The following is a 57671-nucleotide window of genomic DNA, read 5'->3' as shown; positions in this document are numbered from 1 at the left end:
CGGCAGTGGCGCCGAGCAGGACTGCCTTGCCCTCGAGCGATTTTGGGTCAAGGACGTCGATGAACGACTTGAAAAGGCCGCTGTAGGAGGCGCTGAAGACCGGGCTGACGGCGATGATGCCGTCAGAGGCCTCGACTCCGGCAATCACCCCGGCCAGCTTCGGTGCGGCATAGCCGGTCACGAAGTTGTTGGCGATATCCACGGCGAGGTCGCGCAGCTCCAGCACCTGGATATCGACGGCGTAACCGGCCGCGGCAAGGTGCCGTTCCGCGGAGGCGGCCAGCTGGTCCGCCAGCAGGCGGCTCGACGACGGGACGCCGAGTCCGGCGGAGAGTACGGTGATACGGCGGGATTCCACGGGGATGCTCCTCAAGTTGTGTCACGGCCACAAACGCCTATACATGCGTTTGCATCTACCTAGAAAAGCGCGGATCTGTGCGGTTTATTCCCGCCCTCCGTTGCTCTGCCACTTTTGGGCCCTAAAAGGGCGGAATGACAACCACAACTGACAGCACAACGGCGCCGGGAGGCCTGAAGGTTTGGCGACCGGTCGGCGGCTCAGAGCAGAACGAACCCCTCGATACAGCTCACCGAACTCCCGCCGACCCAGATGTCGTCCCCCAGCGCGTCAACGTGGACCCGCCCGGACCGCCCCAGCACTGTTCCCTGCGCCGCAATATAGGACTCCGGGGCCCGGCCGCTGCGGATCAGCCACTGGGCCGCGCCGGCGTTGAAGCTGCCGGTGACGGGGTCTTCCGCCGCGGTGTCGCCCGAGATGAACGTGCGCACCTCAAACCCGACCTCCGATCCGGCGGGATGGGGGCCGATCACACCGACTTTGAGTCCCGCCATGGCCGCATAATCAGGCCTGACGGCGAGCACCTGCTCCGCCGACTCGAGCAGCACACCAATCCACTCCGGGCCGTTGACCAGCCAGGACGCGCCAGCAGCGCCTCCCGCGGCATTCTGAGGCCTGCGGCGATGCGGGCGAGGTCGTCCTCGGCCACCGGCCCCGAGCGGGTCAGCGGCGGGGCCGCGAACGCCAGCCGGCCGCCGTCGCGCTTGACCCTGACCAATCCGGCCCCGCACTCCTGGACCAGCATCCCGTCCTGCCGGGGAATGCCGCCGGCTTCAAGCCAGGCATGCGCCGAGCCGAGGGTGGGGTGCCCGGCGAAGGGAAACTCTTCGCTGCCGGTGAAGATCCGCACCCGGTAGTCCGCCCCGGGATCGCCGGGAGGCAGCAGGAAGGTGGTCTCCGAGAGGTTGGTCCAGTTGGCGAACCGCTGCATCACGTCCTTTGAGAGTCCGCCGGCGTCGACGACAACAGCCAGCGGGTTGCCCCGGTATGGCTCGGCCGAGAAGACATCCACCTGGCGAAGGGACGGAGGCGGGGCGCGGGTGCAGTAGTCGAGGTCACCGCCGCAGGCTATCACCGGCAACGGTGCGGCTGACAAGACTGCCGCGGTCTGCGAGACTTCCCGCATGTCTGTGAACAAGACCCACAACGAATCCCAAAACAAGACCACGGCAACCGGTGCGTCCGTCGAGGAGTTCCTCGCCGCCGTCGAGCATCCCGTCCGGCACCGGGACGGGCTCCGGCTGCTGGAGCTGATGGCCGAGATCACCGGGCAGCCGGCGGAGATGTGGGGCCCGACGATTGTCGGCTTCGGCCGCTACCACTACAAGTACGCGACCGGCCGGGAGGGAGACGCACCCGCCGTCGGCTTCTCGCCACGGAAGGCCAGCCTGTCCCTTTACGGGCTGAGCTACGGCCCGGAGTCAGCAGCAGCTCTGCTGGCGCGGCTGGGGAAGCACAAGACCGGCGCCGGGTGCCTCTACGTCAACAAGCTCGACGACGTCGACGAGGCGGTGCTGACCGAGCTGATCCGCAACGGCTCCCGGCACGTGACCACGGTCCTGCACCACGACTAGGCCCGTTGAAGTTAAAGCAGAAGGCCCCCGCGTCCGGTTCCGAAGAGGAATCCGAAGGCGGGGGCCTTCCAGCAGTTCAGGACTGCAGAGCCGGTGAGGGCTACTTGCCTGCGACTACGTCGAGTTCGATCACAGCGGCAACGTCGTTGTGCAGACGAACGTTGGCCTGGTAGGAACCAACCGACTTGATGTGAGCCGGCAGTTCAACCTTGCGCTTGTCGATGCGGCCAAGGCCAGCGGCCTCAACAGCGTCGGCAACGTCGCCCTGCTTGACGGTGCCGAACAGTCGTCCGGTCTCGCCTGCCTTGACAACGAGCTTGACCGGCTTGGCGGAGAGTGCAGCTGCCTGCCTCTGAGCGTCTTCCAGGGAAGCGTGCTCGCGGGCGGCACGGGCAGTCTTGATGGACTCAACCTGCTTCTCGCCACCCTTGGACCAGGTCAGAGCGAAGTTGCGGGGCAGCAGGTAGTTACGTGCGTAACCATCCTTGACCTCGACAACATCGCCTGCAGCACCGAGACCGGTTACTTCGTGGGTCAGAATGAGCTTTGCCATGTTAGTTAATCCCTTCCTTAGCCGCGGCCAGCGCCGGAGTAAGGCAGCAGAGCAACTTCGCGGGCGTTCTTAATTGCCTGGGCGATCTTGCGCTGTTCCTGCACCGTGACGCCAGTGACGCGACGGGCGCGGATCTTTCCGCGGTCGGAGATGAACTTGCGCAGCAATGCTACGTCCTTGTAGTCGATGACAGTGATGTCAGCGGCCTTCAAGGGGTTGGACTTTGGTTTGGGCTTACGGAGTTCAGCCTTAGCCATCGTGGAGCTCCTATTCGATGGAGCCCGTGGATATTGATCCACGGGATGGTGGTGATCCGACGCCGGTCAGCACCCGTCCGCCTTGCGGCGTTCCGGCGGGTTCCGTCGTCGAACCTTAGATGTTGTTTAGAAGGGAGGTTCGGAATCCGGGCCGTTGCCCCAGCCGCCGCCTGCATTGCTGACACCGGGCGTGGCCCAGGGGTCATCCTGCTGTGCGGGCTGGTTGCCGCCCCAGGTTCCGCCCGAGTTGCCGCCCTGGTTTCCACCAGAGCCGCCGCCGAAGCCGCCACCGCTATTGCCGCCGCCGCCGCCGAAGCCGCCCTGGGCACCGTTACCGGTACCCCCACCGCCGGAGCGCTGGGTGCGGTTGACCTTGGCGTTGGCGTAGCGCAGGCTGGGGCCGATTTCGTCGACCTCCAGCTCGATAACGGTGCGCTTCTCGCCTTCTTTGGTTTCGTAGGAACGGCTCTTCAGCCGGCCGGAAACGATCACGCGCATGCCCTTGGTCAGGGACTCGGCGACGTTTTCGGCAGCTTCGCGCCATACCGATGCGCGGAGGAACAGGGTTTCCCCGTCCTTCCACTCATTGGACTGGCGGTCGAAGGTACGAGGAGTAGAAGCGATGGTGAAATTCGCTACTGCCGAGCCTGACGGTGTGAACCTCAGTTCGGGGTCACTGGTGAGATTACCGATGACCGTAATAGTGGTTTCGCCTGCCATCTACTGCCTCCTTGTTCGTTCCTGCGGGGTGAAGCGTGAAAATCGGGAGCTGATATTACTCAGCAACAACCTTCTGTACTTCGGGGCGGGTGATCTTGGTGCGCATGATGGTCTCATTGAGGCTCAGCTGGCGATCAAGTTCCTTGGCGGTAGCCGGCTCAGCGGTGAAGTTCACCACGGCGTAGATACCTTCAGACTTCTTCTGGATTTCGTAAGCCAGGCGACGACGGCCCCAGATGTCAACCTTTTCGATGGTTCCACCATCGGTCGTGATGACGTTCAGGAACTTCTGAAGCGTTGGCTCAACGGTACGCTCTTCGACCTCGGGGTCGATGATTACCATCAATTCGTAAGGACGCATATGTGAACCCACCTCCTTTGGGCTAAGCGGTTACGGCATTTCCGTAACAGGAGGTTCATTTGCGGTGCCATGTGCCCGCATCACCCCCAGGAACGGGGGCAGGGCGCAGCACAGACTTCAATAGCTTAGTGCATCAGGGCCGGATTCCGCGATTCCATGCCTGCCCAGTGTAGGCGCGCCCGGCATAGTCCGGGAAGCAACGCCTGACTCCATGTGGACAACCCTGGGCCACGTGCCCGGGATGGCGGGCAGCGCCTCGTTGTTCGAAGAGACGTACGACGGCACGGCCGGCGGCCGGAAGGCTATTCGCATCGAAAGCAAGTACTGGGCCCGATAATTACTCGACTTCCGTCGATGATCTACTCGACTCTCCATGCGGCCTAGGCCCGCCGCAGACCCGCGACTATATTTGCAACAGCACCGCCAATGAGTGGGGGTAACGCTTCAACTCCGGCACTGACCGGGCACTTTTCCATGGCAGTACCCATTGGCGTGCGGCAATGAATACGTCGGTTCGGGATCCACACATTCCCTGAAAGGCTGTGGAAACTGGCTGAGTGGTCTCTTGGGTATGAATGGTGGCGCCCGTGGTTGTTTTCGATCGAAAATTAGCGTCAGCACTGGGACAGCAATGAAACCGCCCCTCCGGAGTCGTCCAAACGGCGCCTCGAATGCATTTGCATGGGGCCTGCTGAATACGGTCATCTCCCGCCTCGGGACGCTCGGCATAGGAATAGTCCTCGCACGCGTGTTAGGCCCCGAATCCTTCGGCACTTTTGCCGTCGCCATGGTCGCCCTCATGGCAGTACTGAGCTTCAACGAACTTGGTGTCTCCCTCGCAATTGTCCGATGGCCCGAAGACCCGGCAAAGATTGTTCCCACGGTCAACACAATTTCCGTCGTCGGGAGCACACTTTTCTGCACCGCCGCAATTTTCGCCGCGCCGGCCTTCACCGCAGCAATGGGAGATCCGGACGCCACTGATGTGGTGAGGATCCTGATTCTAAGTGTCTTCGTCAATGGGATTGTTGCCTCGCCCGCGGCCCTGCTGCAGCGCAATTTCAGGGAGAAGGAACGGCTTGGAATCGACCAGGCCAACGTCTGGATCGGCGCCGTCCTGTCCGTGGTCCTGGCCCTCACGGGCATGGGTGCCATGGCGCTGGCGGTCGGCAGGCTGGTTGGCAGTTTGGTTTCCGGTGTGATGTTTCTGGTGGCCTCGCCATTGCCGTACCGCTTTGGACTGGACCGCTCGCAACTGGGGCCCCTGCTGAGATTCGGGCTGCCATTGGCGGGTACCAGCGTCATATTCTTCGCGGTCGGATATGCGGACCAGCTCACGGCCGGCACGGTCCTGGGTTCAACGGTCCTGGCGTTCTACGTGTTGGCCTTCAACCTCTCGAACTGGCCGGTGAGTATTTTGGCCCAACCGCTCCGCAGGGTTGCGCCTGCTGCGTTCTCGTCATTGCAGGGTAATCGAGGCGCCATGAATTCAGCCATGGAATCGATAGTCGTGGTGTTGGCGGCGGCAACATTCCCGATCATTCTCTTCCTGGCCGGCAGCGCGGTGCCCTTCGTGGAATTTGTCTATGGTGAGGCCTGGGTGGCGGCCGCGGCGGCCCTTTCCTGGCTGGTTATTGCCGCGATGTGCAAGGTATTTTGTGATCTTTCCTATGACTACCTCGTGGTTCTTGGCAGGTCCGGGACGGTCTTCACAGTCCAGGCGGGGAGTTTGCTGGTGTTGGTTCCTGCTCTGGTGGCCGGGGCATCCTGGGGAGGGCTGGCCGGACTCGCGGCCGCACAGGCGGCCGTGACGGGATGCGTGGTTCTTCCGCTTTACCTGTGGAAGCTGAGAAAACATGGGCTGGCCCTCAGTGGGATAGGGAGAAAGCTGCGTCTACCCGTCGCAGCGGGACTGGCAACCGGTGCGGCAGCACGCATCCTGGCTCTCACCGTGTCCGATCACTTCGTGGCACTTTGCGCTGCCGGGTCACTTGCGGTGCTGGTGACAGCAGGATTGTTGTACCTGCAGCGGGACCACATTCGGGAACTTCGGTCCATCGGAAAGCCAGACACAGTGGAGGCTCCAGTATGAGGATTCTTGTCTACCCGCACGATCTGGGGATCGGCGGCAGCCAGCTGAACGCCATTGAGCTTGCATCTGCCGTGCAGCGGTTGGGTCACGACGTCGTCGTCTACGGACGGCCGGGGCCGCTAAACCGGCGCATCGAGGAGTTGGGACTCGACTTCATTCCGTCCCCGGAACCGCACCGCAGGCCTACGCCGTCGGTAGTGAAGGCTCTGGTCCAACTGGGCCGGGAACGCAAGATCGACATCATGCACGGCTATGAATGGCCGCCGGCGCTGGAAAGCCTCCTTGCGTCCCGGCGGTCGCCGGGCACTGCCGCCGTGGCAACGGTGATGTCAATGTCGGTGGCTCCTTTCATTCCAAAGTCAATGCCGCTTCTGGTCGGCACCCAGGAGATCCTGAAGACGGAGCAGGAGTTTGGTCGGACATTGGCTGCGCTCCTGGAGCCGCCAGTGGACCTTGAAGCAAACAATCCGTCGTGGGACTTCGCCGAGCAGACCTTCTCTAGATCGTGGGGCCTCGATCCGGCCGCCTATACCGTGGTTCTCGTGTCCCGGCTGGCAACGGAGCTAAAACTTGAGGGCATCCTGGCCGCGATCGACGGTGTGGGGCTGCTGTCGAAAGAATTCCGCGTCCAACTTGTCGTCGCCGGCGACGGCCCGGCACGGCACCTCGTGGAAGGCCACGCCCGGACGGTCAACGCCGCAAGGGGTCGGCAGGTTATCGTGCTCACCGGGGAGCTTGGGGACCCTAGGGCGGCCTATGCAGCTGCTGATGTCGCCCTAGGAATGGGCGGGTCGGCGCTGCGGGCACTGGCGTTTGCGAAGCCACTGATCGTTCAGGGCGAAAGAGGGTTTTGGGAACTTTTAACTCCGGATAGCCTTCCACTTTTCCTTGAGCAGGGCTGGTACGGAGTCGGACCCGGAACCCAGGGCGGGGCAGAGCGGCTGGCGCAACTGCTGCGCGGCCTGCTTGTCGACGAGTCCCGCCGCAAGACGCTTGGCAGTTTCGGGCTATCCACAGTTCGGGAAAGGTTCTCTTTGACGCGGGCGGCCGGCGTCCTGGAGGACTTCTACTCACAGGCCATCGAATCGTCCGGGGAAGTCAGCATCGGGCGGGACGTGGGTGCACTCGCCAGGTTTGTCGAATACCAGCTCACGACGCGGCTCCGCCGGGTCCTGGGGCCGACTCCTGCTGATGATTTCAATTCCCGTCCCGTGGCGGGGCGCGGACAGGCAGGTCGCGCAGTGGATGCACCCGCATCACGGCAGGCATCCCCCTGAAGATGAAGCTCAGTCCGGTGACGATCACCGAATCCCCAATCGTGTGACGGCACCGTCACGGTCCGCACCGCCGACCGCGGCAGGCCATCTCCTGACTCCTTGACCGGCCGTAGGATCGCGAGGACCATAACAAGGAAGTAAGGGTCTCACCCTCTGCGAAGTTACGGGATGACTATGAGGCAAAGCGCGTCGCGGGTAGAAATCACGTCCAGAGCAAAGGGCATTGGCGTTCTCGGTGCGTCAGTCCTTCTTGCGCTCGGAACCGCGATCACCTGGGTGCAATTTGGCTCCAGTGATCCTCAGACTTCAGTGGAAGTCACTGAGTCACCAACCATCCGGAATGTTGATGGCGGTTCCGATTACTTCAACAAGTTTCCCAACACATTGCCAATTGATCCCACTTATTTTCCGATCGGCGTCTGGAAAGAAAGCCTGACTGACCCCGCCGATGCTCCAAAAGACAGGGCAGTCCTCATAAACACTTATGTCGAGTTGACCGGCAACTCAGACATAGGGTTTGCGACCAATGTGGGGTCGTTTGCCTTGACCGAGGAACCCCTCCAAGGAGCAATGGGCAGGGTGCTTTCCGACGAGGTCGACATGTGGGCCCGCGGAGGCAGTGGGGAGTGGACAGGATTGTGGCCCGGCCAAGGCGAAATCTGCAGGCCGGCGAACCTAGGCTGCGGCTTCACCGTCCAGCGCGAATTGCTCAAGGCGCTTCCCCAACAGACCCTGCTTTACAGCAACTACGGAAAGGGCGTTACTTTCTGGGAAGGGGCCGCAAACGCCGCGACATTCCTGAACGACTTTCAGGATGTCGTCTCTGCCGACAATTACTGGTTTACGGACCCCTACATCTGCGGACCGAGCGAGGGCGGCGCTGTTTTCGCAGACGGACAGGAGTTGGAACCCGGAAAGTGCAGACTCGCAGCCAACTATGGCTGGACGGTCAGCAAGCTGCGTTCCCTAATTACGCCGGCGTTGAGTAAACCCGTGTGGGCGTTTGTGGAAGTCGGACACCCGTTCACCCAGGACCAAGCTCCCACGATTACCGGTCCGGAGATCCGCGCTGCTGTGTGGAGCAGTTTGATCCACGGGGCACGCGGGATTATCTACTTCAATCACAGCTTCGGGGGCGACTGCCAGACGCAGCACATCCTGCGGGACGCCTGCGGTGAGGAGATCAGGCCCTGGGTGACCGCCGTCAACAGGCAAATTACCGATCTCGCCCCGGTCCTCAACGCGCCGTTCCTCGACGGAGCGCTGGCCCACGGCGCGGGCGTTGACGCGGCGGTGAAAATACACGGGGGCGATCTCTACGTTTTCGCCGGCTCGGCGCAGGCGGACCCGCAGACAGCCGAATTCACTCTGGGGTGCCTTCGGGGCGCGGCCGCGACCGCAACGGTCCTGGATGAGGACCGTACGGTGGCGATCAGCAACGGCAACTTCAGGGACACGTTCGAGGACGGCAATGCGGTCCATCTCTACAGGATCAACGGGGCCGCCGCGGCCTGCACGCCCTAGCCCGCGCGGCGCCGACCTTTGAGCGCCTAAGCCGCCGTGCGGAAGAACAGCTCCGTCACCTTCGCAAGCCGGTAGGGGTCCTCGACGCCGCAGAGTTCACGGGCCGAGTGCATCGAAAGCAGGGGCACGCCGACGTCGACCGTCCGGATGCCAAGGCGGGTGGCGGTCAGGGGACCGATGGTGGAGCCGCAGGGCATAACGTTGTTCGAGACGAACTCCTGGTACGGGATGCGGGCGTCCGAGCACAGCCGCGCCCAGAGGGCGGCGCCGGCGGCGTCTGTGGCGTAGCGCTGGTTGGCGTTGATCTTCAGCAGCGGCCCGCCGTTCAGGGCCGGCCGGTTGGCCGGATCGTGGCGTTCGGCGTAGTTGGGGTGGACAGCATGACCGGCGTCGGCGGACACACAGAAGGACGCCGCGAGGGCCTGCCGCCGCTGGCTCGCCGAGGCCCCCAGGCCGTCGGAAATGCGCACCAGCACGTCCTCGAGGATGGGCCCGCTCGCGCCGGAACGGGAGGCCGAGCCGATCTCCTCATGGTCGAACGCGGCCAGCACCGCAATCGGCGCCCCGGCCGGCAGCGGCGAGGCGGCGTGCCCGATCAGCGCCGTGAGTCCGGCATGGGTTGCCGACAGGTTATCCAGCCGGCCGGACGCGAAGAACTCACCCTTTGCGCCGAACACGGCCGGGGCCTGGGTGTCGGCGATGACCACGTCGTAGCCGCCGATCAGGGCAGCGTCCACGTCCGCGCCGGCAACCCGGCCCGCCAGCAGGCCCAGCAGGTCCTCGCCCGCCGGGTCGCCAAGCCCGTAGACCGGGTTCATGTGCTGCTGCTTGTCCAGGGCCAGCCCCTCGTTCACGGCGCGGTCCAGGTGGATGGCCAGCTGCGGGAACCGCAGCAGCGGGCCGGTGGCGGTGAGGTGCTGGGTCCCGTCCCGCATCACCAGGCGCCCAGCAAGCTGCAGTTCCCGATCCAGCCAGGAGTTGAGCAGCGGGCCGCCATAAACCTCGACGCCGGCCTGCAACCAGCCGAACTTGCCCGTGGTGGGCCTGGGCTTGAGCTTGAACGACGGCGAATCGGTGTGTGCGCCCAGGATGTTGAAGCCCGTGGTGGGACCGGCCGTCTCCGGCGTCACCCAGGCGATGATCGCACCGTCGCGGAGCACGTAGAACTTTCCGGTCGCGGCGGCTCCGTCCCAAGGCTTCAGCTCGTCGAGGGCGGTGAATCCCGCCCCGTTCAACCGGCGGGCGGCTTCGTGGACGGCATGGAAGCTCGACGGCGACGCGGTGACGTACGCGCCGAGGTCCTGGATGTGGGCTGCGGCGTTGGACTCTGAAGGCATGGCTCCGAGTCTAGCGCCGTGCCGTTGGCCCAACGGCCCTACACGGTGACGTTGAGTCCGGCCGTGTACCCACCCGACACCGACCCGGACATGGTGGCCAGCTGGTAGATGCCGCCGTCGTCGCCGAAGACATTGTCCGATGTCAGCGTGGTCCGGGGGAAATTGCGGGCACTGGATTCGTAGCCGGCGGAGGCGAAGACCTCCTTGCAGGCGGCGTCCGTCAGTGCGATCTGGGACACCGCGAGAACCTGCCCGGCCGCCGTCGCATTGTCCATGGACTCGAAGACTTCGAAGTGAATGTGCGGCCAGCGGCCGCTGTAGGCGCCGGGGAAGATGGTCTGGAAGGTGACCTGACCGTTGGCGTCGGCCTGCTGGACGCCGCGGAGATAGTTCTCGTTCTTGAGCCCGGCGTCGTACATGGAGTACTTGCCGTCCTGGTCACAGTGCCAGGCGTAGACGGCGGCCCCGGCCAGGGGCGTGCAGCCGTTGGCGTTGTCCAGCAGGGTGAGCGTGACGGCGAGCGGCACCCCGTCGGCCCTGGTGGAGGAGGTGCCGAAGCTGGAGGTGATGTCCTGCCGGACCACGCCCGAGGAGGCCAGGACGTTGGGGCCGTTGGAGCCGTCGCCGGGATAGGGGCCCGCGGTTTCCGCCGGGATTTCGACGCCGCATTCAGCGATCGCCCGGGTCAGCGTGGGCGAGGCGGAGGCCGACGGCGTGCCGGTGGCCGCGGCGGTTCCGGAGGATGCCGGCGTCGACCCGGCCGAGGCGGACGCGGCCCCCGGGGCGGAGCCGCCCGGCGTGCAGGCTGCCAGGGCGGCAGCCGTGCCGGCACCGAGGAACATGCCCAGTGACCGGCGGCTCAAGAGGGTGGAGAGGTCGAATTCCAGGCCGCGGTCGTGGTTGGGGTGCGGTTCGTGCGGTGGCTGCGGAGACGTGGTCATGCGTCCATGGAACCCCGGGGCACTATGCCCTGGCTAGGACCCTTCTGTGAACCCGCTGTGGCCTGCGCAGGCTCATCGGGCGGGCTGGGCCGCGGGACATGCCCTCCCCTGGCACCCACGACTGGGCATGTCCCGAACCTGACCCGCGGGACATGCCCTCCCCGTCGGCGCAGGACTGGGCATGCCCCACCCGGGCCGCGGGACATGCCCTTCCCTGGCCGCGCCGGGTGGACATAATGCCACTATGTCCACTGCAGCGCGGCAAGGCTGGGCATGTCCCGTGGTGCTGGGGGCCCCGAGGGCGGAGCTGGTGCGGGGGCGGGGCGGGAGCTAGGACGCCTGGCCGGCTCCCACGATGGCGTCTTCGGCAGGTGCCCCGGTCTCGGCCTTGCCGGCGCCGGTCTCGCCGTTGCCCGGCTCCGGGGTCTTCCCGCCGTTCTTGCGGTAGCGCCAGAGGCCGATACCGACCACGACGGCGGCGAGGGCCAGGGAGAGCAGCAGCGATTCGCGGGTGGTGTCCAGGACCACCATGCCGATGAGCAGTGCAACGATGCTGATGATGGCGACCCAGGTCAGGTAGGGGAACAGCCACATCTTCAACTGGAGGTCCTTGGCCGCGGCGCCCATCCGGCGGCGCAGAATCAGCTGCGAGCCGGCGATCACGAGCCAGACGAACAGGGCGATGGCTCCCGAGGTGTTGACCAGGAACAGGAACACGGTGTCGGGAGCGATGTAGTTCAGGCCGACGGTGATGAACCCGACCACGGTGGAAGCCAGGACGGCGGCGGCAGGGACGCCGCGCTTGGAGATCCGCATCCAGGACCGCGGCGCATCGCCGCGGCGGGAGAGTGAGAACAGCATCCGGCTGGCCGTGTACAGGCCGGAGTTAAGGCAGGAGAGCACGGAGGTGAGTACCACGATGTCCATGATGGTGCCGGCGCCGGGGATGCCGTAGAGCTCGATCACGGCTACGTACGGGCTCTTGGCCACAGAGGCGGAGTTCCAGGGCAGGAGGGTGACGACGATCGCAATGGAGCCGATGTAGAAGACGAGGATGCGCCAGACGGTGGACTTCACGGCCTTCTTGACCGCATCGACGGGGTTTTCGGATTCACCGGCGGCGATGGTGGCGATTTCAGCGCCGAAGAAGGAGAAGACGACCACGAGGATACCGGCCAGCACGGCGCCTGGTCCGTTGGGCATAAAGCCGCCGTTTTCCAGCAGGTTGCTCACTCCGGGGGCCGGGACGCCCGGGATGAGGCCCAGAATCGCCACGACGCCGAAGAGCAGGAACAGCACGATCGCCGCGACCTTGATGGAGGCGAACCAGAACTCGAACTCGCCGAAGGACTTCACCGACCCCAGGTTGGTCAGGGTCAGGACCACCATCAGCAGCAGCGCCCAGATCCACTGGTCGATCCCGGGCACCCAACGGTGCATGATCGCCGCACCCGCCGTGGCCTCGATACCCAGCACAATGATCCAGAACCAGGCGTACAGCCAGCCGATGCTGAATCCTGCCCACCGGCCAAGGGCCTTGTCCGCATAGGTCGAGAACGAACCGGTTTCCGGATTGGCCGCCGCCATTTCACCGAGCATCCGCATGACCAGGATGACAACGAGGCCTGCCGCCGTGTAGGCGACCAGGATGCCGGGACCCGCCTGCTGAATCGCGGCGCCGGAGCCGACAAAGAGCCCGGCACCGATCACCCCAGCGATCGCGATCATGGACAGATGCCTGGGTTTCAGGGATTTGGAGAGTTGCTGGTCAGCCTGCATGAAGCGCCGTCCTTCGTGGATTATTCGGTCCGCGGGTGGATCGTGAAAACTTGTGTGGCGGACCACATTGACGTTTCACCCTAGACCGGGCACGGAAGCGTCTGGTCTGTGCAATCCCACAAATGACGGAGGGCTGAGCCGGGCACAACTCCAGCAATAAGGCCCATGAAGCAAGGGAAGTTGCCTCCCGGGCAATTTTGAAATGTGCCTGAAACCACTGCTTCGGACTCCCTGGGCCGTGCAGCCCGTCTCCGGTGCTCAGTAGTCCGGGTTGCTGGGCACCACCAGACCGGTCTCGTAGGCGTACACCACGGCCTGCACGCGGTCGCGCAGATGAAGCTTGTTGAGGATCCGGCGCACGTGTGTCTTGACCGTGGCTTCGGAGAGGAAGTACCGGTGCGCAATCTCGGCATTGGAGAGCCCCTCGGCCATGGCCCCGAGCATCTCGGTTTCGCGCGGGGTGAGGTCCTCCAGCAGCGGATCCCTGGCCGGCCTGACCCCGGCGGGGACTCCGCCGGTGGCCGGATCGGCCCCGTTGCCCCGGACGTACGTTTCCAGCAGCCGCCGGGTAATGCGCGGGGCCACGACCGCGTCACCGCTCGCCACCACCCGGACGGCAATGACCAGTTCGGCGGGCGCCACGTCCTTGAGCAGGAAGGCCGAGGCCCCGGCCTGGAGCCCGGCGAACGCGTATTCGTCGAGGTCGAAGGTGGTGAGGATGATGATCCTCGCGTGGGCCCCGGAAGCGGTGATGGCCCGCGTGGCCCCGATCCCGTCCAGCACCGGCATCCGCACGTCCATCAGCACAACGTCGGGCGCGAGCTCGCGGACCTGGCGGATCGCGTCGGCGCCGTCGGAGGCTTCGCCCACAATCGCCAGATCATCCTCGCCCTCCAAAATCAGGCGGAATCCCATCCTCAGGAGCGGCTGGTCATCCACCAGCAGGATGCGGATCGGTCCGGTTTCGCTCATCGGTTCCCCTTGACTCATGTGTTCTTGCTTCCGTTGTCGCCGTTCCGGTGCAGGACGGCGTGCACTCGCCAGCCGTGATCAGGGCTCGGGCCTGCCTCCACGGTCCCCGCATAGATTCGTGCCCGTTCCCCCATTCCGGCCAGACCCTGCCCGGTCCCCACGGATCCGGGGGATTTCCGCGCCGCCGCCGCAACCAGGCCACCGGCTTCGATGGTGCCCTTGCCGTCGTCGACGACGTCGATGGTGACCGTGGGGCCGTTCCGGGCAATGGCCACGTCCACCCGGCCCAGCGAGCGGCCGTAGCGCAGCACGTTCGTGAGCGACTCCTGCACGATCCGGTAGACCGTCAGCTGGAACGCGGCGTCGTCAGGCAGCGAGGGGCCGGTGTGAGTGTAGTGGAGCGGGAGCCCCGCGGTGCGGAAGCCCTCGAGGAGCTTGCGCAGATTGTCCCCGGCCACGAGCGGTTCGCGGGGAGCCTCCCCGGGGGCCGAATCGTCGCGCAGCACACCGAGGACGCGCCGCATGTCCGCCAGTGCGGTCCGGCCGGTGCGGGAGAGTTCCCCGAGGACCTCCGCTGCCCTGGCCGGGTCCTTTTTGACGACGACGGCGGCCCCGTCCGCCAGGCTGACCATCACCGTGAGCGAGTGTGCCACGACGTCGTGCATTTCGCGGGCAATGCGGTTGCGTTCGGTGACCGACCCGAGTTGTGCGGCCCTCGCGGCCCAGGCCGCAATCTCGTGCTCGTGCTCGCGCCGCTGCCGGACCGAGACCCCGAGCCCGGTGGCAATGACGTTGGAGAGGGTGATGCTGATGGCGGAGGCGATGCTGGTGATGAGCTGGAAGTTTTCCGGTGTGTTCACTCCCATGTCCGGCAGCCGGCCATCCAGCGGACCAACTGCCAGCAGGAAGTACACAATCACCAGCGGCACAGTGGCCGACGCCAGGCACACCAGCGCGAACCGGCGGCTGCGCGTCGCCGCGACGGAGTAGAGCGCAAACCACAGGCCGGCGGAGACGTTGGAACCCCACGGGTGGAGCAGGGTCACGCCCAATTCCAGCAGCGCCACGACGGCCACCACTCGCACCGGATGGCTCCGCCGGAACCACAGCGCCGCCGCGGTCGCTGCGAGCAGCGCGGCGACCGGCCAAACGCCGTCGCGCACCGCTTCCGCCGCGGCGGGGGTCACCAGCAGCAGGTAGCAGGCCACGACCACGGCGTCCATCGCCCGCGGATGCTGGAACAGGTAGCGCCGGATCCGCCCCCGGCGCCGGGCGGTGATTTCAGCGAAGGACGCGTCAGCCTGGCCGGCTGGCGCGTCCTTTACGGGAACTGCATCGATCATGCTCTGAGCCTAGACGGTGAGTCCGGGGCCTAGACGTCCCGCTTTTTCAGCAACACCGCGGCCAGGACCACCGGCACGACGACCCAGGCGCCCAGCACCATCGCGGCCTGCCAGGCCTCCAGAGTGTCCGGGACATGCTGCACGGCTGTCATGGTTTCGACCGTGTTGCCGGGCAGGTACTTGCGGGCCTCGACGAAGAAGTCGCCCGGGATCAGCTGGAAGGCGATCGGTGCCACGAAGAACAATCCGACCAGGCTCATGATGCCGCCGGCGGAATTACGGATCAGCGAGCCCAGGGCCATGCCGATGGCGGCGACGGCGGCGACGTAGAGGCTATTGACGAGCAGCAGCTTCATCGACTGCGAGCTGGCGAGGTCCAGTTTGAGGTTGTAGTTGTCCAGAATCGGCAGCGACACCAGGCTGGCCAGGAACACGGAGGCCGCGGTGAGGACGAACGCCGTCACCATGACCACGAGGAGCTTGGCGGCGTACGCCGGGATTCGTTTCGGGACGGCCGCAAAGGTGGAGCGGGCCATGCCCGTGGTGAACTCGGAACTCATCAGCAGCACCCCGAGTGAGCCCAGGATCAACTGGGCGAACGCGATGCCGGACGTGGGGACGCCGACGGCGAGGTCCCCGCCCTGGGAGGCGAAGGCGGCGGCGGCATCCGGGTCCGTGGCTGCGGCCTCGGCGAACTGCCCCGTGCCCCAGGCGGAGAGGGCACCGAAGCCCACCATGACCAGAACGGTGCAGCCCAGCAGGATCAGCGTGGACAGGAGCGTACGGAACTTGATGAATTCGGAGTTCAGCACCCGGAAGAAGCTGGGGCCCGGGCCGGTGCTGGTGCCGAAGATCCCGCCGGCCGGGGCGTCGCCGGCGGGCGCGCCGCGGCGGGAGGGGTCGAGGGTGGTTGAGCTCATGGCTTAGTTGCCTCCGGTCGGGACGGGGGCGGCAGCGCCCGTGGTGATCAGTGAGTGGTATTCGACCTCATCCTTGGTCAGTTCCATGTAGGCCTCCTCGAGGCTGGCCTGAAGCGGGGTGAGTTCGTAGATCATGACGCGGCTGTCGAGGGCCGCGCGGGCGATCTGGCGCGGATCCAGGCCCGTGACTTCAAGCAGTTCGTTCTCCTGCAGTTCCACGGAAATTCCGTCGCCGGCGAGCAGGTGCATCAGCAGGTCCGGCTGGTCGGTGCGGACGCGTGTGCGGATCTGCCCCTTTCCGGTGATGATGTCCTGAATCGGCGCATCGGCGATGATCCGGCCGCGGCCGATCACGATCAGATGGTCGGCGGTGACGGCCATCTCGCTCATCAGGTGGCTGGAGAGGAAGACTGTGCGTCCCTCGGAGGCGAGGTACTTGACCAGATTGCGGACCCAGATGACGCCCTCCGGGTCCAGTCCGTTGACCGGCTCATCCAGGATGACGGTCTGCGGGTCGCCGAGCAGTGCCGCGGCGATCCCGAGCCGCTGCCCCATGCCGAGCGAGAATCCGCCGACCTTTTTCTTGGCCACATCGGCCAGCCCCGTCATCTCGATGACGTCGTGCACGCGTTTTTTGGGGATGCTGTGCGTGGCGGCCATCGCGAGCAGGTGGTTGTAGGCGGAGCGGCTGGTGTGGACGGCCTTGGCGTCGAGCAGCGCTCCGACGTCGCGCAGCGGCGCGGCGTGCCGGGCGAACGGCGTGCCGTTGACGGTGACGGTGCCCGACGTCGGCCGGTCCAGGCCCATGATCATGCGCATGGTCGTGGATTTGCCGGCTCCGTTCGGGCCCAGGAAGCCGGTGACCCGGCCAGCTTCGACGGTGAAGTTGACTCCGGCGACGGCGGTTTTTTCGCCGTAAACCTTGGTCAGGCCTCGTGCTTCGATCATGGAAGCGTTCCTTTGGCTAGCAGTGGGGTGGTGTACACACCACGCTACCGAGACGGAGGGCCGGATTCGCCGGTCTCAGGGATGATTCAGGGTCGAATCAGGGTAGTCCGGGAGGATGACAGTGCGGCCGTCAGGATGCCGGCGAGTAGTACGTCAGGGCGCCGGGCGTCACCGAGAATTCGACCCCGCGCACCCCGGGCATTACTTCCCCGTCTACCGCCAGGACCATGGTGGTGTCCCCGGGTTCCACCCGGATCCTGCTGGATTCGCTGAGGTGGGTGATCCGGGAGGTGGCGACGGTTCCGGTCAGCACTGACCACAGCAGCCGGAGCCGGGCAAAGGATTCGTCTGCGGTGATCATTCGGAGGTCGAAGACGCCGTCGTCGAGGACCGGGCGAATCAGCGGGGCGTGGTCGCGGGGGTAATACCGTCCGCGGCCGATGTAAAGGATCCACAGTTTGTGCCGCACCCCGTCGACGATCAGCGTGGTGGGCGACCCGGCGGCAAACGTCCGCAGCATCGCGACGACGCCGGCCAGGGGTTTCCCAAGGGCTGGCTGGAGCAGTTCGCGCCGGCGGACGAGGTTCGGGTAGAGGCCGATGCTCGCGGTGTTGAGCATCGTCAGGTGCAGCCGTTCGGGGCTGGCGGGTAGTCCGCGCTCCACGGACACCAGGCCGACGTCCGCCCGGGCCGCTTCACCGCGGGACGCGGCCTCGACTGCGGCCGTGAGGTTGGGGGTGCCGGCGTCCCGGGCGAAGTGGTTGAGGGTTCCGCCCGGCAGGACCAGGAGCGGGAGGGAATGCTCGACGGCGGTCGCGGCCGCAGTGCCGACCGTGCCGTCACCGCCCCAGACGCCCAGGGCCACCACCCCGGGCTGGCTGGCTACCCGGGCGATCTCCGCCGTGAGGTCCTCGTCCTGGGCAACCTCCTTTATATACGCTTTGGGGAATACCTTTTTCAGCGCCGCAACTGTCTCCTCCGCGTACGAGCCGCCCAGCGTATTCACCGCGATGCCCAGACCCTCACCGTCCGGAAGCCCCGCGGCTTTCACGGCAGTCCGCCGGAGCTCGGGGATGGGCGGCCGAACCGGCCACCATTTCCGCGTGACGAGGGCAGCCCCCGCACCGATCGCCGATCCGAAAAACACATCCGAGGGCCAGTGGGCCCCGGTGTGCACCCGGGAGTAAGCGACGCCCGCCGCGAGGGGGGCCAGCGCGGTGCCGAGAGCCGGCCGCACAAGACCGGCGCCAAGGGCAAACGCCACGGCCGAGGCGGAGTGGCCCGAGGGCATGGAGGAACTTGTGGGTTGGGGATGGACAAACCTGAAGGCCGGAAGGTGCTCCGGCAGCGGGCGGGCCCGCGGCAGCAGGGTCTTGAACCCGAGATTTGTGACCGCGGAAGCGACGGCCTGCGCCAGCACGCCGTGGAGCGCGGCCCGTCGCGTCCTGCCGGGGAAGAATGCCATCACGGCGGCGATGCCGAACCAGAGCTTGCCCTTGTTCGCCGCGGCGGACAGCCGCCGGAAGAAGTCGTCATGATTGCCCCCGGGGAGGCCGGACACAGCGCGTACGAGCTTCCGGTCGAGTTTCCCCAGCCGGCTCGGCGCTCTCCTCAGCATGCTGCGCATTCGACCACCATACTGCCGGTTACGGGCCGCACGCCGTCAGAAGGGAAGGGACGGCCGAATGTCCTGCGGCAGCAGCGCCAGCCCGCCCGGGCGGTCGGTTGGCTAGGATGAGGCGATGATCCGAGTGCTGGACCCTCAGCGGCTGCCCCCCGGCCGCGTGCTGGCCGCGAGTACCGCCCTGCTGACGCTGGGCGGAGTCCTCGCTGGTCCCCTGATGGCGGACGTGAGGCTGCCCCCGTTCCAGGGTCTGGACGAAAGCTGGGCCGGCTGAATCACGTCGCTGCACAGTCCGTTCTGGGACGGCCTTAATGTTTTCCTGAATCTGGCCGGCTACCGGGGCGTGCTGGTGCTCCACGGGTTGCTCGTCGCGGCCCTGCTGCTGAAGAGACGCCCGCAGGCGGCCCTCTTCGCCGCTGCGGCCGGCATCGCCGTCCTGATCTTCACGCAGATCCTCAAGGCGGGCATTTTCCGTGACCGGCCGGAGAACACCGTTGTCCTGACCGACACGGGCTCCTTCCCGTCTGGTCACGTGGCGAGCACTGCGGCGTTCCTGATGGTGCTGGCCCTGCTGGTGGGCCGCGCCTGGGCGGGGGTGCTCGCGGGGTTCGGGGTGCTGGCAATGATGGTCAGCCGCACGTATCTGTCCGCCCACTGGCTCGTGGACACCGTAGGCAGCGTGTGTTTGACCGTACCGGTGGTGCTCCTGCTTTGGTTGTTCTTCCAGGACATATGCATTCAGGAGAATGGAGACGCCCGCCGCCTTCTTAGCTGGCGCGCAAGGGCTTCGCGGCGCCGGCGAGCAGAAGCGCACCCAGGATCGGGATCATGATGGCCAGCAGGGCCAGCCGGATTCCGATCAGGTCACCGAGGTAGCCCAGCAGCGGCGGGCCGGCCAGGAACGCGACGTACCCGATCGTGGAGACCACTGACACGCGGGCGGCCGCGTGTTTCGGATCGTCGGCCGCGGCCGACATCCCCATCGGGAACGCGAGGGCAGCCCCCGCCCCCCAGAGCACCGCGCCGGCCGTAGCCATCCAGATGTCACCGGCCAGGACGAAGAGCCCGAGCCCTGCGGCGGCGGCAGCCATGCTGGCACGGAGCACCGGCACCCGGCCGTAGGCGTCGATCGCCCGGCCGCCGAAGAAGCGCACCGCGGTCATGGCAAGGACAAACGCCGCGAACAGCAGTGCCCCGGTCGATTCCGTGGCGTCCAGGCCGTCCACGGCGGCTTTTGCGATCCAGTCGTTGCCGGCGCCTTCGGTGAGCGTCGCGCCCAGCACCACGACGCCGATCAGCAGCGTCCGTCCGTCCCGCCAGGCCGAGCTGCCCTTGGGTTCCCCGGTTTCCCCGGCCACCGGCACGGGGGCCGGGATGTGCGGCAGGAAGTAGCGCGGCGCGGCCAGGGTCACGACGGCCACGATGGCGGCGATCACCAGCAGGTGCGCCGGGAGCCCGATGCCGAGGCCCGCCAGGCCGGCGCCGATCAGGGCGCCCAGGAACGCACCCCCGCTGAAGGCGGCGTGGAACTGCGGCATGATGGTGCGCCCGAGCTGGTGTTCGACGTCGGCGCCCTCGATGTTCTGGGACACGTCCCAGAGTCCGATGCCCATGCCGAAGAAGAACAGCGCGACGGCGGTCCCGGGGATGGACTCGGCCAGCAATGCCAGGGCCACACCGACGCCGGCCCCGGCAGCGACAAGCCCGGCGGCCCGCACCGCATTGGCCGTCCCGATCCGGCCCACGACGTGGCCGGCCGTGGGCAGCGCGATCATGGAGCCCGCCGCCACGCACAGCAGCAGGGTTCCCATCTGCCCCGAGGAGATGTCCAGGATGTCCGTCACCGCGGGGATGCGGGCGGCCCAGCTGGCGAACACGAGTCCGTTGATGCCGAAAATCAGGAAGGTCGCCGCGGCTGCGGCGTTGAGCTGCGGGCGGGTTGCCGTCTTGGTCATACGATCACTACTTCCACCGAGTGTTGGGTGAGCTGGGCAAGTTCTTCGGTACTGAGCTGTTTGTCCGTGACCAGGACATCCACGGCATCCAGGGGCGCGACGAGAGCGACTGCGCTGGCGTTCCATTTGCTGCCGGAGCAGGCGACGATCACCCTGCCCGCGGATTCCAGCCCGGCGCGTTTCACCGCCGCATCCTCCAGGTCATGGGCCAGGAGCCCGTCCCCGAGGTTCAGCGCGCAGGGCGTGAGTACGGCCGTGTCAAAGCGCAGCGAACGGATGTTGGATTCCGTCATGGGTCCGCGGAAGGACAGTTCACCGGCGATCAGGCTGCCGCCGGGCAGCAGCAGTTCGGGATGACGGCCCGCAGCCGGGCCGCCGTCGGTCAGCGCGTTGACGGCCCGCAACGACATCGGCATCAGGGTCATGTCCCGGTGCCGCAACTGCCGGGCCACCTCTGTGGCCGTGGTGCCGCTGTCCAGCCAGACGTGCCGGCGGTCCTGAAGCAGGGCGGCGACGCCGGCCGCGATCCGGATCTTGGCGGCGTGGTCCTCGATTTCGCGTTGCCCGTATTCGGGGTTCTCGCCGCCGAGGACCAGGCTCCGGGCCCCGCCGTGGACCCGGCGGAGAACCCCGTGGAGGGCCAGGACGTCCAGGTCACGCCGGATCGTCGCGCCCGAGGCGCCACATTCGGCCATGAGCTCGTCCACCGACACATGCTCCCGGTGGCGCAGGAGTTCGCCGATGCGGCGGTGGCGCTCCTCAGTGGTCATGAACAAATGCTAACGGAGGGTGATCATTTAATCATTTCTTGCGCGAATGTAGTCTGACGTCATGGCTGAAGAACTTTTCCAGGACGGCAAGGTCTCGGGCGCCGGGGAGTACCTCGACGGTGAACGCCACGGACGCTGGGTCTTCTACTTCCGGAACGGCCAGCTCAAGGCCGAGGCGGGGTACCGGAACGGACAGCTCGACGGCGACTGTGCCTGGTACCGGGAAGGCGGCGGGCTGCTGCAGAAGGGCGCGTTCCGGGACGGGCAGCAGGACGGTTTCTGGCAGCGGTGGCACAGCACCGGCGAGCTGATGGACGAGGGGGTGTTCGACGTCGGGCGGAAGACCGGCGAATGGATCACGTACGCCCCGGACGGCACCGAAACGAAGCGCAAGACCTTCAAATAGCTAGCGGGTGACTTCCTCCAGCAGCTCCAGCACATGGCGGTACTGGGCGCCCGTGGCCCGGGTCATTCCCAGTTCGCACGTCCGGTTGCACGAGGCGTGCGCGGCAGCGCCCATGTCGGCCACCTCGGCGGCCTGTTTCGCGGTTGCCGACGCCGTCAGTTCGGGGTGCAGCATGCCCCGGTCGCCGGCGAACGCGCAGCAGCCCCAGTTTTCCGGAACCTCGACCCGCTCGGCCACGGCCCCGGCGACCGCACCGAGGGCGTCGTTGAGGCCCATCCGGGTGGAGGAGCAGGTGGGGTGGAGGGCCAGTGACTCCAGCTTCCCGTGGTCTGGAAGCCGGGGCAGGATCCGCTCCGCGGCGAAGTCCACGGCGTCCACCATGCGCAGAGCACGCTGCCCGGCCGCGGGTACCTCCGACTCCACGGCCTGGCGCAGGCCCTCGGTGCAGGAGGAGGCGTCGCAGATGATGGGAAGCTCGCCGTCCCGGGTGGCCACCCGGAGAGCGGCCAGGGTCTTCGTCCGCATCGTTTCCTGGCCGGCGGCCATGCCCTTGGAGGACCAGGGGGTGCCGCAGCACAGGCCGTCGATGCCGTCCGGAACGAGAAGGGTGAGCCCGGCCCTGGCACAGAGCTGTTCGAAGCTGAACTGGACCCCGTGTCCCTCGTTGCCCTCGCCGGCCCCGGCGGGTCCGAACATGGTTCCGACGCAGGCCGGGAAGTAGACAGCGTCGACCTCGCCCGCCGGCGTCGGACGCTTCCGCACGGAACCGCCGCCCGGCAGCTCGGCGGAATACAGCGGCACGGTGTCTGTACCGAGCACCGCCCGCGCGGCCTTGTTGGGCGGGGCGATGGCGGCGGCCGGGAGCTTGTCGACGACCGTCAGCGCCAGCGAAGCCCCCCGGGTGACGCCTTCCCAGTGCTTGGCGGCGGCGTTCCATGCACCGTTGGCGAGCGGACCGGCGTCGGCCTTCCGCAGGCGTTTCACGAGCGATCCGGTGTTGATGTCCACCGGGCAGGCGGTCTGGCACATCCCGTCCACGGCGCAGGTGTCCACGGACTCGTATTCGTAGTCCTTTTCCAGTTCCTTGACCAGCGCCGCGTCCCCGGCCAGCCGGGCCGATTCGATGGCGCGCAGCGTGACGATCCGCTGCCGCGGAGTGAGCGTGATGTCCTTGCTGGGGCACACCGGCTCGCAGTAGCCACAGGAGACGCAGCGGTCCACTTCCTCGGCGACAGGCGGCGCCGTCTTGATGTGCCGCAGATGCGCCAGCGGATCCTCGTCCATCAGGACGCCCGGGTTGAGCATCGCCGCAGGGTCGAAGAGCCGTTTGATGCTGCGCATAACGTCGTAGAGCTCATCGCCGTATTGCCGGCGGACGTACGGGGCCATAACGCGCCCGGTCCCGTGCTCGGCCTTCAGGGATCCGCCCTCGGCCAGGACCAGGTCCACCATGTCTTCGGTGAAGGCGCCGTAGCGGTCCAGTTCGGCCGCGGTGGCGAAGCCGTCGGTGAGCATGAAGTGGACGTTGCCATCCTTCGCATGGCCGAAGATCACGCTGTTGCTGTAGCTGTATTTGTCGAAGAGCCGGATCAGTTCCCGGCAGGTGCGGCCCAGCACCGGGACCGGAACCACAATGTCTTCCAGCAGCGCGGTGGTGCCCTGGGGACGCGCCCCAGCCACTGAGGCGTAGAGGCCCTTGCGCAACTGCCAGAGCTGCCCGCGCTCCCGGGCGTCGCCGGTGAACCGGGCGGGGGCGGCCAGCCCGAGGCCCGGGAGGATGCCCTCCCCGTGGGCCTGGAGTTCCGCCAGCTGCCCGGAACTGCCGGCGGAATACTCCACGAGCAGGGCCGCATGGTCCCGGACCATCAGGTCCTGTACGACGGCGGGTGTTCCCTTGAGTGCCTGGCCCACCTTGAGCGACAAGGCATCCATCAGCTCAACAGTGGCGGCTCCTGTTTCCACGAGGGCGGGCAGGGCCGCGTTGGCGGCCTCAAGGTCCGGGAACACCAGCAGGCCCGCGGCCGCGTGCTGAAGCCGCGGGATGGTGCGGAAAACCGCCTCGGCCACGAAACCCAGGGTGCCCTCGCTGCCGACGATCAGGTGGGCCATGATGTCCACCGGGCTCTGGAAATCCAACAGGGAGTTCAGCCCGTAGCCCATGGTGTTTTTCATCGCGAACTGCTGCCGGATCCTGTGCACGGAGTCCGCGTTGTTCCGTACCCGATCGGCCAGCCGGGCCAGTCCTTCGTAGAGTTCCGGCTCGAGGGCACGGAGTTTCTGGTCGGCATCCGGCGCCCCGGTGTCGATGACCGTGCCGGAGGGCAGCACCACGGTCAGCGACTCCAGGGTGCGGTAAGTGTTGTCCACGGTGCCGCAGTTCATGCCGGAGGAGTTGTTGGCAACGACGCCGCCGACCGTGCACGCCGCCTCACTCGCCGGATCGGGGCCGAATTTCCGGCCGTAGCGGGCTAGTCTCGCATTGAGTGCCCGCACGGTGACGCCGGGCTGGACACGGACCCGCGCGCCGTCGTCGAGCACCTCGATGTCCCTGAAGTTGCGGCGGACATCCACCAGCACACCGTCGGTGACCGCCTGGCCGCTCAGACTGGTCCCGCCGGATCGGAAGGTCAGCGGGACGCCCTGGGCGGCGCTGGCGCGCAGCAGCCCGCCGACCTCGGCAGCGCTCCCGGCCGTGACGACAGCCTGCGGGATCAGCAGGAAATGCGAGGCATCATGGGCGTTTGCGTGCAGGTCGATGGCTCGGGTCTTCACCTGGGCGGGGTCGTGCACCGCCGAGCGGAGGGCTGCCAGGTCCAGGGGAGCCATCAGGGGACCATCCAGCCCAGTACCGGGGTGGACTGCAGGAAGATCAGCACGGTGATGAGCGCCAGCAGGCCCAGGCTCCAGCCGATCAGCTTGCGGAACAGGGTCCCCTCCGCGCCGTCAAGGCCCACGGCAGCGGCGGCAACGGCCAGGTTCTGCAGGGACAGCATCTTGCCCATCACACCGGCGGAGGAGTTGGAGGCGGCCATCAGCACCGGAGACAGGCCCGTCTGCTCCGCCGCGGTGGCCTGCATCTGGCCGAACAGGGAGTTGGAGGACGTGTCGGAGCCGGTAAGGGCGACGCCGATCCATCCGATCAGTGGCGAGAGGATCGCGAAGAAGCCGCCCGCGGAGGCCAGCGCGAATCCCAGGGTGGTGGTCTGGCCGGAGAGGTTCATCACGAACGACAGGCCCAGGACGGCGGTGACGGTGACGATCGTCCAGCGCAGCTGGACCAGGGTGTCCCGGTAGACGCGCAGGCCCTGCGAGGCGGTGACCTTGTAGAGCACCATGGTGAGCAGCCCGGAGAACAGCAGCAGGGTGCCGGTCGCCTTGAGGTGGTCGAGCTTGAACTTGGTGGCCGCGACCGGCTTGCCGGCCGAATCGGTGATGTCCAGGCCGGGCCAGGCGAACGTCACGCTGCCGACCTGGCTCAGCCAGGTCTTGACGAACGGGAGCTGTGCCACCGAGAACACCGCGATGATGATCAGGTAGGGAGCGATCGCCATCCAGATCTGCCGGGGTTCGGGCCGGGAGTTGTCGGTCGGCACCGTGGTTCCCGCGCCGGGCACGGCTGCGGCGGATCCGGCGCCGGTCGTAGCGGATCCGGCGCCGGCGCCGGATCCGCCATCACGGGAGCCGGTCGCCACGGCGACAGTGGCGTGGGCAGCTTCCGGGGCGCCCTCGACAGCACCTTCGACCCCCACGATTTCCTTCGGCTGCCAGACCTTCAGCATCAGCAGCACGGCGGCCACTGTCACAACGGCGGCGACAACATCGGTGAGTTCGACGGCGAAGTAGTTGGAGGTGACAAACTGGGCCACGCCGAAGGCGACGCCGGCCACCAGGGCCACGGGCCAGGTCTGCTTCACGCCGCGCCGGCCGTCGACGATGAACACCAGCAGCAGCGGAACGATCAGGGCGATGAACGGCGTCTGGCGTCCGGCCATGGAGGACAGATCCTGCAGCGGCAGGCCCGTGACACCGTTCAGGGCGATGATGGGTGCGGCCATCGCGCCGAATGCCACGGGAGCGGTATTGGCCAGCAGCGAGACCACCGCGGATTTGAGCGGTTTCATGCCGGCAGCCATCAGCATGGCGGCGGAAATCGCCACCGGGGCGCCGAAGCCGGCCAGCGACTCCAGCAGGGCACCGAAACAGAAGGCGATCAGGATGGACAGGATTCTCAGGTCGTTCGAGATGGACCGGATGGTGCGTCCCAGCACTTCGAACCACGCGGTGGCCACGGTGAGCCGGTAGATCCACAGCGCGTTGACCAGAATCCACAGAATCGGGAACAGGCCGTAGAACATACCGGCCGCGGTGGCGCTCAACGCCTGGTTCACCGGCATCTGCCAGCCCACGATGGCCAGCACGAGCGACAGGGCCAGGCCGGCCAGGGCAGCCACGGGGGCCTTGACCTTGAAGACGCCCAGCAGCACGAAGAGCAGGACTAGGGGCAACGCCGCGCAAAGGGCGGAAATGACTAGGGACCCGGCTATGGGGTCGAGGATCTGCTGAAACATGTGTCTCCAGATTGTGTTAGGCGTCACAACACCGTGGCGCCCTTCGATTGTCTTACAAGTACACATGATCGTCAAGAGATACTTGTTGTCTTGTCTGGCAAGATTGGGTGTGGATCAAGAAATTCTTGGCAGGATGGGAGCTCCGGTGGCCGGGCGCATAGCAGCAGTCTCGATCGTGGACGCGGTCGCCTCGGACCTGCGGAGCCGGATCTTCGCCGGTGAGCTTGGCTCCGGGGATGCCCTGACGGAGTCAGAGGTGGCGTCCTCCTACGACGTGGCGCGGCCCACGGCGAAGGCCGCGATCGAGAAACTCGTGGCGGAGGGGCTTCTGGACCGGGGGACCCACAAAACCGCCCGGGTGGTCGAACTCGGGCCTGACTCGGTGCGGGACATTTACCTGGCCCGCGCGTACCTGGAAAGCGAAGTGCTCCGCCGGCTCGCCCGCACCAGGGACGTGCCGGCAGCGGCGGTGCAGGCCAACCGCGACATCGCGGCGGTGCAGAGCGGCGCTCCGCTCGACGTCGTCGAACCGGACATGCGGTTCCACACCAGCCTGATCGATGCCGTGGGCAATGAACGTATCTCCAGGATGTACCGCTCGCTGGTGGGCGAGGTGCGGCTCTGCATGGTCCGGATCCAGTCCCTGCATCTGCTGGACACCGCGCTGATCCAGGCCGAACACCAGAAAATCCTCGAACTGATCGAGGCCGGCCAGGGCGAGGCCGCGGCCGAAGTGCTCGACGAACACCTGGGACGTGCCCGGGAACGGCTGGTCGCCGCCATGGGAGGAACCCCCGGCCCGGAGGCCAAGCAGCCTTCCGGGCTGCTGCCGGAGTAACGGGCGAACGCGCACAGCAGCGCGGGGTCACTTGGCGGCCATAAATCCCTCGGGAATGGGCGCCAGGTGACCCAGCGTTGTTGTTGGCCGGCGGTGCGGGTCAGCGGGCGCGCTCGACGCGCTTTTCGTCCCAGACGGGCTCGGCCGATTCGTAGACCCTGCCGTCGGAGCCGAAAATCAGGAACCGGTCGAAGGTCCGGGCGAACCAGCGGTCGTGGGTGACGGCCAGGACCGTTCCCTCGAAGTGGTCAATGGCCCGTTCCAGCGCCTCGGCCGAGTGCAGGTCCAGGTTGTCCGTGGGCTCGTCGAGCAGCAGCAGGGTGGCGCCGGAGAGCTGCAGCAGCAGGATCTGGAACCGGGCCTGCTGCCCGCCGGAGAGCGATTCGTACTTCTGCTCCGACTGCGACGCCAGGCCGTACCCGTCGAGCGCGCCGGCGGCGGCCTCGCGGCCCAGCCCCGAGCGGTGTTCGTCGCCGCGGTGCAGGATTTCCAGCAGCGTTTTGCCCAGCAGATCGGGCCGGACATGGGTCTGGGCAAAGAAACCGGGCCGGATGCGGGCCCCGAGTTTCACGGTGCCCTCGTGCGGGACTTCGGCGATGTCGACGTCGGACACCGGAAGGTGCTCCCGTTCCGGGTCGGTGCCCCCCGTGGCGAGCAGGCGCAGGAAGTGGCTTTTGCCGGAGCCGTTGGAGCCGAGCACGCCGACGCGGTCGCCGAACCAGACCTCGGTGGAGAAGGGCTTCATCAGTCCGGTGAGTTCCAGCTTTTCGGCCACGATGGCGCGCTTGGCGGTGCGGCCGCCCTTGAGCCGCATCTGCACGTTCTGCTCGATCGGCAGCGCCTCGGGCGGGCCGGCTTCGAGGAACTTCGCGAGGCGGGTCTGCGCGGCGTGGTACCGGTTGGCCATGTCGGAGCGGAACGCGGCTTTGTTCTTGTACATGTTGACGAGTTCCTTGAGCTTCACGTGCTCCTCGTCCCAGCGCTTCCGGAGCTCCTCGAAGCGGGCGTTCCGGTCCGCGCGGGCCTCCACGTAGGAGCCGAAGCCGCCGCCGTGGATCCAGGCCCCGGCGCCGTTGATGCCCGGTTCGAGGGTAACGATGCGGCCCGCGGCATTGTTCAGCAGTTCGCGGTCGTGGCTGATGAAGAACACGGTCTTTTTCGACTCGTTGAGTTTGGCCTCAAGCCAGCGCTTGCCCGGGACGTCGAGGTAGTTGTCCGGCTCGTCCAGAAGCAGCAGCTCATCGGGGCCGGCGAAGAGCGCCTCGAGCACCAGCCGCTTCTGTTCCCCTCCGGAGAGGCTCGACGCCGGACGGTGCTGCGCGCGGTCAAACGGCAGGCCGAGCGCGGCCATGCAGACTTCGTCCCAGACGGTCTCGACGTCGTACCCGCCGGCGTCGCCCCAGTCCACGATGGCCTGGGCGTAGGCCATCTGGGTGGGCTCGTCGTCGTGCTCCACCATGGCCAGTTCCGCTTCGTCCACGGCGCGGGCGGCGGCGGCGAGGGCCGGCGGTGCCGCGGAGACGAGGAGGTCACGGACGGTGGATTCGTCCCGGACCTGGCCGACAAACTGGCGCATGATGCCCATGTTGCCGGACCGCCCGATCACGCCTTCGTCGGCGACGAGGTCGCCGGAGATGATCCGGAACAGCGTCGTCTTGCCGGCTCCGTTGGGTCCGATCAGCGCCGTTTTGGTCCCGTCCGGGACCTTAAAGGTCACGCCGTTGAGCAGCTGGGTGCCGTCGGAGAGGAAGTAATCGATGTTGGAAACGTCAATATGAGCCACACTTCCATCCTCCCACGGCCGCAGTTGCCGCCCGCCGGCGGCAGCTATCAGCCCGCGGCGGTGAGGAACTCCTTCAGCAGCGGGCCGGAGACGGTGGCGCCGAGGCCGCCCTCCTCAACGAACACGGCCACCGCCAGGTCCCCGTGCACGGCCACGATCCACGCGTGGGTCTTGGGCGGGTCGTCGCTGCCGAACTCGGCAGTTCCGGTCTTCGCCGCCACCGGGGCACCCGGGACGGAGGCGAGGAAGCCGGTGTGCCCGGAGGTGACCACAGCGCGCATCATGTCCGCCAGGGCGGCGGCCTCTGCTGCGGTGACCGGGGTGCCCGAGGTCTTTGCCGGGGCCGGGGCGGACGACGCCGGACCGGAACCGGACGCCGTGGCACCGGCCGACGGGGACGCTGCTGCGCCGGGCGCTGCCGCCGCCTCGGCGCCGGGGTTCAGCACGAGCTGCGGCGACACGGGCTCACCCTTGGCGACCGAGCCCGCCATGATGGCCGCGGCCAGCGGGGATACGAGCACTTTGCCCTGGCCGATCATCGAGGCGGCATGTTCGGTGCCGGTGGCCTCGCCCGGAACCGAGCCCAGGAACGCGCCGGCCCCCAGGGTCGGCGCTTCCACGGCGACGCCGAGCGAGGTGGCCGCGGCTTCCAGCTGGGCCTGGCTGACGGTGTCGCGGGCGTTGATGAACGCGGTGTTGCACGAGTGCGCGAAGGCGTCGCGCAGGGTCACGGATCCCAGCGAGGAAGCCGGGTAGCCCTCGGCGTTCTTGAAGGTCCGGCCGTCGACGGTCAGGGTGGCGGGGCACTCCACAGTGGACTCCGGGGTCATGCCGTTGCGGATCATGGCCAGGGAGTCCACGATCTTGAAGATGGATCCGGGGGCGTACTGGCCCAGCAGCGCGGTGTCGTAGCCGTTGCTGCCCGGGCCGGAGGCGGCGGCCAGGACGGCACCGCTGGAGGGCCGGAGCGCCACGATGGCCGACGCCGGGCCCACCTTCCCCAGGATGTCCTCGGCCAGCTGCTGGAGGGCCGGGTCCAGGGTTGTTTTCAGCGGGGTCCCGGGCTCCATCGGCACGGTGAACAGGACGCGGCGGCCGCCGTTGGGCAGGCCTTGCCGTTGTTCCGCGGTGAGACCTGCCGTCTGGGCGAAGACCTGGGTGCCGCTGGTGCCGCGCAGTTGGGCGTCGTACTGCTGCTGCAGACCGCCGGTGCCCGTGGTGTCCCCGGCCCGGAGGGCTCCGTCCGACTTTTCGATCTGCTCGGCGCTGGCCTCGCCGACGGTGCCCAGCACGGCGCGGGCAAAACCGCGGGTGGGAGCGAGCGGAACAGAGTCCGCGATGGCCCGGGCCCCTGGAATCGCGGCGATTTGATCGTCGGTAATGGTCCGGCCGTCCTCGCGCAGCGTAATGGCGGTGACGAAGGCCTCGGGACCGGCCGCCTGGACCTGTTGGGTGTAGGCCGCGGGGTCCACGCCCACCAGCTGGGCGAGTTGGGTGGCTGACGCCGCCGGATCGGCGGAGGCCAGCAGGGGTTTGTCGATGCCGACGTTCACTACCGGCCGGTAGGTGACCAGCTGGGCGTCACCGGCGCCCAGGATGTCGGCCCGCTGCGGGGAATCGGAGGAGGTGCCGAGAATCTCACCCTCGGCCAGCCCGGGGACCAGGGTGGCCGGGTTCCAGACGGCCAGCCATTTATCGCCGGACTTCTTCAGCTCGGCGGAGGTGGTGTACTTCCACTCACCGGAGCCGATCTTCCAGCTGTAGCTCAGCGGGACCGCGGCGGTGTCCTTGTCGAGCGTCAGCTCGCCGCTTTCCACCGCGGGTTTGACCGGGTCCAGCGCCTTGAACACCTCGTTGAGCTGCTCATTGGCCTCGCCGGAATCCTTGCCCTCAAAGGCGACGGAGCCGACGTCGAGCGCAGCGACAGCGGACGCAAGCTGCTCCGCCGCGTCCTGTGCGCCGGCTCTGCCGTCGTCGCAGGACACCAGCGAGGCGCCGAGAATGAGACCAACAAGGACAGCTGAAAGTTTTGATATTTTCCCCACCGCGCCATTATGCCCCGGGCCGCAGACAAATTCCTTGTCACGGGAGGGACTCCAACCGGGAAGGGACCGCGACGGCGCCGTCCGGGCTCAGAAGCGCCGGATGATCCTGCGCTGCGCGGCCACGGAGATCGCGGCCGTGCGGTTGTCCACCCCGAGCTTGCCGTAGATGTGCACGAGGTGGGTTTTGACCGTTGCCTCGGAGATGAACAGCTGTTTGGCGATGGCCCGGTTGCCCAGGCCGGTGGCAAGCAGCTCCAGCAGCTGGATTTCGCGCGTGGACAGGACGGGTTCGGGATTGCGGATCCGCCCCATCAGCCGTGCGGCCACCTCGGGAGCCAGCGCGGTCTGGCCGGCGGCGGCGGAGAGCACCGCCTGGCGGATCTGTTCCGGCGGGGCGTCCTTGAGCATGTAGCCGCTCGCTCCGGCTTCCACCGCCGCAAGGATATCGGCGTCGGAGTCATAGGTGGTGAGGATGAGCACGGGCGGGGCCGGCTGGCCGGCCTCGCCCGCTTTGATCCTGCCGGTCGCCGTGACACCGTCCATGCCGGTCCCCATCTGCAGATCCATCAGGACGACGTCGGCCGGCTCGCCGAGGATGTGGAGCCGGGAGAGCTCTGCGAGGGCCGCGCCGCCGTCGGCCGCTTCGGCGACGACGGTGATGCCCTCGAAATCGCTCAGCATGGCCCTCAGGCCGGCCCGGACCACCGGGTGGTCGTCGACCAGCAGGACGCGGATATCCTTCACGACTCACTCCCCGCCCGGGGGTCCCCTAGCGGGAGCCGGATGGCCACCACCGTGCCTTCGCCGGGGGCGGACTCGATGTCCAGGCTGCCGGCCAGGGCCGAGACCCGGTCCTGGAGCGATCTCAGCCCGTAGCCCGAGCCGTCGGGGCGCCCTGCGGGGTCCGTGACCGCGGAGGGGTCGAAGCCCGCGCCGTCGTCATAGATATCCATCGCCACTTCGCTGCCCAGGAAGGACAGGGTCACGACGGCGGTGTCCGCCTTGGCGTGCACCCACACGTTCGCGAGGCTTGCCTGCGCGGCCCGCAGCAGGGTGGTGCGGTACGGATTGGGCAGGTCCAACGGGGTGCCCTCAAGGTCGAAGCGGCAGCGCAGCTTGGTGCCGCGGGCGGCTGCCTCGGTTTCAGTCTTTTCGCAGAGCCGGCGCAGGCTGTTCACCAGCGGATCCTCCGGCGGGCTCCCCGCCGGATTCTCCGCCAGGACGGGAGGCTGCAGGCCGCGGACGAAGCTGCGGGCCTCGGCAAGATTGGCCGAGGCAGTCTCCTGGACCGTCCGGAGCCGGTCCCGGGCCGTGGCGGTGTCCCCGTCATCGAGGGACTTTTCCGCCGAACGGCCCATCAGCACGATGCTGGAGAAGCCCTGGGCCAGGGTGTCGTGGATTTCGCGGGCCAGCCGTGCCCGTTCGGCCAGCGTGCCGGCGTCGTGCTGGCTGCGGGCAAGTTCGGCACGGGTGCGGCGCAGCTCCTCGGCGGCGAGCCGCTGTTTTTCGGCCTCCAGATACAGCGCCCGGTACGCCAGCCCGGTGACCACCGCAAAGGCAGCCCCGAACGCCGGTCCCAGCACCATCGGCAACTGCAGGGCGCCGCCGCCCGCGCCAGTGTTGTGGAACCAGAGCGCCACGATAACCAGCACGGTGCTCAGCGCGATCGCCGGCAGCGCCAGCCGCAGCGGCAACACGTGCAGCTGCAGGAAGAAGAGCGGGAACGCCAGCCACACGAAGTCGGCGCTGGCCCAGATCAACAGCAGCCAGAGCAGGCAGACGGTCCCCAGCCACAGCTGCGAATACGGCCGGGGATCGAACCGGGACGGATCCGTGGCGTGGCGTTTCTCCAGGACGGTGCCCAGCACGTAGACGGCGGCGAGAACCAGCGCGAGGCCCAGGATGAGCCAGTTGGTGCCCTGCAGCCCCGTGCCGAGCAGCCGGACCAGGGCGACGAGCAGCAGGACGGCGAAGCCAGTGTGCAGGCACACCCGCAGGACACGCAGGATCACCGCGGCATCCGGCGTGTCGGCTGTGGTGGTCTCTGCCGGGCCGCTGCGGGCCTTGTCATCCATGACTTCAGCGTAATGCCGTGCCGGTCCGGTTCCGGTGGAAATGGCCGCCGCCGGGCCACTATCAACCTTTTGGTTGACCCGCGGGTCAACCACTCCGGCCCGCAGCCTCAACCACGCAGGCGATGCCGGCGGCGCTTCGCAGCGGAAGGCTTGGAACAAGGCCACAACCCCTCGAAAAGGACTCCCATGTATCTCGCTCTCCGCGACCTCCGCTTCGCCAAAGGACGCTTTGTTCTGATGGGCGGAGTCGTCGCGCTCATCACCCTGCTGCTCGTGCTGCTGTCCGGACTCACCGCGGGGCTGGGCAACCAGTCGACGTCGGCCCTCGCTGCACTGCCCGCGGACCAGATTGTCTTCGGGGCTCCCGCCGGAGACAGTGCCAAGGCGTCGTTCACCGAGTCCGAGGTCACCCGCGGGCAATGGTCGGCGTGGGCTGCCCGGGAGGGCGTGGCGCACGCCGAACTGCTGGGCATCAGCCAGAGCCGGTTCCAGGCGGTTGGCCCCGCGGGCAGCCCGACCGGCACGGCCAGCGTGGCAGTGTTCGGGACCGACGGCACCGGCCTGGCTCCAGCCCCTGTGGCCGAGGGAACGGTCGTGGTCGGCAGCAGCCTGGCCGAGGAACTCGATCTGCGGGCCGGCAGCCCCGCCACGGTGGGCGGAACCGAACTCACTGTCTCCGCCGTCGTCCCGGACCAGTGGTACTCCCACACCGGAGTCGTCTGGACCACCCTCGCCGACTGGCGGACGCTGGCCCGCATCGCTGGCACTGAAGCCGCAGCGACCGTCATCGCCGTCACCTCCGAGGACGGGCAGACGCTCGACGCCGATGCCGCCAACGCAGCGGCCGGGACCGTGAGCACCACCCGGGACGGATCGTTCCAGGCCCTGGGATCCTACAAAAGCGAAAATGGCTCCCTGCTGCTCATGCAGGCCTTCCTGTACGGCATCTCGGCCCTGGTCATCGTGGCATTCCTGACGGTGTGGACGGTGCAGCGCACCCGGGATATCGCGGTCCTCAAGGCCCTCGGCGGATCCTCCGGCTACGTCCTCAAGGACGCCATGGTCCAGGCGGCGATCGTACTACTCGCCGGGGCTGCGACCGGGGGTGCCGCCGGTGTGGCCGGCGGAGTCCTCGCCGCCGGGGCTGCCCCGGTCCTGCTGACCCCGCAGACCATCGTGCTTCCGGTAGCGGGCATCGTGGTGCTCGGACTGGCCGGCGCAGCCCTGGCGGTCCGCAGCATCACCCGGGTGGATCCGCTCCTGGCCCTCGGCGGCAATTAACCCTGCACTGCACCCGGACCTAGAACATTCCTTGAAAGGCATACACCGTGAATACCGCCCTGAACCTCGTCAACGTCACCCTGGAATACCCCGACGGCGACGGCACCCTCAAAGCGCTCGACAACGTCAACCTCAAGGTCGCCGCGGGGGAATTCCTGTCCCTGGTGGGACCCTCCGGGTCGGGTAAGTCGTCCCTGCTGGCCGTCGCCGCCACCCTCGTGAGGCCCACCGCAGGTCTCGTCGTCATCGGCGGAATCGACGCCGGTGGACTGTCCGAGGCGGAGCGCACATCACTACGCCGGGACCGGATCGGCATCATCTTCCAGCAGCCGAACCTGCTGCCATCCCTGACCGCTCTGGAGCAGTTGGTGATCAGGGACCACCTGCGCGGCAAGCCGGCGAGGGAGGCCACGCACCGCGCCGCCGCACTCCTGGACCTCGTTGGCCTGGGCCCGGCAGCCGGGAAACGGCCACACCAGCTCTCCGGAGGCCAGAGGCAGCGGGTCAACATTGCCCGTGCCCTGATGGGGGACCCCGCCGTGCTCCTGGTGGATGAACCAACAGCCGCCCTGGACCATGAACGCAGCGAGGCGATTGTACGGCTGCTGCGCCAGGTCACGGACGAGTTCGGGGTGGCGAGCGTGATGGTCACCCATGACACCGGTTTCGTCCCGCTGACGGACACGGTCGCGAGCATGCGCGACGGCTTGCTCTCCGCCCTGCAGCCGGTCAGTCCTGCCCTGGCCTGAGGCTCTGGCCCGGGGCGCTGGACGCCCTAAAGCCGGAGGGATGGCACCGCGAGGCCAAATATGTCCTTCAGGGCATATTTGGCGGCGTGGAATCCCGGCATTCCGGTCACTCCCGGCCCCGGCGGCGTGGAGGAGGAACAGAGGTACACGCCGCGCATCGGGGTGCGCCAGGGGACCGGGCCCAGGACGGGCCGCCGGATGAGCCCGCGGAGGTCCATCAGACCAGCGCTGAAGTCCCCGCCGACGTAGTTCTCGTTGTACACGCCCAGCTCGGCCGCCGTCGTGACGTGATGGCCGAGGACAAGGTCGCGGAATCCGGGCGCGAAGCGCTCCAGCTGGGCCGTCACGGCCTCAGCCATGTCCACGCTGGAACCGGCCGGCACGTGGCAGTAGCTCCACAGAATATGCCGGCCCGCGGGTGCTCGTCCGGCGTCGAAGCCCGAAGGCTGGGAGGCCAGGACATAGGGCCGTTCCGGATGCCGCCCCGCCGCGACGAGGTTTTCCGCCTCGGCCATCTCCGCACGGGTGCCGCCCACGTGGACCGTTCCGGCGTCGGCCAGTCCGGGCGCCGCCCACGGGACCGGCCCGGAAAGGATGAAATCGACCTTGCAGGCCGCGTTTCCGAACCGGTACGCCTCCAGGGCACGGCGGTACCGCTCCGGGAGCCTGCCTTCCGCCAGTCGCAGCAATCCGGGCGGCGCCACGTCCAGCAGTGTGGCGCGGACCGGGGGCAGCTCCGCCAGGGATCCGATCCGTGCCCCGGTTTCCACCGCCCCGCCGTGCGCTTCAATGTCAGCCACCATGGCCTGCGCGATTGCCGCGGAGCCGCCCATCGGAACCGGCCAACCGACCGTGTGCGCCAGGGTCCCCAGCATGAGGCCCGCCCCGGCGGGAGCGGGGGAAGGGAGTCGCCCCACCGCGTGCGCGGCGACCCCGGTCAGCAGCGCCGGCGCCAGCTCCTCCCGGAACCTCAGCCCCCACAGCGGCGAGCCCTGCTCCAGGACCCTTGCACCGAACAGGGCGGCCGCCACCGGGTCGCGCGGGATCCGCAGGAGCTGGTTCAGCGTCAGGTCCGTGATGCCTTCGGCGCGCTGCACGAGCGGGGCCATCAGCTTTCCAAAGGCGGCGCCATCGCGCCCCAGGCCGGCAACCGTGCGCTCGAGTGAGCGGTACGCCAGCGCCGCCCGGCCGCCATCGAGCGGTGTGCCGTAGGAGACCTCGGGAACCTCAAGCCGGATCCGCCGGGACAGCTCGAACTGCCGGAAGAACGGCGAGGCAAGGGCCATCGGGTGCACGGCCGAGCAGACATCGTGAAAGTGGCCGGGTTCCATGAGTTCCGCGGTGCGCAGCCCGCCGCCCGGGGTGGGCGCCGCCTCGTAGACGTGCACCTTCAGTCCGGCGCGGGCGAGGGTCACCGCCGCGGCGAGCCCGTTCGGTCCTGATCCGACGACGGCGACATCAGGCATCCGCGGGCACCTTCCGCCAGGGCAGCACTGACGCCGCGGGGCGCAGCAGGTCCACCCGCAGCCGGTCCGGGACGCCTTCGAACGGACCGCCTTGCGGATCATCCATCCCGTACCGGCGGATCACGTCATGGCTGGGGTCCCAGATTTCCCAGGCCACCCGCATCATCAGGTAACCGGTGGCGATCATGTGGAAGACCACGGCGAGGACGTAGTAGGGCATATCAATATTGTGCTGGGAGACGCCGCCGCTCGTCACCTGCCCCAGGTACATCCAGACGGCCGCCCAATGCAGAGCCTCGAAGGTCTGCCAGATCAGGAAGTCGCGCCAGCGCGGCCGTGCCAGGGCAAGCAGCGGGATAAGCCAGATGACGAACTGGGGTGAGTAGACCTTGTTGGTCAGGATGAACGCGGCCACGATCAGGAAGACGAGCTGCGCGAGCCGGGGCCGCCGGGGCGCGGCCAGTGCCAGCGCCCCGATCAGCACACAGGCCAGCACAAAGAGGTTCAAGGCGAGGGTGTTGATGGACTCGGGCTGCAGGGGGAGCCAGCCCAGCCGGCCGGCCACGAGGTTGTAGGCAAACCAGGGCGAGCTGTAGCCGGCGGGCCGGTCCTCGGTGAACTGGTAAAAGTATTTCCAGCCTTCGGGGTTGACGGCGGCGACCGGGACGTTGACGGCCAGCCACGCGGCGGCGGCGGCGGCAGCGGTAACCAGGATCGCCCGGATCCTCCCGGTGCGCAGGGCCAGGAGCAAAACCGCGCCAAGGATCAGGACCGGGTAGAGCTTGGTTGCGGTGCCCAGCCCGATGAAGATCCCGGCGAGCACGAGTTTGTTCCGGGAGAAGCAGTACATGCCAAGGGCCAGCAGCCCAACCGCCCACATGTCCCAGTTGATGGTGCCGGCCAGGATGATGCCGGGGGCCACTGCCACCATGGCGGCGTCCCACGGCCGGCGGCGGGCCATCCGTGCTGTGGCGAGTACCGTGACGATCCAGACGGCCAGGATCAGGGCGGCATTGATGTCGAAGTAGGCCAGGATGCGGCCGGCCGAGACGCCCTCGCCGGGGACTAGCAGGGCCGTGGCGCCGGCGATGAAGCCCATAAGCACGGGGTATTCGAAGAACGTCCCCTGCGTGATGAAGGGGAAGGCACCGTCGCCGAGGCCGCGGTTCTTGAACAGTTCCGAAAAGTCCGAATAGCAGGTCGCATAGAACTGCCCCGGGGTTTCCCAGCCGGTGTTGCGGCAGTAAGACTTGAGCAGGATGCCGATCACGGCAGCCAGCACGGTGAGCAGGATCAGGACGCGTTCCACGGTGAAAAATCCGGGGGAGACGACGCCGGGGGCAGAGCGGCGGCCCATGGGTCCACCGATCAGTTCCGTGAAGTTCCTCAGCAGGGGGTCGCTGCGGCTCGGGATGACCAGTCGGACACGTCTGCGGTGTTCCGGCGGCTTTGTCTCCTGCATGTCCCCGAGCTTACCGGGGCGGCTGCGGGTGCCCGTGCTGCGCCGGGCCTGTCGTTAGAGAGTGCTCAAAACAGGAGCTTAAAAGGAAGAGCCCACGCGTCGCCGCGTGGGCTCCCTGCGGATCAGTTCCGAGGTCAGTCATCAGTTCCTCCTTCGATGGCCTGGCCCTGCCTCAGCGGATGAGGCCCATCTGGTGCATAACGACGTAGACGTCTTCACGCTTCTGGTCGAGGAGTTGTCCGTTGAACAGCGTCGTGTGCCTTGGGGCCGGTTTGAGGGCCCGGCGCAGGATTTTCTGGAGTTTCTGCTTCATGGTAGTCACCTCCCGCCGCCGGCTCGTGCTGCGTGGTCGGGCTGTGGTGCTGACAATTGTCACGATGGACCTTTCATTGGTGCAGCTGGAAATGGTGGTGTAATTGGGCATGCCAATTAGGGCCTCTGTGAATTGAGGAAGAAAAGGCCGAATTTGGGCATGCGAATACCCGGCGCTAATTAGAAAGTTTTGCGAAAGCGACCGGAGGCCCCTGGACGCGGAATGCCGCAACCCCAACAAGAAGCTGGGTTCCGAACTTTGGGGATGCTGCGTAACCGCGTGGGTCCGCCTGGGTCAGTCCGCTGTCACGGTGCACCCCGGAAAGGGAGCCCCGGTATCGCCTAGGCTCCGGGTCCTAGGTCAGAAACCAGGGCACGGGCGGAAGGGTCAGGAGGCAGTGGGGCCGAAATTTGGGCGCGGTTCAGCGACAGAGGCCGGGGTGGCGGTGATGGAGTACATCCATCCGCTAGTCAAAGTAATCATTTCTCCCAACCTCCTTTTCTGTTATGCCGTGGCTCCGGCTGACTGGCCGGGCGACGCGCGCCTCGACCCCGGCAGGACGCTCTGGGGTCAGAAATAAAAATACACTATGAATGCAGCACTTGACTACCGCATTCATAAACTTCTTTGAAGTTATTTAATAAACCGTATTTATAGGCCCCAGCGGACCACTGCCGGGGTCTTCTTGTCCCAGCCGAGCGTGCAGACTTTCGCGGTTCCCAGGATGAAGTGCCGGCCCTCATGGGGATCGAGTCCCAGCCACCGGGCGGTGAGGATCCGGGAAAAGTGTCCATGGGCCACGACCAGCACGTTGTCCAGGCCGGATTCCAGCACCCGTGCCACGATCTTGTCCGCGCGAGCGGCGACGTCGTCTAAGGCTTCGCCGTTCGGCACGCCGTGGGTCCAGATCAGGTATTCCGGGTTGTCCTTGCGGATGAGGTCTGAGCTGATGCCCTCGTAGTCGCCGTAGTCCCACTCGACCGCGAGCGGCTCCAGCTGGGCGTCGGGGAAGCCGGCGAGTTCCGCGGTGCGGCGGGCCCGCCGCAACGGAGACGTCAGCACCAGGTCAAAGTCGACGGTGTCGAGCACCTTGCGTGCCTCCACGGACTGCTGTTCACCCTCCACGGTGAGCGGGAGGTCGGTGAGGCCGGTGTACTGGCCGCTCTTGGACCACTCCGTTTCGCCGTGCCGCAGGATCCACAGCTGCGGGCGGGGGCCGTTGGAAGGTGCAATCACTTAGGACTCCTCAGTTGAGAGTGCGACGGCGGACTCGGGCTGGGCAGCCCACCATTCGTGCAGTTTGGCCTCGGCGACGGCGGGATCCAGTGGGCCGTGCTCCATTCGTTCCTCCAGCAGGAATTTGTAGGCGCGCCCGACGACCGGGCCGGGCTTGAGTCCCAGGAGTTCCATGATCCGACCACCGTCGAGGTCAGGGCGGACGGCCTCCAGCGATTCCTGTTCCCGCAGGGCCGCGATCCGGGCCTCGAGATCGTCGTAGGCGAAGGCCAGCCGCTCGGCCTTGCGCTGGTTGCGGGTGGTCACGTCCGAGCGGGTCAGCCGGTGCAGCCGCTCGAGCAGCGGACCGGCATCGGTGACATAGCGGCGGACAGCCGAATCGCTCCAGCCGGCATCGCCGTAGCCGTAGAAGCGCATGTGCAGTTCCACCAGCTTCGCCACGGCCTTGATCGTGTCGTTGTCGAAGCGCAGTGCCTTCATCCGTTTTGCGGTCAGTTTCGACCCGACCATGTCGTGGTGCCGGAAGCTCACCGCGCCGCCCGGTTCGAATCGGCGCGTGGCCGGCTTCCCGACGTCGTGCATCAAGGCTGCGAACCGCAGCACAAAGTCCGGACCGGGCACGGCGCCGTCCGCACCCGATTCGAGCGCGGCGGCCTGCTCCAGGACCTGGAGCGAGTGCTGGTAAACGTCCTTGTGCCGGTGGTGCTCATCGGACTCCAGCCGCAGGGCGGAGACCTCGGGCAGCACAAAGTCAGCGAGGCCCGTGTCCACGAGCAGGTCCACCCCGGCCCGGGGGTGTGCCGCGCAGATGAGCTTGACCAGCTCCTCGCGGACACGTTCCGCCGAGATCATGGTGATCCGTTCCGCCATCCGGGACATCGCGGCGCGGACGTCCTCGTGCACCGTGATCCCCAGCTGGGCGGCGAAGCGGGCGGCGCGCATCATGCGCAGTGGATCATCGGAGAAGGAGGATTCCGGGGCGCCCGGGGTGGCGAGGATGGAAGCGTGGAGGTCGCGGACTCCTCCGAAAGGATCCACTAGTTCCAGCCCGGGCAGGCGCAGCGCCATGGCGTTGATCGTGAAGTCCCGGCGCAGCAGGTCATCCGTCAGCGACTTGCCGAACGCGACCACGGGTTTCCGGGAGTCGGGATCGTAGGCCTCGGCGCGGTACGTGGTGATTTCGATTTGGAAGCCGGCCTTGCGCATCCCGATGGTGCCGAAGGCGCGCCCGATTTCCCAGTAGTTGTCAGCCCACTTCCTGATCAGGGCGACCGTCTGGTCCGGGGTGGCGTCGGTGGTGAAGTCCAGGTCGGGGGACACCCGGCCCAGGAACAGGTCGCGCACGGGTCCGCCCACCAGGGAGAGTTCGTGGCCGGCGTCGACAAACCGCTGCCCGAGCTCCAGAACAACAGGGTCTACCTGGAAATCAACGGTGTGCGAGTCAGTCTTGTGATGTGCGTGCGCCATAGTTTCTTAAGCTTGTCAGAAATCCCGGCCAGCACCACACCGAATGCTCCCCAAGTCCGGCCGCTGGCACCGAAACCGCGGACGGAACGGGCGATCCACTTTCCCGGCCGTCCACTTTCCTGCCATGTTTAGGTCATCAAGTACGGACAAGAGTCGTTAGAGTGGACTTCATGGCCCATCCCGTACCGAGCGCTCCAGGCAGGAGGACAAACGCACCGTTGCCGTCGGCAATCGGTGCCAATGTCGCGCCGGTGCAGCACTCCGGACAGGCCTCCCTCCCCACCGTGGAGGAAATCTCCGCCGGCGGCGTTGTGGTGGATACTTCCGACGCCGAACTCCGGGTTGCGATTATTGCCCGCCTTAATCGCGGCGGGCGGCTGGAATGGTGCCTGCCCAAGGGCCATCCGGAGGGCAAGGAAAGCAACGAGGAAGCCGCCGTGCGTGAGATCGCGGAGGAAACCGGCATCGAGGGCAAGATCCTCGCGCCGCTGGGGAGCATCGACTACTGGTTCACGGTCAGCGGGCACCGCGTCCACAAGACCGTTCACCACTACCTGCTGCAGGCCACGGGCGGGGAACTGACGATCGAGAATGATCCGGACAAGGAGGCGGTGGACGTCGCCTGGGTTCCCATCCATGAGCTGGCCCGGAAGCTTTCCTTCCCGAATGAGCGCCGCATCGCCGACCTCGCCAAGGAAGTTCTGCCGGAACACCGTTAGTGCCAGAGAATCCCCTTTATCGGTCGCGGATAGCGCCTAAAGCCCTGCCCGGGTGAGACGATGAAGACGATGTCATCAGCCAAACCCACCCCCGCGCACTCCGGCCCCGCCGATTCCGCAGCCGTCCAATCCGGAGAAGTCCGTTCCAGCGCCATCATGGCCGCCGGAACGCTGGTCTCGCGTTTCCTGGGCTTCGCCAAGACCTGGATGCTGGCGGCCGCCCTCGGTCTGGGCTCCACGGTCAACGACACGTTCATCAACGCGAACAACCTGCCGAACCTGATCTTCCTGCTGGTGGCGGGCGGCGTCTTCAATGCCGTGCTGGTGCCCCAGATCATTAAGGCCAGCAAGGCTCCGGACAAGGGTGCGGACTACATCAGCCGGCTGCTGACGCTGGCTGTGCTGGTGCTGCTGGCTCTCACGCTGGCAGTGACGCTGCTGGCACCGTGGGTCATCCAACTGACGACGCAGGGCTATTCACCGGAGCAGAAGGCCCTCGCGGTGTCCTTCGCGTTCTGGTGCCTTCCCCAGATCTTCTTCTACGGCCTGTACGCCCTGCTGACCCAGGTGCTCAACGCCCACGGCGCGTTCGGGCCCGCGATGTGGGCTCCGATCCTGAACAACATTGTCGCAATCGCGGGCCTCGGCATGTTCATCTGGACCTTCGGCGCCAATGTGGCCAACCCCCACACCTTGGACACCTGGGACTCCACCCAGACGCTCCTGGTCGCCGGATTCTCCACCATCGGCGTGATTGCCCAGACCGCCATCCTGCTGGTCCCGGTGTTCCGGCTCCGGCTCGGGCTGCGGCCGCGTTTCGGCTGGCGCGGGGTCGGACTGGGCCAGGCCGCCAAGCTGAGCGTCTGGACCCTGGCGACGGCCGCCGTCGGCCAGCTGGCGTTCCTCTATGTCATGCGCATCGCCACGATCCCGGGCGCGGAACGGCTGCGGCTGGAACAGGCAGGGGACCCGGCCGCCGACACGCTCCCGGGCAACGCCGTGCTGGAAGTGGCGAGCCAGCTGTACCTGCTCCCGCACTCGATCATTGCGCTGTCGCTGGCCACCGTGCTGTTCAACCGGATGACCCGGGCCTCGCAGGATGGGGACCACGCCGCGCTGCGCAACGCGCTTTCCCACGGACTCCGCACCATGGCCGTGGCCACGGTGTTCGGTGCCCTGGCCCTGTTCGCGCTGGCCGGACCGCTGGGCATGTTCTTCTCCGGCGGGGTGCCCCAGGACGGCGTCATGCTCGCGCAGACGCTGACCATCCTGGCCCTCAGCACACCGTTCATGAGCGCCAACTTCATGATGTCCCGCGTGTTCTACGCCAATGAGGACGCCCGGACACCGTTCTTCATCCAGCTGGTGCTGGCCCTCGTGAACGTGGTTGCCGCCTTCTCGATCCAGTTCCTGCCGTTCGATCAGATCATCTTCGCCATCGCCGTCCTCTACACCGGCGGCAATATCCTGTCCGTGATCGTCAGCGCGATCTTCCTGCGCCGGCTGCTGGGACATTTGGACGGCCCGCGGATCGCCAACGCCTATATCCGGATGGGCTACGCCGCGCTGGGTTCCGCGCTGGCCGGCGCCGTGGCTCTGTGGCTGCTGGGCAGCTACAGCCGGGATGGCTTCGCCTGGAGCACCCCTGCCGCCGCGCTGGTGACGATCGTCGTCGTCGGGCCCGTTATGCTCGCGGCCTACCTGCTGCTGCTGAAGCTCTTCCGGGTGACCGAGCTGAGCGACCTGCTGCAGCCGCTGCTGGGGCGCCTGCGCCGCCGGTCGGCTGCGGAGCCCAGCGGAGACCTGCCCGACGGCGCCGCGGCAGCGCGGACGAGGCCGGAACGTGCCACTGTCTCGGTGGATACCGGACTCATTCCAAGGATCTCCGGGGAATTCGATGCCGCGTCCTTCCGCGCGGGTCCTGACCTGGACGAACAGGACGAACGGGCCGGACGCGCCGGGCCGGAAGGCGGCTACCTGCCCGCCGAGGACCTGCCCAGCACCGCGGAGGGCGGCCTGGACGGCGATGTCCCACTGCCTGGGCGCAGGACCTACCAGGGCCCCGCCGGGCGAAACCCCAATTTTCCGTTCGGCGGCAAGAAGAAAAAATAGTAACCGGCGGGGTTCGCGGGGCCGTGCTTCCGTGGCCGGGACCGTGCATCGGCTAGGATCGAAGACTAACAAGGGGAGTTGCAGACCAGGGGTCCACCGGCTTTACCGGACGGCCTGCGGTCACTGATGAAGTGATCAGCTCGGCAGCTCCCGGACAGTCTAGGAGGAGCCCGTGTCCCACCCGATCGATGTCGGATCAGTACTAGGTGGCCGTTATAAGGTCACTGCCACTGTACTGACCTCACATGACCAGGATCTGGTGCTGGACGGCGTGGACCAGGTGCTTAACCGTGCCGTGAGCATCCTTGTGGCCGGCCCCGGCAATGCCGAGCAGGTGGCACAGAGTGCCCGGGAAGTCGCCACGGGGGAGCGCCCCGGCACCGTGCAGATCCTCGATCTGGGTGTCAGCGACGACACGACTTACCTCATCACCAACCACACCTCGGCCGCTGACCTGCTGGACCTGGTGGTCTCGTCCAACCCGCCCTACATCGAGCCGTTCTTCACGGACACGCTGGGCAGCGAAATCTTCGGTCAGCCTCGCTCCCACGAGCCCGAAACCTATGACGGCCTCTACGACGAAGAAGAAGTCGACGCGGGGTACATCAACTACGGGCAGAAGCAGCAGCCAGCCGCCCCGGCGCAAAAGGCCAAGCCGGTAGTACCGCCGGTTTCCCCGGCCCGCCCGCCTTTGCGTCCGGCCACCTCGCCCGCAGCCGGCGCTGGGGCTGCTGGCGCCGTCGGCGCCGCGGGACTTGCCAGCGGCGCCGCAGGTGCAGCGGCGGCATCCTCCAAGGAGAAGTCTCCCGAAACCGCCCCCCAGGAGGCCGCCCCTCACGTAACGGCACCCCAGCCGGTTCAGGGTGGCTCCCCGGCATCCAGTGCACGTGACTCCACGCCGCCGGCGCCTGCCGAAACACCCAAGGTCTCGCTGTGGTCAGACGACGACTACGAGCGCCCCGCCCCCGACAGCGGACGAACTTCCCAGCAGGGTAAAGCACCGGCGTTGGCCGCCGCGGCCGGAGGTGCCTCCGCCGACCGTGCCCCCGGGTTCTTCCCGGGCTCCGCCCGGAACAGCGACTCCGCGGCAGACGACGAGTACGAAGGCACGGACGAAAAACCTCAGCGCGAGCCCCGCTCCATGCGGTGGCTGGTTGGCGGACTGCTGGCCGCGGTTCTCGTAGTCGGTTTAGTTCTTGCTGTCACCAATCTTGGCAGTCTCTTCAAGTCCACTCCGGAGACCGTCGCAGGGGACCCTTCGTCCACCAGTACGCCCGGTACAACCGCGTCGGCAGCGCCCTCCGGCACTGCCAGCCCCGCGCCAGCCGCCGGTCCGCCCGTCATTGAGGACGTCACGCGGCTGGGCAACTTCGATTTTGCCGGTACCTATGACGGTGACCTGGTCAAGACCTTCGACGGCAATGCCGCCAGCTACTGGTCGGACATGGAATTCGCCACGGACAACTGGGGTGGCCTGGCCGCCGAGGTTCCGCTCGTCGTCAAGCTTGAGAGCCCTGCTAAGGTCTCCTCAGTGACGCTGAGCCAACTAGGGGCCTCCGGCGGCAGCATCAGCGTCTACACCAACGACCGTCCGTCCCTCGAGGGCGCCAAGCAGGTTGGCAGCAACAGCTTCACCTCCCCGGATCTGACGATGTCCCTGCAGGAGCCCACCACCGCGCAGTATGTCATCGTCTCCATCAAGAACCTGCCCAAGCTGGCCGCGCCGAAAACCCGCTACGGGTTTGGCCTTCGCCTGGCGGAGATCAAGGTCCAGTAGCGGTCCGAAACCATGGCAGGAGTGGGCTTGCCTCGGTGCCCGGACGGTATCCCAAGCCTCGTTGTCCTCCCGTGACGCCCAGTCCCGCCGGAATATTCAGCACCAAGTGGCAGTTGTGCCATGTGGCCGGCCATCCAGGCGGGCGCATCGACAAAGGAAGAGGTTCACCGTTCAGTGAGCAACGCAGAAAACACCGCGTCCGACGTACGTGATGTCATCATCGTAGGCTCCGGCCCCGCGGGCTACACCGCCGCGGTGTACACGGCCCGCGCCAACCTGAAGCCGCTGCTCCTTGCCGGATCAGTCACCGCCGGCGGCGAGCTGATGAACACGACCGACGTCGAGAACTACCCGGGTTTCCCGGACGGCATCATGGGTCCGGACCTGATGGAAAACTTCGAGAAGCAGGCTGCCCGATTCGGCACTGAAATCCAGTTTGAGGACGTTACCGAACTGGATCTCGACGGCGACATCAAGACCGTGACCATCGGCTCCGGAGAGACTTTCCAGGCCCGATCCATCATTCTGTCCACTGGTTCGGCCTACCGTGAGCTCGGCCTGCCGAACGAGAAGCGCCTCTCCGGTCACGGCGTCAGCTGGTGCGCAACCTGCGACGGTTTCTTCTTCAAGGACCAGGCCATTGCAGTGATTGGCGGTGGTGACTCCGCTATGGAAGAGGCACTGTTCCTGACCAAATTCGCTAAGTCAGTCACCGTGGTCCACCGCCGCGACACCCTGCGAGCCTCCAAGATCATGGCCGACCGTGCCTTGGCCCACGAGAAAATCAACTTTGTCTGGAACACCGGCGTCGAGGATGTTCTCGGCCAGGACAAGGTCACTGGACTTCGATTGAAGAACCTCGTGGACGGCACCGAGACAGAGCTCGCCGTTACGGGCGTCTTCGTGGCAATTGGCAACGATCCGCGTACCGATCTCGTCAAGGGCAAGCTCGACCTGACCCCTGAGGGCACCATTGCCGTCGAAGGCCGCACGTCGAAGACCAGCATCAAGGGTGTCTTCGCCGCCGGAGACGTCATTGATCCGACTTACCGCCAGGCCATCACGGCCTCGGGATCCGGCTGCGTAGCCGCTCTCGACGTCGAGCACTACATCGCCGACTTCCACGCCTAATCGGCGCGCACCAACCAACCGAAGAGAGACAGGGAATATGAGCAACGCAAAAGACGTAACGGACGCTAGTTTCAGCACCGATGTACTGGCTTCTTCCAAACCGGTCATCGTGGACTTCTGGGCCGAGTGGTGCGGGCCGTGCCGCAAGCTCGGGCCGATCCTCGACGAGATCTCCGTGGAGTACAGCGAGAAGGTGGACGTCGTCAAGGTAAACGTAGATGACAACCCGGCAATCGCAGCGCAGTACGGCATCACGTCCATTCCCGCCGTCTACCTGTTCCAGGACGGGGAAGTGAAGGGTACCGTCATCGGCGCCCGCCCCAAGCAGTTCTTCGAAAAGGAATTCGCGGACGTTCTGTCCTAGCTCCGGCATAGTCTGCGCCCCGCGCAGACCACACGCCCAAGTGGCCTCACTTCCGTTCCCGGATGTGAGGCCACTTTTTTGTACAGCGGAGTGTGGGTGGCCGCGCCGCGTACAGATCGTTAAGCGGGACTGCGACGAAGTGTGAGGCTGTCAGATAGACAACCAAAAGGGGTTGAACCCATTCTCTTGATTCTGCAGTTCGGGTGTATTTGCATCACATAATACTGGGCCCTCACGCGGTAGGGGGATTCCTGCAGCCAGATGCCGATCGGCCGCCATGCCCAACCAGCAGTCCGGGTTTCACGTGAAACAAGCTGCGGCGCCGCGAATCAATCAACTTGGGAAACCTCGCGCTGCCGGATTGGGTGAGAGGCGCTTAGTCCTTGGACTTCTCACATGGGAAGGCCGGAGACTTTCGGGGGGCGGTATTCGTGCCTTGCTCTCACTCAACCACACCAGAACTGCATCAGCGCCAGGCTCCCTGCAGGGAAATTCTCAAAATGACACTTTCAGCGGCCGATAGAGAAGGTCGGTCCACGTTAGGTGACGGCTCTGACCATACCCGGATAGGGGGTACGGCCACAGCCTCTTCTGCGGCAATCACGGCCGACCTCCGATTCCGGTAGCCCCTCGCCACGTGGCCATGGAAGATTCGATGAAAGAAATACCGTGGTTGGCTGACTGCCTGCCGGCGCTGCTCATGCGACGAATGGTCGAAGATAGATTCTTGGCGCGACAGATCACCAACACGGTGCAGAGGCTCGGGGCCGGTCAAAGATGCGCCGCAGGCCGTTGGGTTGCAGCTATTGATCTTGTTTCACGTGAAACATCGACGATCCCGCCCACGGATATGTCGTGGGTAAGCGGGCCAGGGGGCCGAAGGGCCTTCTCTTTGTGCGGAACTGTCGCCTGGTCACATGTAAACAGCTGTTTCGAGTGAAACAGAAGTTCCATCCCCATGCTCTCGCCCGCATTCATCCGCCCGCATTCATCTGGACCAACGCGACGACCCCCACAGCTGACCAGCGGAGACATTGAGGCGGTCTTGTTTCACGTGAAACATGTCCCGAACCCACCAAGGACGCGGGTTGGCCGTCCGAATTCACTGCGCGGTCGGTAAGGATGGGTACGTGGCGACGTGCAGCGGGTGAGGGATAGTGAAGTGTAGATTTGATATTTCACTCTCGCCTACCGTTGGGCTCGGGCGACTGGGCAATAGCGGTGGCTAGCTCAATCGGCGGTTTCTGTTGTAGCTGTAATGAAGCGCTCGAACCGAATGCTTATTCCGAGTCTCCTAATGCTGAGGCGCGGACCTACGGCTGCAGCGGATTGCAGGGGAGCGGATCTATGGCTATATCCCGACCGCTACGCACTAGACGGCCACCGGGACTGCGGAGGCAATATCATTGCACCCCCGTGGGTGTTTCACGTGAACATGGTCGAGGAAACTGCACATTACCTCAGGTGTTTCACGTGAAACAGTATTAGTACTGCCGCACGGGGGCGCCGCACGTGCGCTCGTTACCCCAGGCGGAGCACCGGGGCCTTATAGCGCCCCAACGCTTCCTGGAGGGAGCACGCATCCGGCTACCGGCCTACGTGGCATCGGCGGCCCCCTCCACCGATCGCACCGGTATCGCAATAGGGGCTACGGCAGCGTCAACCCTGAGGCATCTTGGCTTGGTTCCGCTCGCGAATATCCGGGCTCTGGATAGGTATTGGCCAATAGGTAGTAAATCCAGCTACCAGTATCAAATATCCTGCTGACTCAGGTAGCCACGCCCTTCATGAACCACCACAGTTGATGTGCCACCCGCCGGATAGCCAAAGCGCTGACATCGGGCCACAGCCACCGGAGACCATGGCCCGCGATTCCACTCAGCCCATCCCGGCAAGCACACTCCGGAGACTCCAAACACCGTGCAAGGGCGGTGAGAGCAGCTCGGCAGAAAAGTTACGCACACTCAGATGAATCATATTTCTCGAGCCCGGGCACAAGAACATGGCTGCCTCGGAGTTGGGTATCCTCGTGGTCTTGATGAAATGCAGCGTGGCAAAGACCGCCGTACGTCCAGACCTTCCGTCGCTGGTCAACGCGGCAGGCCCTGAGAGGGTCAAGCCGGACGCCAGAGCCCTCAGCACGGGGGTGTGCACATGACAAGTGCAGCCCTCTTCCCACCCATCAGCGAGCAACGCGCGCTCTGTCTTCTCGGTCGGGCTCTGAGCGAGCAAATCTGCGCCCCTCTCCCTCGGGCGCAGGTGAGGGCCCAAGATTCCGTCAGCGGCCGTCGGCGCTTTCAGATACACGAATTGGAAAGCCCCCTGGTCGGCCTGACACGGGCATAAGACGTCTGCGAAGGCGTGCCCCAGCAACGGGGCTTTGTGTCGCCCCCGGGCAACTTGATAGGCAGGGCAAGCATACGTGGAAGACGGGTCGGCGACGTTGCCCTCCCATGGCCTTGCGTAGTGGTGCGGAGCCGGCCAGTTGGCCACTGGTGCTACCCCGCGAAAAGGTGCCGGATGTCCGCCCTCATCATCTTCTCGGGGTCAGAGGAACGGATACCCACAAGTTTCTCCACAGATGTTATGCACATAGTTATCCACAGGACGCCGGGCTTTTGTCACAGCGTTTTACGGCGGTTCATCGCGGCGGTGGACGGGCCTGGTCGTTCCCCCCTTCCGGACGCTCGTTCCGATACGATACGGGCCGTCGGCAGAGCGTCCCGCACATCATTGATCCGCCACTAAGCAGCCGATAAATATCGCTTAAGATCATGAAAAATTAACCAACAGCGGGCGATTTAGGAAGCACAGCCAGGCGTGAATCAGATCACGGCTCAGGCGCCGGAATTGTTTCACGTGAAACGGTGCAGTCCTCGATGGCCGACAGAGCCGCTATCACGTCCACATGGCCTCCCCCTGCCCGCTTATGGGCATCGAGCTGTGATTTGCGATGCAGATAATCCACAAAGTTATCCACAGCGATATCCACCGAACTATCCACTGCTTACAACAGAGGTTCAGGCCGTTCCTCCATAGCCGGCAGGGTGCCCTGGGTTACCACCTCTGCAATCACCTCCTCCCTCGGGGCAGCGACTGAGTACCGTCCCGCAACCCACACCACGTCGTCGGCATCCCCGGCGCGAACGAGTCCGGCAGTAATACCAACCCCCGCAAACCCCGTACGTCCAGGGAGATGACCGGAAATCCAATGGAGCCGACCCAGGGTGGCCGCGAAATCCGCCAGCCGGTTCGGAATGTTCTCCGGGGGAGGAGCGGCGGTGCGGGCGCCCAGTGCATAACCAGTGACTGCCCCTTGTCGAGAGCTGTCCTCCCAATCAGAATCCCATCTCTCCGGTGACCCCGCCCCGCTAGGGCCGATGCAGAGTCTCATATGATTCCGGTGCGACACCCTCAGTACGACTTTGTGCCAGGAGGCCTTACGGGGGCCGGGTAGCACTTAGCCATCACAGCCTGGGCGGGCGACGGTCTGTGACACCTCTACGGGCATGCTGATGTTGTCTGTGGCAGTACCCGACGGGAGGGGTCCCCGTCCATACCAAAGGACTATAGCGCTGCGGTGCCGGCCGGTGGCCCCCTGGGGAACACCGACGGCTTTGGAACGCCCAGACCAGCGAGACGTCGACCAGTTGGTTGATCCACCACGCCCGCTGGACTCGCAGCACAGCCGGCCAGCGTCCTTGTCCTGCCTTTGCCCGCCCTGGCCTGCTCGGGGAAGGTCTCAGTCTCCTAAGACGGCCCAAAGGCTCAGAGGTGCCCACAGCGGCGCTGGCAGCCACTGGGGGAGCCTCGGTCCTCTCGTGCCCTCGAAAGGCTCGAAAGCGCGCCATAGCGGTGCCGGAGGCCTCTCGAGGTGCGTCGCCGCTGCTGCGCCACGTGGGCCCTACTCAAGGCCCCTTTGATCCTCCCGAGCCTTCCAGTCCGCTAAGCAGAGTCCACCAGGCCGTCCGACGCGCCCCGTAATCCACAGTCACCACCGTCGATGTTTCACGTGAAACCTCCCCACGCGCCCGCAAGGCACTCTGGAAGGTGCTTCACTGCGAACGTGGGGTGGCGATCGCGGCGCATGACGTGTACACATACCTACCGGAGAACTCCATGTTTCACGTGAAACGTCGGGTGTCCTGGTCCTCCTCTGCCCACATAAGGTGCCGGTAAAAGCTGCATTGCGGAACTTTGCCGAGCCGAGAAGTTCGTTGGTGGGGTTCCGCGGTCAGTTCGGAGTGCTCCTGCCCCCATTTTCGCTACGGTCACGGGGGATTGGATGGACCGCCAGTGGGTTCCCATATGCATTGTTCTGAAGTGCGTACACGCAGCGCTTCCGGCATTGACCCCTTGGAAAGCTGCACCGTGTCGGCTCCACCTGCATTGCCTGGTTTGCCTCAAGGTCTGCTTCTGTTGCCTCCACCTGTTCTGCTTGTCCGATCACGGCTTGCGGTTGGGTATCAGACAAACCCAACATCACCATTAACAGTTCCGGTACAGCTACCGTGCGGGCAATTCCAGGGGTGACTGCGGGGTCGGGTCCGTGCCGTACACGCCTTTGAGATCTCTTCGGGGGTTACCTCAGCGGCTAAAGCCTGAATCCTTTAGGGGGAACCACCTTCCCGCCCGGAAGACACTGGGCCCACTGCGTTGCCGGGCACTTTCCCGGCCCACTTGCCTCAGGCCCAGGCGTACCGAATAACACACCCACGGCTGGCGAGAAGTTACCGAAAACAAAAAAGGGACCTGTTTCACGTGAAACAGGTCCCTTTAATGAGACTGTGTGGGCTAGCCGGAAGCCCCGGGTGACAGGACATCCATGATTCGGTTAAGGTCCTCGACACTTGCGAATTCGATACTGACGCGTCCCTTGCGTGCACCAAGGGAAATCTTGACGTTGGTATCTAGCCGGTCCGAGAGCGAAGAAGCCAGGTAGTCCAAGCGCTCGTGCCTCGCACCCGGACGGGGAATGTTGTTTTTCGGTGCCGCCGACGGGTTCTGGTAGAGCGTGACGGCCTCTTCGGTCGCACGTACGGACATTCCCTCCGCGACGATCTTCTGGGCCAGGCGTTCCATCGCGGCGGCATCCGGAAGAGCCAGGAGTGCCCGGGCGTGTCCGGCAGAGATGACGCTGGCCGCGACGCGGCGCTGAACCAACGGCGGCAGCTTGAGCAGCCGGAGCGTATTCGATACCTGGGGGCGCGAACGTCCAATACGGTCGGCCAGTTGTTCATGGGTAGTGCCGAAGTCCTCCAGCAGCTGCTGGTATGCGGCGGCCTCTTCGAGGGGATTCAGCTGGCTCCGGTGCAGGTTTTCCAGCAGGGCGTCGCGGAGCAGGTCGTCATCCGTAGTATCCCGGACGATGGCGGGGATGGTTTCAAGGCCCGCGGCCTGTACTGCCCTCCAACGACGCTCACCCATGACGAGCTCGTAGGGTTCTCCACCTTCTTCAGTTGAAGTGCGGACAACAATTGGCTGGAGGACACCAATTTCTCGAACTGAGTGAACCAGCTCCGCCATGTCGTCCTCATCGAAGACAGAGCGCGGTTGCTTGCGGTTGGGGTGAATGTCGGTGACCAGGATTTCCGCGAAACGGACACCAGGTACCTCGACTAGTTCCACACCCTGATCCTCAGCCGACGGAAGTGAAGTTTCGACGGTCGATTTCTCGGCGGCAGGGGTAACTGCTGCGGCCGGTACCTCACCCTTGGCTGCAGGTGTCTTCCGCGCCGGGGCCTTCTTGGTCTCGGGGGCGGTCCCCGCATCCGCCACGTCAGAGGGACCAGCCGCAGCTGGCGCCGTGGTGTGCGTCTGCGGTGTGGCAGCGGTTTCCTTTTCGGAGGCTGCGGTGTTCTCCTCCGTAGCTGCTACCTCGGTAGAGGGTGTCCGCTTGCCGGCCTCAGGAAAGAACAGATCCACAGGCCGGGAGGGCGCTGAACCGTTGCCGGCAGCCGCAGCGGAACTTGGAATGAGTGCCCCAAGTCCACGGCCGAGGCCGCGTCGCTTATCGCTCATGGATAAATCCCTCCATTGGAAGAGCCGGGCATCACCGGGCTCTAGTTAGTGCAATTCTTGAAAAGATTCTAACGTTCCGCGATTTCGGCTGCGGCTTCCAGATAGGACAAAGCACCGCTGGATGAGGGATCGTAAGTCATCACGGTTTGCTGGTAGCTGGGTGCTTCAGAAATGCGGACCGAGCGGGGGACCACGGCGCCGAGGACCTGCTCCGGGAAGTGTTCGCGTACCTCGGCTGCCACCTGGGCAGCGAGGTTCGTTCGGCCGTCGTACATGGTCAGGAGGATGGTGGAGACAACCAGATCGGCATTCAGGTGCTTCTGGATCATCTCGATGTTCTTAAGCAGCTGGCTCAGTCCCTCAAGCGCGTAGTACTCGCACTGGATCGGAATGAGAACCTCGCTGGCTGCACAGAACGCGTTGACGGTCAGGAGCCCCAGGCTCGGCGGGCAGTCGATGAAGATGTAGTCCAGCCGCTCCTCACCGTTCTTCGCACGTTCCTTGGCATACACGTCAATGGCACGGCGAAGGCGCTGCTCACGGGCAACGAGGCTGACCAATTCAATCTCGGCGCCGGCCAGGTGGATGGTGGCAGGCGCGCAGATGAGCTTGGCGATGTCCGGGCAGGGCGCCACCACGTCCTGCAACGGGATGTCGTTGATGAGGACGTCATAGATGCTGTCAACGTCGGCGTGGTGTTCAATTCCGAGGGCAGTCGACGCGTTGCCCTGCGGATCGATATCTATGACGAGCACGTTCAGGCCCGCAGCAGCCAGGGCGGCGGCGATGTTGACCGTGGTGGTCGTTTTGCCCACTCCGCCCTTCTGGTTGGAAACGGTGAAGATACGGGTCTTCTCCGGCTTCGGAAGTTCGCGGCCCAGGAGACGTTCCCGGCGTTTGTTCTCATGGGCGAGCTCACGGGCAATGGGGCTGGAGTCATCGATGGAGTCCAGCACGTTCCCGGTGGCGGCAACCGATGTTTCACGTGAAACACGCGGCTTCCCAGTGGTCTTCGCAACCGATGCAGTGCGCTTTACGGAGTAATCATGAGCGACTGCAGGCGCACTGAAGGCCCGTGCGGACCCCAGGGACACAAACGGTGGGATCCGTTGTGTGGAGGCTTCGCTACTGGTCACTGTGACACACTCACTCTCGTTCGGCTTTTTCTGCCGGTTACTAGCCTAACCTCTTACCCTCGGAGTCCGGGGGCACCGGGCTGATGCTAGGAAATCTTTTGAGGCTTATTCACAACGATTCGGACAACGGTTGTGGGTTCTTCGAGGAGGTCCTCGCCCACCAGGACAACGGAGGTCTGGGTACCGCCAAGCTTCCGAATCACCTTGGCGGCTTTTTCGATTTCCTCGCCGGCGCTACGTCCCTTGATCGCCACTACTTCACCTTTACCCGCCAGCAGCGGGATGGTCAGACCGGCGAGGTTGGAGAGTGCGGACACAGCGCGGGCCGTGACTACGTCGGCGTCCACCATGCCGACGGCAAGCTCCGCCCGGGTGCGCATGATCGTAACGTTGTCGAGACCGAGATCGTCCACAACTTCCTGCAGCCAGATAACTCGGCGTTCGAGGGGTTCGATCAGGGTCAGTTCCAGATCCGGCCGGGCGATGGCCAGGCATAGGCCGGGCAGGCCGGCACCGCTCCCGACGTCGGCCACGTGGCTTCCCTCGGCAATCTGGCTCTCGATGACAGCACAGTTCAGCACGTGCCGGCTCCACAGCCGGGGCACCTCGCGGGGACCAATCAGACCCCGTTCCGTCCCGGACGTGGCCAGGTGCTCCACATAGCGCTTGGCCAGGTCCAGCCGGTCCCCAAAGATCTTCTCGGCTGCCTGCAGTTCGGCCGCGGTAATTTCAACCATTAAGCTATCCGGCGGCTTCAGTCTGCGGAAACGACGATGTGGCGGTCAGCGCCTTCGCCCTCGGACTCGCTGATGAGCCCGAGGTCAGCAACGGCGTCGTGCACGATCTTCCGCTCGTAGGCGCTCATCGGCGCCAGAGCCACGGTCGCGCCGGACTCCTTGACGGAAGCGACGGCGTCTTCCGCGATCTTCTGCAGATCCCCGGCACGCTCCGAGCGGTAGCCGTTGATGTCCAGCACCAGCCGGGAACGGTTTTCCGTCGCGGACAGCACCGCGAGCCGGGTCAGTTCCTGCAGGGCTTCGAGGACTTCGCCGTCCTTGCCTACGAGGCTCTCCAGGCCGGCTGCTTCTTCCTCAGCGACGATCGAGATGTAGGTGCGGCCGTTGCGTACTTCAATGTCGATGTCGCCGTCGATGTCGGCTATGTCCAGCAGTTCCTCGAGGTAGTCCGCTGCGACGTCGCCTTCCTCTTCCAGGCGGCTGGCGGAGGTGCCCTTGTCCTCGGAGCCCTCAGATTCTTCGGCGCCAGCGTCTGAGTCAACGTCCTGTTCGGCATCCTGAACTGGGCTCAAGGCGTTGTCCTGCTCGTCAATCGCTTCAGCGGAAATAGCGTGTTCGGTGCTTTCGGCAGACATTACTTCCTCTTCCTGTTCTTACGTTGTGGCTGGACACGCTGGCTCTTGGCTACCAGGGCCGCAGCGGCCGCAGCTTCAGCGGCCTCGGCTTCGGCTTTCTTGGCGCCCGTCAGGGGCAGGGCCGGCAGGCCCTTGGCAGCCCGTCGCTCGGCAAGGGCCTTGGCTGCGGGGGAACCCGGCGTCGGCATGCGGCGGATCACGAAGAACTGCTGCGCCATGGTCCAGAGGTTGGTGGTGGTCCAGTAGATCAGGACACCGATGGGGAAGTTGATGCCACCCACGCCAAAGACGATCGGCAGGACGTAGAGCATCATCTTCTGCTGCTTCATGAACGGGCTGGCCATGGCCTCTTCGGACATGTTCTTGGCCATGATCTGCTTCTGCGTAATGAACTGGGAGGCCGTCATGGCCAGGATCATCACGATCGAGAGAATCCACACCGCGACCACGTTGCCGCCCTCGGGCGTGCCGTGAAGCAGGGTGGCAGAAAGCGGGGCACCGAAGATGCTGGACTCGTCGAACTGCACCACTTGCTCGTGGCTCATTGCTCCGATGCCCTTACCGCTGTTCGCCGCCGTCGTAATGCCTGACAGCACGGTGAAGAGGGCAAAGAAGAACGGCATCTGAATCAGCATGGGAAGGCAGGCCGAGAACGGATTGGTGCCGTGCTTCTTGTACATGGCCATCTGTTCCTGGGCCATGGCCTGGCGGGACAGCTGGTCGGTCTTGCCCTTGTACTTGTCCTGTAGCTTCTTCAGGTCCGGCTGCAGCAACTGCATGCCGCGCTGGGCTTTGATCTGCTTGACGAACACGGGAATCAGGGCGGCGCGGATCACCAGCACCAGCCCGATGATGGACAGGGTCCACGTCCAGCCGTTGGCGGCGGGCATGCCGATGGCGCTCAGGCCATCGTGGAAGACCACCATGATGGCGGACACAAGCCACTTGAACGGAAACATGATTGTTTCAAAGAAATCCATACGATATCCCTATTCGTTAGGCCGCAGAGCGGCCTTCTCCATCAGTCTGAGCAGCCAGGTACTTGTCCGGATTGTTCAGCACAACAATTGTGGGGGTTCGGTCTGCGGGCCACTCGCATTTACCGGCGGGGACATGGTCCACACCGCCGGCATTCCAGGGATGGCAGCGCACCAGACGCTTGGCCGCGAGCCAGCTTCCCTTGACCGCGCCATGGACCGTGATCGCCTCAAGGGCATAGGCCGAGCAGCTGGGGAAGAAGCGGCAAACCTGGCCGTACAGCGGTGAGATCACCTTGCGGTACGCCAGGAGCAACAGGATGAGGATATTGCGGGGCAAGTTCCAGACTGCCCGGCCCAACCATTCTGCTGCGGATTTTGTAGGAGGGACGACGGCGGCAGTTAAGTTACGCACGCGGGGTCCCTTCCTGTGTTGTCTCGTTAGAAACCGAAGAAGCAGCCTTCGGAAGGCGGCTGCCCAGCCGTTTCATGTTGCTTTCCAAGGCGGCGTCATAGTCTGATCGCAACTGGTCGAAGCTGGCACCCGCCGCGGCGGGCAGGGCCCGCACCACGATCGTGAACCCGCTGCCGTACTGCTGCAATGACAAGGCACCGACTTCTCTCAGTCTCCTCTTAACGAGGTTCCTGACAACAGCGTTCCCAACACTCTTGGAAACGATGAATCCGATCCGGCTTGGTTCATCGGCAGCGAGGGCTGCCGTATATAACACTACGTTCCGGCGTCCATTGCGGACACCGGAACGTACAGTTGTTGAAAAATCGGTTGATGTCCTCAGACGGTTGCGGGTGGCCAGCACCTTTAAACTCGCACAGGGATGTGGACCGACGAGTCAGTTATTTAGGCCGACAGCTCGGTGCGACCCTTGCCACGACGGGCTGCCAGGATGGCACGGCCGGCACGGGTACGCATACGAAGGCGGAAGCCGTGCTTCTTGGCTCGACGGCGGTTATTCGGCTGAAAAGTCCGCTTGCTCACGTTAGTTACTCCAGTGGGATCAAAGGTGCGCCCACCCGATCAAGGGGAAGAACTGGTCGACGCTAAGTTTT

51 protein-coding genes and 1 pseudogene (1 of these 52 cut by a window edge) are annotated in these 57671 nt (G+C 65.8%); 16 read left to right on the top strand and 36 right to left on the bottom strand.

Annotated features, from left to right (window positions below):
• Both AC50YC_RS15080 and AC50YC_RS15075 read right to left on the bottom strand, forming a co-directional pair.
• Positions 1–358: the 5' portion of an FMN reductase gene (locus AC50YC_RS15080; protein ID WP_494952919.1), read on the bottom strand. It extends 266 nt beyond the left edge of the window; 358 of the gene's 624 nt are visible here — the first part of the coding sequence; its start codon is at positions 356–358; the stop codon falls past the left edge of the window.
• Positions 359–558: 200 nt separating this feature from the next.
• A pseudogene (locus AC50YC_RS15075) lies at positions 559–1417 on the bottom strand (PhzF family phenazine biosynthesis protein).
• A 65-nt stretch (positions 1418–1482) separates the two neighbouring features.
• On the opposite strand from AC50YC_RS15075, the gene AC50YC_RS15070 reads away from it, so the two are divergent.
• Positions 1483–1932, top strand: coding sequence for a DUF1801 domain-containing protein (locus AC50YC_RS15070; protein WP_494952918.1), 450 nt, complete (start codon positions 1483–1485; stop codon positions 1930–1932).
• Positions 1933–2032: 100 nt separating this feature from the next.
• On the opposite strand, the gene rplI is transcribed toward AC50YC_RS15070, so the two are convergent.
• The 4 genes from rplI to rpsF form a co-directional block, all read right to left on the bottom strand.
• Positions 2033–2485, bottom strand: coding sequence for a 50S ribosomal protein L9 (rplI, locus tag AC50YC_RS15065; protein WP_494952917.1), 453 nt, complete (start codon positions 2483–2485; stop codon positions 2033–2035).
• 17 nt (positions 2486–2502) lie between these two features.
• Positions 2503–2742: a 30S ribosomal protein S18 gene (rpsR, locus tag AC50YC_RS15060; RefSeq protein WP_003800144.1), complete on the bottom strand. Its 240-nt coding sequence runs from the start codon at positions 2740–2742 to the stop codon at positions 2503–2505.
• A gap of 126 nt (positions 2743–2868) precedes the next feature.
• Entirely contained in the window at positions 2869–3462 is a 594-nt protein-coding gene (locus AC50YC_RS15055; protein ID WP_494952916.1) for a single-stranded DNA-binding protein, read from the bottom strand.
• Between the two features lie 55 nt (positions 3463–3517).
• Positions 3518–3823 (bottom strand): 30S ribosomal protein S6, encoded by a 306-nt coding sequence (gene rpsF, locus AC50YC_RS15050; protein WP_024366241.1) that lies wholly within the window; start codon positions 3821–3823, stop codon positions 3518–3520.
• Positions 3824–4034: 211 nt separating this feature from the next.
• Here rpsF and AC50YC_RS15045 point away from each other — a divergent pair, with 211 nt between their 5' ends.
• The 4 genes from AC50YC_RS15045 (at position 4035) to AC50YC_RS15030 (ending at position 8716) form a co-directional block, all read left to right on the top strand.
• Positions 4035–4160 carry a hypothetical protein gene (locus tag AC50YC_RS15045; RefSeq protein ID WP_494952915.1) on the top strand — a complete coding sequence of 42 codons (126 nt, stop codon included), beginning with the start codon at positions 4035–4037 and terminating at the stop codon, positions 4158–4160.
• Positions 4161–4310: 150 nt separating this feature from the next.
• Positions 4311–5915: an oligosaccharide flippase family protein gene (locus AC50YC_RS15040; RefSeq protein ID WP_494952914.1), complete on the top strand. Its 1605-nt coding sequence runs from the start codon at positions 4311–4313 to the stop codon at positions 5913–5915.
• Positions 5912–7192 (top strand): glycosyltransferase, encoded by a 1281-nt coding sequence (locus AC50YC_RS15035; protein ID WP_494952913.1) that lies wholly within the window; start codon positions 5912–5914, stop codon positions 7190–7192. The genes AC50YC_RS15040 and AC50YC_RS15035 overlap by 4 nt, the downstream gene beginning before the upstream one ends.
• Before the next feature lie 309 nt (positions 7193–7501).
• Positions 7502–8716, top strand: a complete 1215-nt coding sequence (locus AC50YC_RS15030) for a hypothetical protein (RefSeq protein ID WP_494952912.1) — start codon at positions 7502–7504, stop codon at positions 8714–8716.
• Positions 8717–8742: 26 nt separating this feature from the next.
• On the opposite strand, the gene AC50YC_RS15025 is transcribed toward AC50YC_RS15030, so the two are convergent.
• From AC50YC_RS15025 to AC50YC_RS14990, 8 genes are all read right to left on the bottom strand, one after another.
• Positions 8743–10053, bottom strand: a complete 1311-nt coding sequence (locus tag AC50YC_RS15025; protein ID WP_494952911.1) for a M18 family aminopeptidase — start codon at positions 10051–10053, stop codon at positions 8743–8745.
• Between the two features lie 38 nt (positions 10054–10091).
• Positions 10092–10994, bottom strand: coding sequence for an intradiol ring-cleavage dioxygenase (locus AC50YC_RS15020; protein WP_494952910.1), 903 nt, complete (start codon positions 10992–10994; stop codon positions 10092–10094).
• Between the two features lie 330 nt (positions 10995–11324).
• Positions 11325–12773 (bottom strand): amino acid permease, encoded by a 1449-nt coding sequence (locus AC50YC_RS15015; protein ID WP_494952909.1) that lies wholly within the window; start codon positions 12771–12773, stop codon positions 11325–11327.
• 258 nt (positions 12774–13031) lie between these two features.
• The gene (locus AC50YC_RS15010; protein ID WP_494952908.1) at positions 13032–13745 is read right to left on the bottom strand and encodes a response regulator; all 714 of its coding nucleotides are present in this window, start codon (positions 13743–13745) and stop codon (positions 13032–13034) included.
• 14 nt (positions 13746–13759) lie between these two features.
• On the bottom strand, positions 13760–15088 hold the full coding sequence (locus tag AC50YC_RS15005; RefSeq protein ID WP_494952907.1) for a sensor histidine kinase: 1329 nt from the start codon (positions 15086–15088) through the stop codon (positions 13760–13762).
• Between the two features lie 29 nt (positions 15089–15117).
• Complete coding sequence (locus tag AC50YC_RS15000) at positions 15118–16008, bottom strand: ABC transporter permease (RefSeq protein ID WP_494952906.1); 891 nt, start codon at positions 16006–16008, stop codon at positions 15118–15120.
• 3 nt (positions 16009–16011) lie between these two features.
• The gene (locus AC50YC_RS14995; RefSeq protein ID WP_494952905.1) at positions 16012–16956 is read right to left on the bottom strand and encodes an ABC transporter ATP-binding protein; all 945 of its coding nucleotides are present in this window, start codon (positions 16954–16956) and stop codon (positions 16012–16014) included.
• Positions 16957–17086: 130 nt separating this feature from the next.
• Complete coding sequence (locus AC50YC_RS14990) at positions 17087–18583, bottom strand: bifunctional phosphatase PAP2/diacylglycerol kinase family protein (protein WP_494952904.1); 1497 nt, start codon at positions 18581–18583, stop codon at positions 17087–17089.
• Between the two features lie 115 nt (positions 18584–18698).
• On the opposite strand from AC50YC_RS14990, the gene AC50YC_RS14985 reads away from it, so the two are divergent.
• Positions 18699–18854, top strand: coding sequence for a hypothetical protein (locus AC50YC_RS14985; RefSeq protein WP_494952903.1), 156 nt, complete (start codon positions 18699–18701; stop codon positions 18852–18854).
• 75 nt (positions 18855–18929) lie between these two features.
• Positions 18930–19412 carry a phosphatase PAP2 family protein gene (locus AC50YC_RS14980; protein WP_494952902.1) on the top strand — a complete coding sequence of 161 codons (483 nt, stop codon included), beginning with the start codon at positions 18930–18932 and terminating at the stop codon, positions 19410–19412.
• Here the strand turns inward: AC50YC_RS14980 and AC50YC_RS14975 are convergent.
• Together AC50YC_RS14975 and AC50YC_RS14970 are read right to left on the bottom strand one after the other, a co-directional pair.
• A complete protein-coding gene (locus AC50YC_RS14975) occupies positions 19348–20535 on the bottom strand; it encodes an MFS transporter (protein WP_494952901.1) in 1188 nt (395 codons plus the stop codon). The genes AC50YC_RS14980 and AC50YC_RS14975 overlap by 65 nt on opposite strands.
• Entirely contained in the window at positions 20532–21305 is a 774-nt protein-coding gene (locus AC50YC_RS14970) for a DeoR/GlpR family DNA-binding transcription regulator (RefSeq protein ID WP_494952900.1), read from the bottom strand. Before AC50YC_RS14970 ends, AC50YC_RS14975 begins: the two co-directional genes overlap by 4 nt.
• A gap of 61 nt (positions 21306–21366) precedes the next feature.
• Between AC50YC_RS14970 and AC50YC_RS14965 the strand changes: the two genes are divergently transcribed.
• A complete protein-coding gene (locus tag AC50YC_RS14965; protein WP_494952899.1) occupies positions 21367–21711 on the top strand; it encodes a toxin-antitoxin system YwqK family antitoxin in 345 nt (114 codons plus the stop codon).
• Here the strand turns inward: AC50YC_RS14965 and AC50YC_RS14960 are convergent, their stop codons facing one another.
• Positions 21712–24537, bottom strand: coding sequence for an FAD-binding and (Fe-S)-binding domain-containing protein (locus AC50YC_RS14960; RefSeq protein WP_494952898.1), 2826 nt, complete (start codon positions 24535–24537; stop codon positions 21712–21714).
• Positions 24537–26279, bottom strand: coding sequence for an L-lactate permease (locus AC50YC_RS14955; RefSeq protein WP_494952897.1), 1743 nt, complete (start codon positions 26277–26279; stop codon positions 24537–24539). Before AC50YC_RS14955 ends, AC50YC_RS14960 begins: the two co-directional genes overlap by 1 nt.
• A 133-nt stretch (positions 26280–26412) precedes the next feature.
• Here AC50YC_RS14955 and AC50YC_RS14950 point away from each other — a divergent pair, with 133 nt between their 5' ends.
• Complete coding sequence (locus AC50YC_RS14950; protein ID WP_494952896.1) at positions 26413–27117, top strand: GntR family transcriptional regulator; 705 nt, start codon at positions 26413–26415, stop codon at positions 27115–27117.
• 100 nt (positions 27118–27217) lie between these two features.
• On the opposite strand, the gene AC50YC_RS14945 is transcribed toward AC50YC_RS14950, so the two are convergent.
• The 4 genes from AC50YC_RS14945 to AC50YC_RS14930 form a co-directional block, all read right to left on the bottom strand.
• Positions 27218–28900, bottom strand: a complete 1683-nt coding sequence (locus AC50YC_RS14945) for an ABC-F family ATP-binding cassette domain-containing protein (RefSeq protein ID WP_494952895.1) — start codon at positions 28898–28900, stop codon at positions 27218–27220.
• A 47-nt stretch (positions 28901–28947) separates the two neighbouring features.
• Positions 28948–30945, bottom strand: a complete 1998-nt coding sequence (locus tag AC50YC_RS14940) for a penicillin-binding transpeptidase domain-containing protein (protein WP_494952894.1) — start codon at positions 30943–30945, stop codon at positions 28948–28950.
• Between the two features lie 87 nt (positions 30946–31032).
• Positions 31033–31689, bottom strand: coding sequence for a response regulator (locus AC50YC_RS14935; RefSeq protein ID WP_494952893.1), 657 nt, complete (start codon positions 31687–31689; stop codon positions 31033–31035).
• Positions 31686–33020: a sensor histidine kinase gene (locus AC50YC_RS14930; RefSeq protein WP_494952892.1), complete on the bottom strand. Its 1335-nt coding sequence runs from the start codon at positions 33018–33020 to the stop codon at positions 31686–31688. Before AC50YC_RS14930 ends, AC50YC_RS14935 begins: the two co-directional genes overlap by 4 nt.
• Positions 33021–33206: 186 nt before the next feature.
• Here AC50YC_RS14930 and AC50YC_RS14925 point away from each other — a divergent pair, with 186 nt between their 5' ends.
• Complete coding sequence (locus tag AC50YC_RS14925) at positions 33207–34301, top strand: ABC transporter permease (protein WP_494952891.1); 1095 nt, start codon at positions 33207–33209, stop codon at positions 34299–34301.
• Between the two features lie 47 nt (positions 34302–34348).
• Positions 34349–35050, top strand: a complete 702-nt coding sequence (locus AC50YC_RS14920; RefSeq protein ID WP_494952890.1) for an ABC transporter ATP-binding protein — start codon at positions 34349–34351, stop codon at positions 35048–35050.
• 26 nt (positions 35051–35076) lie between these two features.
• Here AC50YC_RS14920 and AC50YC_RS14915 read toward each other — a convergent pair whose 3' ends face one another.
• The 5 genes from AC50YC_RS14915 to AC50YC_RS14895 form a co-directional block, all read right to left on the bottom strand.
• A complete protein-coding gene (locus AC50YC_RS14915) occupies positions 35077–36516 on the bottom strand; it encodes a phytoene desaturase family protein (RefSeq protein ID WP_494952889.1) in 1440 nt (479 codons plus the stop codon).
• Complete coding sequence (locus tag AC50YC_RS14910; protein ID WP_494952888.1) at positions 36509–37978, bottom strand: glycosyltransferase family 87 protein; 1470 nt, start codon at positions 37976–37978, stop codon at positions 36509–36511. The genes AC50YC_RS14915 and AC50YC_RS14910 overlap by 8 nt, the downstream gene beginning before the upstream one ends.
• A gap of 172 nt (positions 37979–38150) precedes the next feature.
• Positions 38151–38291: a hypothetical protein gene (locus AC50YC_RS14905; RefSeq protein WP_494952887.1), complete on the bottom strand. Its 141-nt coding sequence runs from the start codon at positions 38289–38291 to the stop codon at positions 38151–38153.
• 651 nt (positions 38292–38942) lie between these two features.
• Positions 38943–39527: a histidine phosphatase family protein gene (locus AC50YC_RS14900; protein ID WP_494952886.1), complete on the bottom strand. Its 585-nt coding sequence runs from the start codon at positions 39525–39527 to the stop codon at positions 38943–38945.
• A complete protein-coding gene (locus AC50YC_RS14895; RefSeq protein ID WP_494952885.1) occupies positions 39528–40994 on the bottom strand; it encodes a CCA tRNA nucleotidyltransferase in 1467 nt (488 codons plus the stop codon).
• 170 nt (positions 40995–41164) lie between these two features.
• On the opposite strand from AC50YC_RS14895, the gene AC50YC_RS14890 reads away from it, so the two are divergent.
• From AC50YC_RS14890 to trxA, 5 genes are all read left to right on the top strand, one after another.
• Positions 41165–41713, top strand: coding sequence for an NUDIX hydrolase (locus AC50YC_RS14890; RefSeq protein WP_442784527.1), 549 nt, complete (start codon positions 41165–41167; stop codon positions 41711–41713).
• A 69-nt stretch (positions 41714–41782) separates the two neighbouring features.
• Positions 41783–43825, top strand: a complete 2043-nt coding sequence (murJ, locus tag AC50YC_RS14885; RefSeq protein ID WP_494952884.1) for a murein biosynthesis integral membrane protein MurJ — start codon at positions 41783–41785, stop codon at positions 43823–43825.
• 172 nt (positions 43826–43997) lie between these two features.
• Entirely contained in the window at positions 43998–45602 is a 1605-nt protein-coding gene (locus AC50YC_RS14880) for an ABC transporter substrate-binding protein (RefSeq protein WP_494952883.1), read from the top strand.
• Between the two features lie 174 nt (positions 45603–45776).
• Positions 45777–46733 carry a thioredoxin-disulfide reductase gene (gene trxB, locus AC50YC_RS14875; protein WP_494952882.1) on the top strand — a complete coding sequence of 319 codons (957 nt, stop codon included), beginning with the start codon at positions 45777–45779 and terminating at the stop codon, positions 46731–46733.
• Positions 46734–46770: 37 nt separating this feature from the next.
• Positions 46771–47097, top strand: coding sequence for a thioredoxin (gene trxA, locus AC50YC_RS14870; protein WP_354171441.1), 327 nt, complete (start codon positions 46771–46773; stop codon positions 47095–47097).
• Between the two features lie 2830 nt (positions 47098–49927).
• On the opposite strand, the gene AC50YC_RS14865 is transcribed toward trxA, so the two are convergent.
• From AC50YC_RS14865 to rpmH, 9 genes are all read right to left on the bottom strand, one after another.
• Positions 49928–50089 (bottom strand): hypothetical protein, encoded by a 162-nt coding sequence (locus tag AC50YC_RS14865; protein WP_494952881.1) that lies wholly within the window; start codon positions 50087–50089, stop codon positions 49928–49930.
• Positions 50090–51891: 1802 nt separating this feature from the next.
• Positions 51892–53118: a ParB/RepB/Spo0J family partition protein gene (locus AC50YC_RS14860; protein WP_494952880.1), complete on the bottom strand. Its 1227-nt coding sequence runs from the start codon at positions 53116–53118 to the stop codon at positions 51892–51894.
• Positions 53119–53186: 68 nt separating this feature from the next.
• Positions 53187–54254, bottom strand: coding sequence for a ParA family protein (locus AC50YC_RS14855; RefSeq protein ID WP_494952879.1), 1068 nt, complete (start codon positions 54252–54254; stop codon positions 53187–53189).
• Positions 54255–54340: 86 nt separating this feature from the next.
• Positions 54341–54991, bottom strand: coding sequence for a 16S rRNA (guanine(527)-N(7))-methyltransferase RsmG (rsmG, locus tag AC50YC_RS14850; protein ID WP_494952878.1), 651 nt, complete (start codon positions 54989–54991; stop codon positions 54341–54343).
• A gap of 17 nt (positions 54992–55008) precedes the next feature.
• Positions 55009–55626 carry a Jag family protein gene (locus AC50YC_RS14845; protein WP_494952877.1) on the bottom strand — a complete coding sequence of 206 codons (618 nt, stop codon included), beginning with the start codon at positions 55624–55626 and terminating at the stop codon, positions 55009–55011.
• Positions 55626–56606 carry a membrane protein insertase YidC gene (yidC, locus tag AC50YC_RS14840; RefSeq protein ID WP_354171449.1) on the bottom strand — a complete coding sequence of 327 codons (981 nt, stop codon included), beginning with the start codon at positions 56604–56606 and terminating at the stop codon, positions 55626–55628. The genes AC50YC_RS14845 and yidC overlap by 1 nt, the downstream gene beginning before the upstream one ends.
• A 16-nt stretch (positions 56607–56622) precedes the next feature.
• On the bottom strand, positions 56623–57018 hold the full coding sequence (gene yidD, locus AC50YC_RS14835) for a membrane protein insertion efficiency factor YidD (RefSeq protein WP_494952876.1): 396 nt from the start codon (positions 57016–57018) through the stop codon (positions 56623–56625).
• Complete coding sequence (rnpA, locus tag AC50YC_RS14830) at positions 57011–57421, bottom strand: ribonuclease P protein component (RefSeq protein ID WP_494952875.1); 411 nt, start codon at positions 57419–57421, stop codon at positions 57011–57013. The genes yidD and rnpA overlap by 8 nt, the downstream gene beginning before the upstream one ends.
• 41 nt (positions 57422–57462) lie before the next feature.
• Complete coding sequence (gene rpmH / locus AC50YC_RS14825; RefSeq protein ID WP_003800212.1) at positions 57463–57600, bottom strand: 50S ribosomal protein L34; 138 nt, start codon at positions 57598–57600, stop codon at positions 57463–57465.
• Positions 57601–57671: the final 71 nt, after the last annotated feature.

This window comes from Pseudarthrobacter sp. MDT1-56, from assembly GCF_059383555.1.
This window is presented reverse-complemented; position numbering and strand designations above follow the sequence as displayed.

Excerpts from the sequence above, each read along its gene's own strand:
- AC50YC_RS15070 (WP_494952918.1), top strand. The coding sequence starts at position 1,483 with ATGTCTGTGAACAAGACCCACAACGAATCCCAAAACAAGACCACGGCA.
- rplI (WP_494952917.1), bottom strand. The coding sequence starts at position 2,485 with ATGGCAAAGCTCATTCTGACCCACGAAGTAACCGGTCTCGGTGCTGCA.
- rpsR (WP_003800144.1), bottom strand. The coding sequence starts at position 2,742 with ATGGCTAAGGCTGAACTCCGTAAGCCCAAACCAAAGTCCAACCCCTTG.
- AC50YC_RS15055 (WP_494952916.1), bottom strand. The coding sequence starts at position 3,462 with ATGGCAGGCGAAACCACTATTACGGTCATCGGTAATCTCACCAGTGAC.
- rpsF (WP_024366241.1), bottom strand. The coding sequence starts at position 3,823 with ATGCGTCCTTACGAATTGATGGTAATCATCGACCCCGAGGTCGAAGAG.
- AC50YC_RS15045 (WP_494952915.1), top strand. The coding sequence starts at position 4,035 with ATGTGGACAACCCTGGGCCACGTGCCCGGGATGGCGGGCAGCGCCTCG.
- AC50YC_RS15035 (WP_494952913.1), top strand. The coding sequence starts at position 5,912 with ATGAGGATTCTTGTCTACCCGCACGATCTGGGGATCGGCGGCAGCCAG.
- AC50YC_RS15025 (WP_494952911.1), bottom strand. The coding sequence starts at position 10,053 with ATGCCTTCAGAGTCCAACGCCGCAGCCCACATCCAGGACCTCGGCGCG.
- AC50YC_RS15020 (WP_494952910.1), bottom strand. The coding sequence starts at position 10,994 with ATGACCACGTCTCCGCAGCCACCGCACGAACCGCACCCCAACCACGAC.
- AC50YC_RS15015 (WP_494952909.1), bottom strand. The coding sequence starts at position 12,773 with ATGCAGGCTGACCAGCAACTCTCCAAATCCCTGAAACCCAGGCATCTG.
- AC50YC_RS15010 (WP_494952908.1), bottom strand. The coding sequence starts at position 13,745 with ATGAGCGAAACCGGACCGATCCGCATCCTGCTGGTGGATGACCAGCCG.
- AC50YC_RS15005 (WP_494952907.1), bottom strand. The coding sequence starts at position 15,088 with ATGATCGATGCAGTTCCCGTAAAGGACGCGCCAGCCGGCCAGGCTGAC.
- AC50YC_RS15000 (WP_494952906.1), bottom strand. The coding sequence starts at position 16,008 with ATGAGCTCAACCACCCTCGACCCCTCCCGCCGCGGCGCGCCCGCCGGC.
- AC50YC_RS14995 (WP_494952905.1), bottom strand. The coding sequence starts at position 16,956 with ATGATCGAAGCACGAGGCCTGACCAAGGTTTACGGCGAAAAAACCGCC.
- AC50YC_RS14990 (WP_494952904.1), bottom strand. The coding sequence starts at position 18,583 with ATGCGCAGCATGCTGAGGAGAGCGCCGAGCCGGCTGGGGAAACTCGAC.
- AC50YC_RS14985 (WP_494952903.1), top strand. The coding sequence starts at position 18,699 with ATGATCCGAGTGCTGGACCCTCAGCGGCTGCCCCCCGGCCGCGTGCTG.
- AC50YC_RS14975 (WP_494952901.1), bottom strand. The coding sequence starts at position 20,535 with ATGACCAAGACGGCAACCCGCCCGCAGCTCAACGCCGCAGCCGCGGCG.
- AC50YC_RS14970 (WP_494952900.1), bottom strand. The coding sequence starts at position 21,305 with ATGACCACTGAGGAGCGCCACCGCCGCATCGGCGAACTCCTGCGCCAC.
- AC50YC_RS14965 (WP_494952899.1), top strand. The coding sequence starts at position 21,367 with ATGGCTGAAGAACTTTTCCAGGACGGCAAGGTCTCGGGCGCCGGGGAG.
- AC50YC_RS14960 (WP_494952898.1), bottom strand. The coding sequence starts at position 24,537 with ATGGCTCCCCTGGACCTGGCAGCCCTCCGCTCGGCGGTGCACGACCCC.
- AC50YC_RS14955 (WP_494952897.1), bottom strand. The coding sequence starts at position 26,279 with ATGTTTCAGCAGATCCTCGACCCCATAGCCGGGTCCCTAGTCATTTCC.
- AC50YC_RS14950 (WP_494952896.1), top strand. The coding sequence starts at position 26,413 with ATGGGAGCTCCGGTGGCCGGGCGCATAGCAGCAGTCTCGATCGTGGAC.
- AC50YC_RS14930 (WP_494952892.1), bottom strand. The coding sequence starts at position 33,020 with ATGGATGACAAGGCCCGCAGCGGCCCGGCAGAGACCACCACAGCCGAC.
- AC50YC_RS14925 (WP_494952891.1), top strand. The coding sequence starts at position 33,207 with ATGTATCTCGCTCTCCGCGACCTCCGCTTCGCCAAAGGACGCTTTGTT.
- AC50YC_RS14915 (WP_494952889.1), bottom strand. The coding sequence starts at position 36,516 with ATGCCTGATGTCGCCGTCGTCGGATCAGGACCGAACGGGCTCGCCGCG.
- AC50YC_RS14910 (WP_494952888.1), bottom strand. The coding sequence starts at position 37,978 with ATGCAGGAGACAAAGCCGCCGGAACACCGCAGACGTGTCCGACTGGTC.
- AC50YC_RS14905 (WP_494952887.1), bottom strand. The coding sequence starts at position 38,291 with ATGAAGCAGAAACTCCAGAAAATCCTGCGCCGGGCCCTCAAACCGGCC.
- AC50YC_RS14895 (WP_494952885.1), bottom strand. The coding sequence starts at position 40,994 with ATGGCGCACGCACATCACAAGACTGACTCGCACACCGTTGATTTCCAG.
- AC50YC_RS14890 (WP_442784527.1), top strand. The coding sequence starts at position 41,165 with ATGGCCCATCCCGTACCGAGCGCTCCAGGCAGGAGGACAAACGCACCG.
- murJ (WP_494952884.1), top strand. The coding sequence starts at position 41,783 with ATGTCATCAGCCAAACCCACCCCCGCGCACTCCGGCCCCGCCGATTCC.
- trxA (WP_354171441.1), top strand. The coding sequence starts at position 46,771 with ATGAGCAACGCAAAAGACGTAACGGACGCTAGTTTCAGCACCGATGTA.
- AC50YC_RS14860 (WP_494952880.1), bottom strand. The coding sequence starts at position 53,118 with ATGAGCGATAAGCGACGCGGCCTCGGCCGTGGACTTGGGGCACTCATT.
- rsmG (WP_494952878.1), bottom strand. The coding sequence starts at position 54,991 with ATGGTTGAAATTACCGCGGCCGAACTGCAGGCAGCCGAGAAGATCTTT.
- AC50YC_RS14845 (WP_494952877.1), bottom strand. The coding sequence starts at position 55,626 with ATGTCTGCCGAAAGCACCGAACACGCTATTTCCGCTGAAGCGATTGAC.
- yidC (WP_354171449.1), bottom strand. The coding sequence starts at position 56,606 with ATGGATTTCTTTGAAACAATCATGTTTCCGTTCAAGTGGCTTGTGTCC.